This window comes from Streptomyces sp. NPDC020875, from assembly GCF_040641415.1.
In the GTDB taxonomy this organism is placed as follows: Bacteria; Actinomycetota; Actinomycetes; order Streptomycetales; family Streptomycetaceae; genus Streptomyces.
Window position 1 is genome coordinate 56,667 of record NZ_JBFADP010000027.1, and the last position, 47,280, is coordinate 103,946.

The window sequence follows — 47,280 nt, forward strand, 5'->3', positions numbered from 1 at the left end:
CCGCCGCCAGCGCCAGGACCAGCAGCGACGGCGGATGCGAGTTGGTGCGCGGCTCCCCGGGGACGCCGACCATGGACGCCGGATAGCCGAAGAACAGCAGCAGTACGGCGAACAGCGCCACGCCACCGATCAGCAGGACCCGGGCCCGTACCCGGTCGATCCGGCCCTCGCCCCAGATCACGCCCAGCTGATAGGCGAAGAGCCACCCCGGCAGGATGTTGAGCACGCTCAGCCACGACGGCACGGAATCGCTCCACGGCCCGTACCGCAGCAGATCGACCACCGCGACGATCAGCAGCAGCGGGGCCGCCGCCCGGATCCCCAGCGCCCGGGAGGCCCGGACGCAGTACGGGGTCAGGGCCGTGACGACCGTGTAGACACCGACGAACCAGAGCGGCTGGACCACCAGCGTCGACCCGGTACGCAGCGTCGTCCCCGGCACGCCCAGCGCGTACAGCACCGGGATCAGGACCGCCCAGACGGCCGCCACCCCGAGAACGGGCCGCCCCAGCCTGGCCACGCGGCCCCGCAGCCAGGCGGCGGCCGAGCCGGTCCTGCGGTGGTAGGAGCGGACGGAGGCGTACCCGCCGACCAGGAAGAAGATCCCCAGCAGTTGGAGTACCCAGCTCACCGGGGCGAAGAAGCCGAAGGCGCTCAGCGGGCTGGCATTGCGCAGGGCGCCGTCGCCGCCGAGTTCGAGCCCGCCGAGCAGCCAGTGCCCGAGCGGTACGGCGAGCAGCGCGATCGCCCGCAGCCCGTCGATCGCGCGGTCCCGGCCGGCGGGGGTCCGGCGCTCGATCTTCCCGGCGAACGCGGTGTACGAGGCGAACCGGCGGGGCGGGCGGGTCGGCCGGACGTGGTGGGCGGTCGTCATCGGGACTCTCCCCGGGCGATCGCGGCGAAGGCGCGGAGCGAGTCGGTACCGGGCGCGAAGTAGCCGTCGTGGCCCGCCGCCTCCCGCGCCGGGACCCGGCGGGCGCCGAACCCGCCGGAGACGGGGTCCTCGCCGTGGCCCAGCCCGAGGAGTTCGACGTTCGGCACCCGGGCGATCCAGTCGTCCGCGTTCCTGGCGGCCCATACCCGGGCGTCGGTGTCCAGGTCGGCGACGGAGTCCGCGCGCATCCCCGGCGCGCCGAGCACGACGATGTCCGAGGCGTGCGCGTCGGCGGCGGCGAGACCGCAGACGACGGAGCCGTAGCTGTGGCAGAAGAGACTCGGGCGGGGCGCGCCGACGGCGGTCAGGCCCCGGGTGAAGCGGGCCAGCCGAGGGGCCCCGGCCTCGGCGAGACCACCGGTGGCGGCATCGATCCCGACACCGACGGGGGTGGTGTAGCCGGTCCACGCGATCACGGCGGTCCCGCCGTTTCGACCGGCGGCGGGCCCGGTGGTCCGTACGGTCGCGTCCCGCAGGGCCTTCGCCATGCCCGCGACCACCCGGTGGCCCTTGCCCGGCCGGTCGAAGCTTCCCGCGTCGGTGTCCGAACCCGGTACGACCACCGCCACCCGGCGGGCCGTGGCCAGATCCCCGTACACCTCGGCGACCTGCCCCCGGCCGCGCGGGTCGAAGGCCAGGACGCGGCGGCCGTCGCGGGCCAGCCGTTCGTACGGGGTACCGCGCACGGCCCGCGCGTTGGCCTCGTACCGCAGGGCGACCGGTACGCCGTCGAGGTTGCCGACGATCAGCGGATGCCGCGCCACGAGCAGCCGGCGCTCGGCGGGCGTCAGGCCCGCGAAGAAGGCGGCGACCCGCTCGGGCTCGGTTTGCGCCGGGTCAGGCAGCGCCCGCCCCAGCGACCGGTCGGCGCTCCACGCGGCGGCGCCGGGCGGCGGCCCGGTGACGGGCCGCTGCGCGTTCCCCGAAGCCCAGCCCGCGGTACCCGCGACGGCGGAGACGGCGAATACGACCCCCAGCAGAACCCTCTTGAACCGGCGCATCGCCGTTCCCCTCCCTCAGCCACCCACGCCGGTGCGGGGGTGCGACGGAGGGAAGGTAGGAACGGAACGCCTCCCGGTACGTCCCACCGGGGAGCCAACGCGTATGTCATACCGGAGTAGGGGCGGGCCCATCCCGTCCCGCTGGTTCAGGGGCGGGCGGGTGAGGGCTGTCAGGGGAACCGCGCGACAAGCCACGGCCGGTTCGCGGGCCGCGAACGACATCAGCCTGCGGGGCGGAGCCCGGGTAGTGGGCGTTGCCCAGGAGGGCCGAGGCGCTGGGGGTCCCCCATTGCCGAAGGCATAGGGGAGGAACCGCGCGACAAGCCACGGCCGGGCCGCGGGCCGCGAACGCCCGGCTCTACGGCCGCGTTCGCGCGAGGCGCCTCGGCCTGTCACCGGCGGGGGAGCTATGGGGCAATGGGGGGACCCGGTGCCCCCTGAACCGGCCCCGGCTCACTCTCCCGGCCGGACCAGGCCCGATTCGTAGGCGAAGACGACGGCCTGCGCGCGGTCGCGGAGGTCGAGTTTGGCCAGGACCCGGCCGATATGGGTCTTCACCGTCTGTTCCGCGACGATCAGCCTCGCCGCGATCTCCTGGTTGGACAGGCCCCTGGCGATGAGTTCCAGTACCTCCGTCTCACGGGGCGTCAGGCCCTTGAGACGCAGGGACGGGTCCCGGCGCGGCGCCGGGCGCTGGGCGGCGAAGTCGGCGATCAGACGGCGCGTCACCGAGGGCGCCAGCAGCGCCTCGCCCGCCGCGACGATCCGGACCGCCGAGATCAGGTCCGCCGGGGGAGCGTCCTTGAGGAGGAAGCCCGACGCCCCGGCGCGCAGCGCCTCGTACACATAGTCGTCCACGTCGAAGGTGGTGAGCATCAACACCTTGGGGAGGCGGGTCGCCCCCGTCGACGGGTCGAGGATCGCCCGCGCCGCCGCGAGACCGTCCATCTCGGGCATCCGGACGTCCATCAGGACCACGTCCGGGTGGACGGTTTTGGCCACTTCCACCCCGGCCCGCCCGTCCGCCGCCTCGCCCACCACGTCGATATCGGGCTGCGCGGCGAGCAGCGCCGCGAATCCGGCCCGGACCATGGCCTGGTCGTCGACGATGATCAGGCGGATCGTCACGCGGTCCCCTCCCCCGTCCCGGGCCCGGTCAGCGGCAGACGCGCGGCCACCCGGAAACCGCCGTCGGGCAGCGGACCGGTGTCCAGTGTGCCGCCCGTCAACCGTACGCGTTCCCGCATACCGACCAGGCCGTGGCCGGTGCCCGCCGGCTCCAGGGGTCCGGCGGCCGGTTCAGCGGGGGGACCGTTGACGATCAGGACCGTCAGATCGGTGCCGTCGGAGAGTACGGAGACCCGGGTGGCCGCGCCCGGCGCGTGCCGTACGACATTCGCCAGGGCTTCCTGCGCGATCCGGTACGCCGACAGATCGACCGTCTGCGGTACGGCCTCCGGCCCGGTGCTGAGGGACAGTTCCGCGGGCACCCCGGCCCGGACGGTGGCCTCCACCAGCTGCTGGATCCGGTCGATCCCGGGCTGCGGCACCAGTTCGCCGCCGGTGCCGTCGTTCCGCAGCACGGTCAGCAGCCGCCGCATTTCGGCCAGCGACTCCCGGGCGCTCGACGCGATCGTGGTGAACTCCTCCCGGGCCGCGTCCGGGAGGCCGTCGATCCGATAGGGCGCCGAGTCGGCCTGGACGGTGATCACGGACATGTGGTGGGCGACGACGTCATGGAGTTCCCGGGCGATCCTGGCCCGCTCCTCCAGCAGGGTGCGGCGGGCCCGTTCGGTCTCGCTGATGGACTGCTGGGCCGTCAGCCGCCGCTGTACGTCGCTCCGCTCCCGCAGCGCGCCCGCCGCCAGCAGCACCACCCCGGCCAGCACGAACAGCAGCAGCCAGGAGCCGTCGCTCAGATCGGAGCGGACGAGTTCGAAGACGACCCCGGCGATCCCGGTCGCCAGCCAGACCGCGACCAGGGTGTGCCGGGACTCCCGCAGGCCGAGCAGTGCCATCAGGATCAGATAGCCGACGATCACCGTCGGCGGCCAGGGCCAGGACCGGCCCATGGTCTCCTCGCCCGTCAGGGACGCGGCCCCGGCCACATCGGCCGCGAAGACCACCCACCACGCCTGGAGCGGCCGGGTCACCGCCAGCAGCAGGGGTGTGGTCTGGGCGACGGCCAGAGCGCCCGCCACCGCCCCGGTCAGGGCGTAGCCGTCGGTGAGCAGGACCACGGAGGTTGGCAGCAGGACCGCGACGGCGGCGAGCGCGACCGCGTACGGGGCGCGCCGCGCGAGGGCCCTCGGCGCGTCGGCGAACAGCGGGGTCGCCGCGTGGGACGGGGTGCGTACGGCCCGGACGAGCAGGACGAGCTGCTCGCGGACCGTACGCCACAGCGGGGTCTGCGGGGAGGCGGGAGGGTCGGCGGGGCTGGTCACCCCGTCAGCCTAGGCAACCGGGCCGGGCCCGGCGTCGTACTCCGGGGGGTGGTCGGATGTCATACCCGGGTACGACATCGGCCCACGGGCACGTCCCGGAACCCCGCCGGGAACCCCGGGCGCGCGCCGGAACTCCGCCGGGAACCCGGCCCCCCCGCCTCGGCCCCGGGGCGCCGCCGTCACAGCTCCGCCAGCAGCTCCGTCTTCTTCGAGGTGAACTCCTCGTCCGTGACCAGGCCCGCGTCCCGCAGCTCGCCCAGGTGCCGGATCCGTTCGGCGATGTCCGCCGGGTCGCGGCGGGCGGTGGCGGCGGCCAGGGCGAGGGCCGGGGCGGGGCCGGAGCGCTGGACGGACTCCAGGACCGCGGCGGCGAACGGCAGCGACTCGTGGAGCGAGCCGTTGCGGAGCCCGAAGACGACCGCCGCCGGATCCTTGTCGGCGGCGACATCGGCCGGCGCGGCCCGGTCCGGGGTCCGGCGGAGCAGCCGGAGATAGCCGTCGAGGCCCTCGGGGGCGCGCCATTCGACCCCGCTCAGCTCGCCCACCGCGAAACTCTGGTCGCCCGCCTTCCACTTCGTGGACGAGGCGCCGGTACGGGACCAGCGGAAGTCCACATAGCGGCCGTCGAAGGACGCCCGCGCGTCATACGCCTTGAACGCGATGGGGGAGCCGGGCGCCGCCACCACGTACCGTACGGCGGGCTGGTCGGCGTCGGCGGGCAGTACGGCCCGCAGCGCGTCGAGGAAGTGGACGGCGGCGTCCTCCCGGTCGGCGGGGAGCACCATCCGGTACGGATCGTTCCCCTCCCTCAGCTGGCCCGCGGCCGCCGCCATCAGCGGATCGGCGCCGGGCCGTGGCCGTGCTCGCAGGACATGCGTCCCCCGCTTGCCCGGGGTGAGTGTCACCGACGCCAACGCCTCGTGGGGGATGCGGCGTTCTCGGAGCGCCTGAAACAGCTTCGGCGTGCGGTGTCCCCGTTCATAGCGGATGAGCACGGAGTCGGACTCGAACTCCCATGTGGCTTGAATTCCGGCCAGTACATCACCCATACGCATCATCGTAGGGGGCGGGCGCCGTCACGTCGCCCCTTCGGAGCGGTGGGCTTCCGATGATGTTCTACGCGCGTCAGGCCGCTGCTTCACCGGAAAAGTGGCGGCGGGGGCGGCTCCGGGCGGCTGCCTCGCCCCGTACGTCGGTTCAGTGAGCCGGGTTCGGGAGCCTCTGTCCAGTGGTTCCCGGGTTTTTGGCGTGAAACCGTCTCCGTGGCCGATTGCCCCTACCGGACGGCCGGTCGCCGGGGCCGCCGCCGCGTTCCGGTTCCCGGGCCGTACGGGCTCCGTCCACGGGTTCCGCGTACCGGGGCGGACTCCGTACGGATCTCCGCACCAGCGCCCGGATCCCCGGCGCACGCGGGGTTTCACCCCCGGCGCGCGGCGGTCCCGCCCGCGCTTCGGCTCCGCCAGGGGCCCGCCAGCGACGGAACCAGATGGTCCATATAGCGCGACGTCAAATCGCGGATCGCCTCCGCGCTGTGGTCGTCGCCCTCGCTCCACAGCCGCCCCGCGACCCGCATCGCGCCGCCGAAGGCCGCGACCGCCACCCGGACCCGGGGATCCTCGTCGATGTCGACCCCCTCCCGTTCGGCGATGATCCGGCCGATCGTCTCCTCCGTCGCCAGGGACCGGCGGATATGGACCGCCAGCAGGGACGGGGTGGACTCCACCACCAGATACATCCGCATATGCAACTGGAGCGGTACGACGTCCCCGATGGCGACCGCGATCGTGTCCCAGGCGGTCGCCACGGCCTGCCGCATCGCCTCGAACGGCGGCTCCTCCGGCGGCCGGGCCCGCAGGGCGTCGACGAAGTGCAGCTCGGTGATCTCCTGGACGGCGAAGGCGACCTCCAGCTTGCTCGCGTAGTAGCGGAAGAAGGTCCGCTGCGAGACCTCCGCCGCCTCCGCGATCTCGTCGACCGTGGTCTCGTCGAACCCCTTGGTCGTGAACAGTTCCAGCGCCGCCCGCGCCAGGGTGTCCCGGGTCCGCCGTTTCTTGCGCTCGCGCAGTCCGCCGGCCTCCGCCGGCCCGACCGTCACCTCATGCCCTCACTCGATGGTCGTGTCGATCGTCTCCGTGGCCCGACGACCGGATGGGCCCGGCGCCCCCGGCGCGCGCCCCGTGGTGTCCGTATCCGGATATGTCATCCGTACCGCGGCCCGGCCGTACTGCCGTACCGCCGCACGGCCGGGCCCGGCCCCGGTGTGACGGTCTTCGAGTCCCGTCGCGCCGGATGGTCCCGTGGCACGGCCGCGGCCAGCGTACATGTGACCTAGTTGACAGTAACCGACGAATAAAATCGCGGGTCAAGTGTCAGTCGCTGTCACTACGCTCTCCGGTATGACTAGTCAGACCACCATCGAAAAAGCGCCGAGAGAACCCGAGGGCGCCCTCCCGGCGGCGGCCGGAGGGCTCCGCGGCCACCCCTGGCTGACGCTGTTCGCCGTGGCCATCGGCGTGATGATGGTCGCCCTGGACGGCACGATCGTCGCCATCGCCAACCCCGAGATAGCCAAGGACCTCGGCGCCACCTTCGCCGACGTCCAGTGGATCACCAACGGCTACTTCCTCGCCCTGGCCGTGACCCTGATCACCGCGGGCAAGCTCGGTGACCGCTTCGGCCACCGGCAGACCTTCCTCGTCGGAGTCGTCGGCTTCGCCGCCGCGTCCGCCGCGATCGGCTTCTCCGACTCGATCGCCATGGTGATCCTCTTCCGGGTCTTCCAGGGCCTCTTCGGCGCCCTGCTGATGCCCGCCGCGCTCGGACTGCTCCGGGCCACCTTCCCGGCCGAGAAGCTGAACATGGCGATCGGTATCTGGGGCATGGTGATCGGCGCGTCCACCGCGGGCGGGCCCATCGTCGGCGGTCTCCTGGTCGAGAAGGTCAGCTGGCAGTCCGTCTTCTTCATCAACGTGCCCGTCGGCATCCTCGCGGTCGTCCTCGGCGTACTGATCCTCAAGGACCACCGCGCCGAGAACGCGCCGCGCTCCTTCGACGTCCCCGGTATCGCCCTGCTCTCCACCGCGATGTTCTGCCTCGTCTGGGCCCTGATCAAGGCACCCGAGGACGGCTGGGGCTGGGGCGGCGCCAAGACCTGGGGCTTCATCGTCGCGGCGGTCGTGCTCTTCGCGGTCTTCGCGGTCTGGGAGAACCGGGTCGCCGAGCCGCTGATCCCGATGAAGCTGTTCCGCTCCGTACCGCTGGCCGCCGGTACCGTCCTGATGGTCCTGATGGCCATCTCCTTCATGGGCGGACTCTTCTTCGTCACCTTCTACCTGCAGAACGTGCACGGACTCGGGCCCGTCGACGCCGGACTCCACCTGCTGCCGCTCACCGGCATGATGATCGTCGGCTCACCGCTGGCGGGCGCGGTCATCACCAAGACCGGTCCCCGGATCCCGCTGGCGGCCGGAATGATCTTCACCTCCATCGCCATGTTCGGGATGTCGACCCTCGACAAGGGCACCAGCAGCGGCGTGATGTCGATCTGGTTCGCCCTCCTCGGCCTCGGCCTCGCGCCGGTCATGGTCGGCGCGACCGAGGTCATCGTCGGCAACGCGCCGATGGAGCTCTCCGGCGTGGCGGGCGGCCTCCAGCAGGCCGCCATGCAGATCGGCGGCGCGCTCGGTACGGCCGTCCTCGGCGCGGTCATGGCCTCCAAGGTCGACAACGACCTCGCGGGCAACTGGACGGACGCGGGCCTGCCGCCGCTCACCGGCCACAACCTCGACAAGGCCGCGGAAGCGGTCCAGGTCGGAGTCCCGCCGGTGGCACCCGGCACCCCGCCGGAGATCGCCGCGAAGATCGCGGACGTGGCCCACGAGACGTTCCTCTCCGGCATGGGCCTGGCGTCCCTGGTCGCGGCGGGCGTCTCCGCGGTCGCGATCTTCGTCGCCCTCCTCACCAAGCGCGGCACGAACACCCCCGCGGGCGGCGGCACACCCCACATCTGACCCCGGGGGCCCCGGCGCCCCGTCCCGGCCCGCGCCCGGAGGGCCTCGGCGCTCCGGGTGAGGCCCACTACCCGGGTCTCGCCCGGCGGCTTGCTGTTGTCGGCGGTCCGCGCCACCGTCGTGGCTGTTCGCGCGGTTCCGCCCCCTATGCCTTCGGCTATGGGGGGACCCCCAGCGCCTTGGCCCTCCGGGTGAGGCCCACAACCCCGGGTCTCGCCCGGCGGTCTGATGTTGTTCGCGGTCCGCGCCACCGTCGTGGCTTGTCGCGCAGTTCCGCCCCCTATGCCTTCGGCAATGGGGGGACCCCCAGCGCCTTGGCCCTCCGGGTGAGGCCCACAACCCCGGGTCTCGCCCGGCGGCCTGGTGTAGTTCGCGGTCCGCGCCACCGTCGTGGCCGTTCGCGCAGTTCTCCGCGCCCCTAAATGCTCTCCTCAGCCCGCCCCCTGGGAAAGGGGCCCGACTCTCCGCAAGGGCGGTGAGAAAGGCAACCCAGGGGCGCGGGGAACTGCGCGACCAGCCATCCACGGTCCGCAGACCGCGAACAAGAACAGCCCCTCCGGGCGGGGTGCGATCGGCTGACGGCATTGCCCCGCAGGGCGAGCCGCCGCCGGGCTGGAGGCCGGACGGCGACGGCCCCGCGCCCCGGGGAGAACTCCGGGGCGCGGGGCCGTCGGGACAGGGGACCCCCAGCGGGAGGCGACTACGCGTCGCCGCCCTCCGGCCCCGGGTCCGCCGCCGACACGTCCAGGAGCTGGTAGCGGTCGACCGCCTGCTTCAGGACCGAGCGGTCGACCTTGCCGTCGGCCGCCAGCTCGGTGAGGACCGCGAGGACGATCGACGGCGCGTCGATGTGGAACCAGCGGCGGGCCGCGCCCCGGGTGTCGGCGAAGCCGAAGCCGTCCGCGCCGAGGGATGTGTACCGGCCGGGGACCCAGCGGGCGATCTGGTCCGGTACGGACCGCATCCAGTCGGAGACCGCGACGAACGGGCCTTCCGCGCCGCCCAGTTTCCGGGTGACGTACGGGACGCGCTGTTCCTCGTCCGGGTGGAGCAGATTGTGCCGGTCGGCTTCGACGGCTTCGCGCCGGAGTTCGTTCCAGGACGTGGCGGACCAGACGTCGGCCCGTACGTCCCACTCCTCGGCGAGCATCCGCTGCGCCTCGATCGCCCAGGGCACGGCCACCCCGGACGCCAGGATCTGGGCGGGGATCCGGCCCGCGTCGCCCGCCCGGTAGCGGTGGACGCCCTTGAGGATGCCCTCGACGTCGACGTCGTCGGGCTCGGCCGGGTGCCGGATGGGCTCGTTGTAGACGGTGAGGTAGTAGAAGACGTCCTCGCCGTGCGGGTGCTCCGCGTCGCCGCCGTACATCCGGCGCAGCCCGTCCTGGACGATGTGCGCGATCTCGAAGCCGAACGCGGGGTCGTAGGCGACGCATCCCGGGTTGGTGGAGGCCAGCAGCTGGGAGTGGCCGTCGGCGTGCTGGAGGCCCTCTCCGGTGAGGGTGGTCCGCCCGGCGGTCGCGCCGAGGACGAAGCCGCGCGAGAGCTGGTCGGCCATCTGCCAGAACTGGTCGCCGGTCCGCTGGAAGCCGAACATCGAGTAGAAGACGTAGACCGGGATCAGAGGCTCGCCGTGGGTCGCGTAGGACGATCCGGCGGCGATCAGGGACGCCGTACAGCCCGCCTCGGAGATCCCGTCGTGGAGCATCTGCCCGGTCGGTGACTCCTTGTACGCGAGCAGCAGCTCACGGTCGACGGACTCGTACTGCTGCCCCAGCGGGTTGTAGATCTTGGCGCTGGGGAAGAAGGAGTCCATTCCGAAGGTGCGGTACTCGTCGGGCGCGATCAGGACGAAGCGGCGCCCGATCTCCTTGTCCCGCATCAGGTCCTTCAGCAGCCGGACGAAGGCCATGGTGGTGGCGATCGACTGCTGGCCGGAGCCCTTCTTGACGGTGGCGTACGTCTTGTCGTCCGGCAGTGTCAGCGGCTTCGACCGGACGACCCGGCTCGGTACGTAGCCGTCCAGCGCCCGGCGCCGGTCGTGCATGTACTGGATCTCCTCGGAGTCCGGGCCCGGGTGGTAGTACGGCGGCAGCCCGTCCTCCAGCTTCGAGTCCGGGATCGGGATGTGCAGCCGGTCCCGGAACCGCTTGAGGTCGTCGACGGTCAGCTTCTTCATCTGGTGGGTGGCGTTGCGGCCCTCGAAGTTGGGGCCGAGCGTCCAGCCCTTCACCGTCTGGGCGAGTACCACCGTCGGCTGGCCCTTGTGTTCCTTGGCCGCCTTGAACGCCGCGTACACCTTGCGGTGGTCGTGGCCGCCGCGCCCCAGATGGAGGATCTGCTCGTCGGTCATGTTCTCGACCATGGCGCGCAGCCGCTGGTCGCCGCCGAAGAAGTGGTCCCGGATATAGCCGCCGGTCTCGGTGGCGTAGGTCTGGAACTGGCCGTCCGGGGTGGTGTTCAGCTTGTTCACCAGCAGCCCGTCGCGGTCCTGGGCCAGCAGCGGGTCCCAGGAGCGGTCCCAGATGAGCTTGATGACATTCCAGCCGGCCCCGCGGAACTGGGACTCCAACTCCTGGATGATCTTGCCGTTGCCGCGGACCGGACCGTCGAGGCGCTGGAGGTTGCAGTTCACCACGAAGGTGAGATTGTCCAGCCCCTCACGGGCGGCGATGGAGAGCTGGCCGAGGGATTCGGGCTCGTCCATCTCGCCGTCGCCGAGGAAGGCCCAGACCTGGGAGTCCGAGGTGTCCGCGATGCCCCGGGCGTGCAGATAGCGGTTCATCCGGGCCTGGTAGATCGCGCTGATCGGGCCGAGGCCCATCGATACGGTCGGGAACTCCCAGAAGTCCGGCATCAGCCGGGGGTGCGGATAGCTGGAGAGCCCGTTCGGGGCCTTGGACTTCTCCTGACGGAAGGCGTCGAGCTGGGCCTCCGAGAGCCGGTCCAGCAGGAACGCCCGGGCGTAGATTCCGGGCGAGGCATGGCCCTGGAAGAAGATCTGGTCGCCGCCGTCGCCGCGGTCCTTGCCCCGGAAGAAGTGGTTGAAGCCCACGTCGTAGAGGGAGGCGGAGGAGGCGAAGGTGGCGATGTGGCCGCCGACCCCGATCCCGGGGCGCTGCGCGCGGGAGACCATCACCGCGGCGTTCCAGCGGGTGGCGTTGAGGACCCTCCGTTCGATCTCCTCGTTGCCGGGGAAGAACGGTTCGTCCTTGGTGGCGATGGTGTTCACATAGTCCGTGCTGCGCATCTCCGGCACGGCCACCCGGCGCTCCCGGGCCCGCTCGATGAGCCGCAGCATCAGATAGCGGGCCCGTTCCCGGCCCCGCTCGTCCACGGCCGCGTCGAGTGAGTCCAGCCACTCCTTCGTCTCCTCGGGATCGAAGTCGGGGACCTGGCTGGGAAGGCCGCCAATGATGATCGGGTTGCGATCTGCTCCGGAAGCCACGCTGTTCCTTCGCTGCTCGGAGGGTCGGCGGACCGAGTCCCGTGAGGACCCCTGTCCACCCCCGGGGCCCCGGGATTCCGGGCGGTACCGACGGTGCCGTGGGCGGGTCGCGGCCGCCCCGGGCGCGCCGCACCGCCTCCCATCGTGTACCTCGGGACGGGAAACGTCATCTCTACCCCGAGGTAACCGGCTTTTATACAGCTCGATTCGCAAGGTTGTACAAATACGAACCATACGCCCGTGGTGAACGGACGTCCCGTTCGGGTGGCCCGGGCGGAGGTCGTCGGGAACGGGACGGGAATGCGTCGTATGCTGCAAAGGCGGCCGAATGCTCCGGACCACGTCGCGGCCTCTTGGTCGTACGTGTCGGGAGTTGCGTCGAGACGGGCGCAAACGTCACCGTTTCGGCGGTCCGGGCGGCCGGGTACTTGCGCGATCCGCCCCGCCCGTGTGGACTACGGCCAAACGCCGCGCGCCCGCGCGCGGACGCAGCATCTACCGAACATGATCAGGAGGCAAGCCGTGAGCGCGACCGCGGACCACGCGGAGGAGCGGACCAACCCGGCCACGAGGCTGGGGTTCGAGCCCGGACAGGTGGTCCAGGAGATCGGCTTCGAGGACGACGCCGACCAGGATCTCCGCGAGGGTATCGAGTCCGTCATCGGTCAGGAACTGGTGGACGAGGAGTACGACGACGTCGCGGATGTCGTCCTCCTCTGGTTCCGTGACGAGGACGGCGACCTGACGGATGTCCTGGTGGACGCCATCGGCCTGCTGGACGAGGGCGGCCGGATCTGGCTGCTCACACCCAAGACCGGCCGGGACGGCTACGTGGAGCCCAGCGACATCAACGACGCCGCCCAGACGGCAGGGCTGTCGCAGACCAAGAGCATCAGCGTGGCCAAGGACTGGGTCGGTACGAAGCTGATCGCCCCCAAGCGCTGACCGGCGCCCTCGCGCGCCGTATCGCCGCCCCCGCCCGGGCGGCCCAGGATCCCCCGTGGCATCGCCGCGGGGGATCCGGCCGTTTCCGGCCCCGCCGGACCGAGGGCCCGGAGCCGTACCGCCGTACCGCCGTGCCCCGGCCCGGAGCCGTACCGTCCGGCCCGGGTGCCGTACCGCCGCCCTCCGGGGGTCCCCGGCCGGCGCCCGCCGGGTCCGCTTAGGGTGGGGACCGTCACCCGGGCGGCCCCGCGCCGCGGCCCGCCGCCCGGACGGCACCCGAACGACCGAACGGGACCGGCGGAAGGAACCCACACGTCATGGCCATCGAGGTCGGCACCAAGGCCCCCGATTTCACCCTCAAGGACAACCACGGCCGGACCGTCCGGCTCGCCGACTACCGGGGCGAGAAGAACGTGGTCCTCCTCTTCTACCCGTTCGCCTTCACCGGTGTCTGCACCGGTGAGCTGTGCGCGCTCCGGGACGAGCTGCCCCGGTTCGTGAACGAGAACACCCAGCTGCTGGCCGTCTCCAACGACTCCATGCACACCCTGCGGGTCTTCGCCGAGCAGGAGGGCCTGGAGTATCCGCTGCTCTCCGACTTCTGGCCGCACGGCGAGGTCTCCCGTGCCTACGGTGTCTTCGACGAGGAGAAGGGCTGCGCCGTACGCGGCACCTTCGTCATCGACAAGGAGGGGACCGTCCGCTGGAGTGTGGTGAACGCGCTGCCGGACGCCCGCGACCTGAACGAGTACGCCAAGGCGCTGGAGACCCTCTGAGGTTTCGCGGCGGCGGCGTCGTCGGCTCTGGCCGGGCGGGTTCGGACGTCCACCCGGCCGAAAGCCTGTGCCACAAGGGGCCCGGTCACTAGGATCGGCTCGTTGATCCGACACGAAAAGCATGACGGGGGCGCTGCCCCTGGACACCAATGGAGGGACTCGTGGGAGTCAGCCTCAGCAAGGGCGGCAACGTCTCGCTGACCAAGGCCGCGCCCGGACTGACCGCCGTCACGGTCGGCCTCGGCTGGGACGTCCGTACCACCACCGGTACGGACTTCGACCTGGACGCCAGCGCCCTGCTGACGAACGACCAGGGCAAGGTCGCCGTGGACGGCAACTTCGTCTTCTTCAACAACCTCAAGAGCCCCGACGGCTCCGTGGAGCACACCGGTGACAACCTCACCGGTGAGGGCGAGGGCGACGACGAGCAGATCAAGGTCAATCTGGCGGGTGTGCCTGCCGAGGTCGACAAGATCGTCTTCCCGGTCTCGATCTACGACGCCGAGAACCGCCAGCAGTCCTTCGGTCAGGTGCGCAACGCGTTCATCCGCGTGGTCAACCAGGCCGACAACAACGAGCTGGCGCGTTACGACCTGACCGAGGACGCCTCGACGGAGACCGCGATGGTCTTCGGCGAGCTGTACCGCAACGGCGCCGAGTGGAAGTTCCGGGCCATCGGCCAGGGATACGCCTCCGGTCTGCGCGGGATCGCCCAGGACTTCGGCGTCAACGTCTGACACCGCTCCCGGCGGAACGGTTCGACAGGCGGCTGTTCCGAACCGGCGGAGCACTCCGAACAGAGCGACAACCGTCCGGCGCCGCGCCTCTCGTGCGGCGCCGGACGTGCCTCACGCGGCCGGTGGTCGCGCCCCGAGGCGGCCGGGTACGGGGCGGGGGCCCCGTACCGGGCGGGGCCCGAACCCGCCCGGATCCCGCCCGCCGAAGGGCCCGGGGGGCATCCGACGACACAGGTCATTGTGGGGAGGACCAATCATGGGCGTCACACTCGCCAAGGGAGGCAATGTCTCCCTCTCCAAGGCCGCGCCGAATCTCACCCAGGTACTCATCGGCCTCGGCTGGGACGCGCGCTCCACCACCGGAGCCGATTTCGACCTCGACGCCAGCGCGCTGCTGTGCGGGAACGGCCGCGTACTGGGCGACGAGTACTTCGTCTTCTACAACAATCTCAAGAGCCCCGAGGGCTCCGTCGAACACACCGGCGACAATCTCACCGGTGATGGTGACGGTGATGACGAATCACTGATCGTGGATCTCACTCTGGTCCCGGCCGCCGTGGACAAGATCGTCTTTCCGGTCTCGATCCATGACGCGGAAAATCGGGGTCAGGCGTTCGGCCAGGTCAGCAATGCTTTTATCCGAGTGGTCAACCAGGCCGACGGTCAGGAACTCGCCCGCTACGACCTGAGTGAGGACGCCTCCACGGAGACCGCGATGATCTTCGGCGAGTTGTATCGCTACGGCGGAGAGTGGAAGTTCCGCGCGGTCGGTCAGGGGTACGCGTCGGGACTGCGGGGTATCGCCCTAGACTTCGGGGTCAATGTCTCGTAAAGCCGCACACGGGGCGGGGGTTGCGCCCCGCCCCGACCGTGCGGGGCGAACCCTCCCACGGACTACCCGGGGGACTTCGGGGGACCCCACCTAACAGGATTGGGTAGAAGTGGTTCTGAAAACCTTCGGCTGGTCGTTCGCGGTTACCGCGCTCGGCCTGGTCGCCGCGGTGTTCTACGGCGGCTGGGCCGCCCTGGGACTCGTGGCGATCCTGTGCGTCATGGAGATCTCGCTCTCCTTCGACAACGCGGTGGTCAACGCCGGGATCCTGAAGAAGATGAATGCCTTCTGGCAGAAGATCTTCCTCACCATCGGCATCCTCATCGCCGTCTTCGGTATGCGGCTCGTCTTCCCCGTCGTGATCGTCGCCCTCTCGGCCAGCCTCGGCCCGATCGAGGCCGTCGAACTGGCCTTCAACGACAAGGACAAGTACGAGGAACTGGTCACGGACGCCCATGCGTCCATCGCCGCCTTCGGTGGCATGTTCCTGCTGATGATCTTCCTGGACTTCGTCTTCGAGGACCGGGAGATCAAGTGGCTGGGGTGGCTGGAGCGCCCGCTGGCCAAGCTCGGCAAGGTCGACATGCTGTCGGTCTGCGTCGCCCTGGTCGTACTGCTGCTGAGCGCGATCTTCCTGGCGCCCGAGGCCCACACCCACACCGGCGCCCAGGACAAGACCGAGACCGTACTGCTGGCCGGAATCGGCGGTCTGATCACCTATCTCGTCGTCGGCGGACTCTCCGGCTACTTCGAGAACAAGCTGGAGGAGTCGGAGGAGCGGGAGCACGAGGCCGAGGAGGCCGCCCGCAAGAGCGGCAAGCAGGTCACCGTCCTCCAGGTCGGCGGCAAGGCCGCCTTCTTCATGTTCCTCTACCTGGAGGTCCTCGACGCGTCGTTCTCCTTCGACGGGGTCATCGGCGCCTTCGCCATCACCAACGACATCGTCCTGATGGCCATCGGCCTCGGTGTCGGCGCGATGTACGTCCGGTCCCTCACGGTCTACCTGGTCCGCGAGGGCACCCTCGACGACTACGTCTATCTGGAGCACGGCGCGCACTACGCCATCGGCGCGCTCGCCGCCCTGCTGCTGATCACCATCCGGTTCGAGATCAACGAGTTCATCACCGGCTCCGTCGGCGTCCTGCTGATCGCCTGGTCCTTCTGGTCCTCGATCCAACGCAACAGGGCCGTCGCACTGGAGGCCGAAAAGGCCCGGCCACACTCCGGCGCCGGGGTGTGACGACCGGCTGATTGCGGAACTCTCTCTGCGGGGCGGTTCCCGGGGCACGGGCTCCGGAACCGCCCCGCGCGGCGCCCGCGCGCCGCGTGAGACGGGGAGAGCGGGGACGGGGGGATCCGACAGACGGTCCGTGGACCACGGCACGGTCCACCGACACACCACTTGGGGGTGGGCGACACATGGCCTTCTGGGACGGTCTCCTGCGCGGCAGGGCGAACCAGTTCGACATCGGCACCGCCGCGGCGAACACGATCTCACTGACCAAACGACGGCCGACGGTCTCGCTGGCCGAACAGGGCGCGGCCAGCGGCCATCTGCGGGTCAATCTCTCCTGGCGGATGCGGACCTCGGACATCGAGGGCCGCTCCCGGCAGAGCGGCCAGCTGCTGCGCCGGCCGCTCCAGCTCTTCAAGCCCGAGGTGGTCCAGGCCCACACCCAGGGCATGGTCAATGTCGACCTCGACCTCGGCTGCCTCTACGAGCTGGCCGACGGCACCAAGGGCGTGGTGCAGCCGCTCGGCGGTTTCCTCGGCTCCACCCATGAGCCGCCCTATGTGAAGGGCAGCGGCGACGACCGCTTCGGCTCCGGCTCCGGTGAGACGATCTATGTCAATCTGGACCATCACGAGGAGATCAAACGGCTGCTCTTCTTCGTCTACATCTACGACCAGACCCCGGCGTTCGACCGGACGCACGCCCTGGTCACCCTCTACCCCAGCAGCGGTCCCCGGGTCGAGGTCGAACTGGACGAGCGGGCCCCGCAGGCCCGTTCCTGCGCGGTGTTCAGTCTGGACAACACCAAGGGGAATCTGGTCGTCCGCCGTGAGGTGAGGTTCGTCTACGGCTTCCAGGCAGAGCTCGACCGGCTCTACGGATGGGGCCTCCAATGGGGCCGCGGTTACAAGAGCAAGGCGTAGCGGCCCCGGGGCCGTACGGCACCGCCCCGGCGGCCATCGGCCCGGGACCGGCGCACGGTCCCGGGACGGCGGTCCGCTCAGGAGCGGACGAACTGCGGACCCATCGGCGGCATCCGGAACTCCCGGCCGGGCGCGGGCGCGCCGGACGGCTGCGGCAGGGGATAGCCGTCGGGGACGGCCCGGGCCCCGGTCCGGGCCGCGGCGGGTACGGCGGCGGGCGGATGCGCGGGCGGCGGCGGGACCCGTACGCCGCCCCGCGCGGGCGCGGTGGGCACGGCGGCGGGTGCGGCCGGGGGAGCGGCGGCCTGTCCCGGCCCGGTTCCGGTCTCCGGTTCGGCCTCGTCCACCGAGATCCCGAACGCGGTCGCCAGCCCCACCAGGCCGGTCGGATAGCCCTGGGCCACCGCCCGGAACTTCCAGGCGTCCCCGCGCCGGTACAGCTCACCGCAGATGATCGCGTTCTCCTGGCCCGTCTCGGGCCGGACCTCGAAGACCGCCAGCGGTTCGCCGCCCGCGGCCCCGGCGTCGTAAAGCGCGATCCGCAGATCGGTGACCAGCCGGAAGGTGTCGCCGTCCGAGGAGGCGGCGAGCACGATCTGGTCGACGGAGGGGTCGAGCGCCGCGAGATCCGCCTCGACGGTGTCCGTGAGCCGCTCCCCGACCCGCTTCTTCGACAGCCGCCTGACCAGGCCGGACGGATGCCGGGGCTGGTTGTAGAAGACGAAGTCCTCGTCGGAGCGGACCCGGGCGTCCGCGCCGAGCAGCAGCGCGGAGGCGTCCACGTCGGGGACGCCGGGGCCGGGCGTCCAGCGCAGCACCACCCGTACGGCCGCGGCGTCCAGCGCCACGTTGGAGCCCTTCACCATCGCGTGCGTCATGTCCGCCATCCTGCCTCCCCCGGGGCCGGACGGACAACGCGGGAGCACGGCCGGGCGGGCGGCGCCCGGGCGGCGGGGGGTGTGCCCCGGCGCCGTACACCGGAAGGACGTGCCGGGGTAACCCGGTGTTCATCGGGGCGGGGAACCCGCGCCATGCTCTTCTACGTACTATTACCGGCCACGTCAGTCGGGCAGGCCGCCACCAGTCTCGGGGGATCCACATGCGTCATTTCGGGCAGCTGTCTCCTGCCGTCCGGCAGCGTCTGTTCCACCGGGAGCCCATCGAGTTCACCGCGGGCTCGTCGGCCCGGGTGCTCGCCGCCGCCCTCGGAGCCACCCTCTACAGCCCGGCGACCAGGCCCCGGCTCGCCGACGACATCCTCAAGCAGGCCGGTCACGGTGTGGTCTCGATGGTGGTCTGTCTGGAGGACTCGATCGACGACGCCGAGGTCCCGGCCGCCGAGGAGAACCTCGTCCGGCAGTTCGCCGATCTCGACGCCCGGGCGGTGGCCGGGGCCGCGCTGCCGCTCCTCTTCATCCGGGTCCGGGAGCCCGGACAGATCCCCGACCTGGCGAAACGGTTCGGAGAATCGATTCGGCAGCTCTCCGGGTTCGTCCTGCCGAAGTTCACCGAGGAACGCGGTACGCCCTTCCTGGAGGCCCTGACCGCGGCCGAGGCCGGCAGCGGCCACCGCCTCTTCGCCATGCCCGTCCTGGAATCCCCCGAACTGCTCCATCTGGAGACCAGGGCCCGCACCCTCGCCGGGATCGCGGCCACCGTCGACGAGTACCGCGACCGGATCCTCGCCCTCCGGCTCGGGGTGACCGACTTCTGCTCCGCCTACGGGCTGCGCCGCTCGCCGGACATGACCGCGTACGACGTCCATATCGTCGCCTCCGTGATCGCCGATGTGGTCAATGTCCTCGGCCGGGCCGACGGCACCGGCTACACCGTGACCGGACCCGTCTGGGAGTACTTCCGGCTCCAGGAGCGGATGTTCAAGCCCCAGCTCCGCCGGAGCCCGTTCATGGAGGGCCGGGCCGACGAGCTGCGGACCACTTTGATCGAGCACGACCTCGACGGGCTGCTCCGGGAGATCGAACTCGACCGGGCCAACGGGCTCACCGGCAAGACCTGTATCCACCCCTCGCACGTGCTGCCCGTCCACGCGCTCTCGGTCGTCAGCCACGAGGAGTTCAGCGACGCACAGGACATCCTCCGTCCCGAACGGGACGGCGGCGGGGTGCTGCGGTCCGCGTACACCAACAAGATGAACGAGGTGAAGCCGCACCGCGCCTGGGCCGAACGCACCCTGCTGCGGGCGGCGGCCTTCGGTGTGGCCCGGGACGACGTCGGCTTCGTGGAGCTGCTCAGGGCCGGGCACGCGGCCTCATGACCGGAGGTACGGCAGCGGGCGCCGCGGCCCCGGCGGACGGCCCCGGCGTGTCCCGGGCCCGGGACGGGGCCCCGTGAAATCGGCGCGGACTTCAACGCGGACTTCAACGCGGACATCGGCGAAACCGGCGCGAGCGCCGGAAATCACAGTGACGGCAGGGACGGCGGAAACGGCAGTGACGGAGGGAACGGACGCGATGGTGTGGTCGGGACGATGGGTCGCCGAGCGGCTCGGCGTCGGTCTTGAGGGGGACGAGCGGCTGCGGTCCCTGCTCGGCATGGCCCTGCGCCGCAACCCCAAACGGGCCCATCTGCTCGTCTCCAATGTGCTCGGCAAGCACGTCCCCCGGTCCCCGGCCGTCGTCTACGGCGCCGGACACGACCTGGGCGTGCGGGTCAGGGAGCTGATCGGCGACCGGGAGGCGGCCCGGGCCGTCGTCCTCGGCTACGCGGAGACCGCGACCGGACTCGGCCACGCGGTCGCCGACGGGGTGGGCCTCGCGCCCTATCTGCACTCCACCCGCCGCCCGATACCGTCCGTGGCGGCCGCGGGCGGATTCGAGGAGGCCCACTCCCACCACTCGTCCCACCTCCTGCTGCCCGAGGACCCCGAGCTGCTGGCCCGCCCGGGACCGCTGGTCCTGGTGGACGACGAGTTCTCCACCGGCAACACGGTCCTCAACACCATCCGGGCCGTCCACGAGAGCTTCCCCCGCGACCACTACGTCGTCGTCGCCCTGGTCGACATGCGCTCCCCGGCCGACCGCGACCGGCTCACCGCCTTCGCCGCCGAGCTGGGCGCCCGGGTCGACCTGATCGCCCTCGCCTCCGGTACGGTCACCCTCCCCGACGGCGTCCTGGAGAAGGGCCGGGCGCTGGTGGAGAGCTGGTCCGCCCCGGAACCCGCCCCCGCGCCCGCCGCCACCGGGGTCCGGCGGGTGGCCCTGCCCTGGCCCGCCGGGCTCCCCGACGGCGGTCGCCACGGCTTCCTCCCGGCCCACCGGGAGACCCTGGACCACGCCCTGCCCGAGCTGGCCGGGGCCGTCGCCGCCGCCCTGCCCGGCGCCGTACGCGACACCGGACGGATCCTCGTACTCGGCTTCGAGGAGCTGATGTACGCCCCGCTGCGGCTGGCCGCCGGACTGGAGCGGGCCATCGGGGCCGAGGTGCGGTACTCCACCACCACCCGCTCACCGGTACTCGCCGTCGACGACCCCGGCTACGCGATCCGCACCAGGATCACCTTCCCCGCCCACGACGACCCCGCCGACGGCCCCGGCGACCGCTACGCCTACAACGTGGCGGGCGCCGGCTTCGACGCGGTCGTCGCCGTGGTGGACTCCACCGCCGACACCCCGGCGCTGCACGCCCCCGGCGGACTGCTGGCCGCCCTCGCCCAGCACACCCCGCACGTCCTGCTGGCCGTGGTGCCCAGTCACGTACCGGCGCCGCGAACCGCTCCCGAAAGGGCCGCCATGCTGTCCGAGCCGCTGCGCGGCCCCACCTTCTCCTCCTACGACCCCGATGACGTCGGCTGGCTCCTCCAGGACCTCTCCGACGTCGCCCTGGAGGCCCCGACCGAGGAGCGCGAGGAGGCCGTCCAGAGCGGCGGCGCGCACTACGCCGAGTCGCTGCCGATCGAGTACCAGCCCAGCGCCGACTACCAGCGCCTCTTCCAGCGCGCCCTGGACGACTCCGCCGCCCGGATCGCCCGCGCGGTCGGCACCGTCACCGAGACCGTGCTCGCCGAGCGCTCGCCGCGCCCCGTGCTGGTCTCCCTGGCCAGGGCCGGTACCCCCGTCGGCGTACTGATGCGCCGCTGGGCCCGGCGGCGGCACGGCCTCGACCTGCCGCACTACGCGGTCTCCATCGTCCGCGGCCGGGGTATCGACGCCAACGCCCTGCGCTGGCTCCGCGACCACCACGACCCGGCCGATGTCGTCTTCGTCGACGGCTGGACCGGCAAGGGCGCCATCACCCGGGAACTGGCCGCCGCGATCGCCGGATTCGACGGCTTCGACCCCCGGATCGCGGTCCTCGCCGACCCCGGCGGCTGTGTCTCCACCTACGGCACCCGGGAGGACTTCCTGATCCCCTCGGCCTGCCTCAACTCCACCGTCTCCGGGCTGATATCGCGGACCGTGCTCCGGGCCGACCTGGTCGGGCCGGACGACTACCACGGCGCCAAGTTCTACCGCGAACTCCTGGCCGCCGATGTCTCCCGGCACTTCGTCGACACCGTCGCGGCCCGCTTCGACGAGGTCGCCGGGACCGTCGACACCGACGTCAAGGAGCTGCTCGCGGCCGACCGCACCCCCACCTGGGAGGGCTGGGCGGCCGTGGAGCGGATCAGCCGCGAGTACGGCATCGACGACCTCAACCTGGTCAAGCCGGGCGTCGGCGAGACCACCCGGGTCCTGCTGCGCCGCGTCCCGTGGAAGATCCTCACCCGGACCGGGGCCGGTGCCGATCTCGACCACGTCCGGCTGCTGGCCGAGCAGCGGGGGGTACCCGTCGAGGAGGTCGGCGAGCTGCCGTACAGCTGCGTCGGGCTGATCCACCCCCGCTACACCCGGGGCGCCACCGGCGCCGACGGCAAGGCGGTGACCGCGCCGTGACCACCGGTTCCCGCGCCGTCCGGCTGGTCGCCAGCGACCTGGACCGTACGCTGATCTACTCCGCCGCCGCCCTCGGACTCGACGGGCCCGACGCGCTCGCGCCCCGGCTCCTGTGCCTGGAGGTCTACCAGTCGAAGCCGCTCTCGTACGTCACCGAGACCGCGGCCGGACTGCTGGCGAGGCTCGCCGCCGAGACCGTCTTCGTCCCCAGCACCACCCGCACCCGCGAGCAGTACGGCCGGATCCGGCTGCCCGGACCGCCGCCCGCGTACGCGATCTGCGCCAACGGCGGCCATCTGCTGGTCGACGGCGTCTCCGACCCCTCCTGGCGGCGGGCGGTCGCCGCCCGGCTCACCGACGAGTGCGCGCCGCTCGCCGAGGTCCGCGGCCATCTGCTGGCCGTCGCCGACCCGGCGTGGCTGCTGAAGGAACGGACCGCCGAGGACCTCTTCGCCTATCTCGTGGTCGACCGGGACCGGCTGCCGGACGGCTGGGTCGGGGAGCTGGCCGACTGGGCGGGCCCGCGCGGCTGGACGGTCTCCCTCCAGGGCCGGAAGATCTACGCCGTACCCCGGCCGCTCACCAAGAGCGCCGCCGTACGGGAGGTGGCCCGGCGGACCGGGGCCACCGAGATCCTGGCCGCCGGTGACTCCCTGCTGGACGCGGATCTGCTGCTGGCGGCCGACCGGGCCTGGCGGCCGGGCCACGGCGAACTCGCCGACAGCGGCTGGACCGGACCGAAGGTCGAGGCGCTGGCCGAGACCGGGGTGGCGGCGGGGGAGGAGATCCTCCTCAGGTTCCTGGCGCCGTAGCCGGGCGCTACGGACCGCGGGCGGGCCCGTAGGCCGTCGGCGGTCCGGGCCGGTGCGGGCACCGGAGAACCCGACCGGCGGCCGGGAAGGCCGTACGGAGACGTGGAAAGGGGCCGCTCCTTCGGGAGCGGCCCCTTTTCACCGGCGGGACACCGGACGGCTCAGGCCCGGCGGCTGCCCGAACCCGACTTCATCATCCGCACCACGAAGAAGCCGATCACCGCGAGCACCGCGAAGATCAGAACGACCTTGGAGTACGTGGAGACGTACCCCGTCACGGACTCCCAGTTCTCGCCCAGCAGATATCCGGCCATCACGAAGATGGTGTTCCAGATCGCGCTGCCGATCGTGGTCAGGACCAGGAACAGCGGGACGGACATCCGCTCCACCCCGGCCGGGACCGAGATCAACGACCGGAAGATCGGGATCATCCGGCCGAAGAACACCGCCTTCGGGCCGTGCTTGGCGAACCACGCCTCCGTCTTCTCGATGTCCGAGATCTTCAGCAGCGGCAGCTTGGAGGCGATCGCGATCGTCCGGTCACGCCCCAGCGCCGCCCCGACGCCGTACAGCGCCCAGGCACCGACGACCGAACCGACCGTGGTCCAGATCAGGGCGGCTATCAGATTCATCTGACCGGTACTGGCGGCGAAGCCCGCCAGCGGCAGGATGACCTCACTCGGCAGCGGCGGGAAGAGGTTCTCCAGGGCGATGGCGATACCCGCGCCAGGGGCGCCGAGGGTGTCCATGAGGCTGTTGATCCAGCCCGGGGCACTGCTCTCCAGCGGCTCGGCGGCGTTCACGATCATGGGGTCCATGCCTTCAAGGTAATGACCCCGAGCTGAAGGGAGACTGAAGCCTCCCTCACACTGACCTGCGGTTTACCGCAGTGTGCCGATCGCATGCGACGCATAGGTTGATCGGACGGAAGCGGTCACCGGGAAAGACGGGGACGGGAGGGTGGGCGGAGACGTGAAAGATCATACCGGCTCGGGGGGCCCGGGGGAGGTGAGGGCCGGTTCCGGAAGCCCGGACACCCGGGATGTCCAGCACATTCACGATGCGCGTGATTCCGGTCATATCGGTACTTCCGCCAGCTTTCAGGGCGGCCCGCGCGCCCTGCGGCACCTCGCCGTCCGCGGCGTCCGGTCCACGGCCGGTCTGGCGGCCGGAGCCGTCACCACCGGCGCCGTCCTGCTCGCCGCGCTCCCCGCGGTCCCGGTCCTCATCGCCGTACTCGCCGTGCCCCGGGCCCGCCGGGCCGACCGCGTCGTTTCGGGGCTCACCGCCCCGGCCCTCCTGATCACCCGGATCGAGCTGCGCCGGCTCGACCGGCTCTGCGGAATCCGGCCACCGGCGGACTTCCCGCCGGAACGGGCGCTGCGGTACGCCGTGTACCGGCTGCCCCTCGGACTGCTCGGCGGGGTGATCACCGGACTGATGGGGGTCGGACTGTTCTGGTTCTCCGTCGGCGCCCTCGGCTGGCTGGTGACGCCCATCGACTATCCGCTGGAGGTGGTGGCGACCGGGGCGCTCGGCGCGTTTCTGCTGGTCCTCACCGCCCAGGGCGTCTACGGCACCGTACTGCTGGAGGAACGGCTGGCCCGGCACGTCCTCGGGGCGCCGCCGCACGAGGCCCTGAGACGGCGGATCGACCAGCTCGCCACCAGCCGCTCCGACGTCGTCGACGCCGTCGACGAGGAGCGCCGCCGGATCGAACGCGACCTCCACGACGGCGTACAGCAGCGGCTGGTCGCCCTCGGGATGCTGCTGGGCCGGGCCCGCCGGGGCGACGACCCCGAACGCACCGACCGCCTCCTGAGGCAGGCCCTGGAGGAGAACCGGCGGGCCCTCGCCGAACTGCGCGAGGTGGCCTGGCGCGTCCACCCGGCCGTACTGGACGAGGCCGGACTGCTGGTGGCGCTGGAGAGCATCGCCGAACGCACCCCGCTCCCCGTCGACCTCGGCTACGACGACGACGGCGACCCGCCCGGACGCCGGGCCGCCACGGTGGCGTACTACGTCGTCTCCGAGGCCGTCACCAATGTCGTCAAACACGCCGGGGCCACCACGATCACCATCCGGGTCCACCGGGACGGGGACCGGCTGCTGCTCACCGTCGAGGACGACGGCCGGGGCGGCGCCGACCCGGCCGGGGCCCGGCTCACCGGCGGCCGGCCCGCGGGCGGGGGACTGGCGGGCGGCGGACTGACCGGTCTCGCCCGCCGGATCGCCGCCCTCGACGGCCGGTTCGCGGTCCACAGCCCGCCCGGCGGACCCACCACCCTCACCGCGGAGTTGCCGTGCGCATAGTCGTCGCCGAGGATTCGACCCTGCTGCGGGAAGGGCTCGTCAGGCTCCTCGCCGAGGAGGGGCACGAGATCGTCGCCGCCGTCGGCGACGGCGAGGCGCTGATCGCGGCGGTCGCGGCCGGACCGCCGCCGGACGTGGTGGTCGCCGACGTCCGGATGCCCCCGACCCATACCGACGAGGGCCTGCGCGCCGTCCTGGAGATCCGCCGCCGGTGGCCCGGCGTCGGGGTCCTGGTGCTGTCGCAGTACGTGGAGCGCCGGTACGCCAACGAACTGCTGAGCGGCGAGACCCGCGGCGTCGGCTATCTGCTCAAGGACCGGGTCGTCGAGATCGACGAGTTCCTGGACGCGCTGGACCGGGTGGCCCGGGGCTACGCCGCCTTCGATCCTGAGGTCGTCCGGCGGCTGCTCGCCCGCAGCAGCCGGACCGATCCACTGGCCCGGCTGACCGCGCGGGAACGGGACGTCCTCGGCGAGATGGCCCAGGGGCACGCCAACGGCGCGATCGCCGACCGGCTCCATGTCTCGCAGAGCGCGGTCGAGAAACACATCAACGCGATCTTCGACAAGCTGGAGCTGACCCGGACGGCGGGTTACTCACGCCGGGTGATGGCCGTCCTGCGGTTCCTGGGCAGCTGAGACCCGAGCGGGCGGGCTCCCGGTGAGGTCAGCCGCAGCAGCCGCCACCACAGCAACCGCCCCCGCCGCCTCCGGAGGGCGCCGGGGCGGCCCCGGCGGCCGTACCGCCGACGGCCACGGCGGAGAGCAGCTTGACCGTGTCGGCATGCCCCTCGGGGCAGTCGGCGGGCTCGCCGGAGCGGGCCATCGGTCGGTCCACCTCGAAGGTGTCGTCACAGGTACGGCAGCGGAACTCGTAGCGCGGCATGCCCCCAGGCTACGCGCCGCCACCCGATTCGTGGACACCTGTGGACACCGCCGATCCCCGGGCCCGCGCGGCCCGTTCCTCGGCCTCCGCCTCCCGGGGATGCCGGGCCTTCCAGTACGGGTTGTCGTGCGGCAGGGTCGAGCTGACCCGGCCGTACATCCCGAAGAACATCAGCAGCAGCCCGACGACAAAGCTGAACAACACGTTCTGGATCTTGAACGCGAAGGGGTTGAAGTCGGTGTCCAGCAGCGCCAGGTTGATGAACCCGCTGGCGATGAAGAGGACCCCGAGCACCATATTCAGCGTCGAGGCGAAGTTGCCGCCCCGGACCATTCCGAAGAGCAGCAGGGCACCGACGCAGATCGACACCACGCTCAGCGCGCCGTTGGTGTTCAGCCCGACCACGGTGGCGCCCTCGGTATTGAAGAAGCCGATCTTGTCGATCAGCCCCAGAATCCCGAAGACGAGCAGAAAGGCGCCCATCACGCCCGCGCCGATCCGATAGACCCGGCTCAGCCGGTGATCGACGGGCAGATGCTCGTCCAGCACGGTCCGCGGACGGCTCCGCCGCTGGTGGGAGGGGCTTTTGCGGGGCAGTGCGTGTGCGGCCATCGTCGGCCTCCTCGGGTACGGGACGCGTACTCGTACCTCCCAGCATCCGCCCGCGACGCGATCCCTTCAAACGCACGGCCCCGACGGGACCCCCGGGTCCCTCCCCTACGCCCCCGGGCGGGTCTGACGGATCTTGCTGCGCTCGCGTGCCCCGGCCAGTTGCGCTCCTGCTGTGCCCGGCGGCCCGGTGGGGGTCTCCCCGGGCCGCCGGGCCCAGGAGGCGTGCCCCCACTCCCTGATCCGGCCCGGTCCAACAGACACGCCCTACTGCTGGGGCCCTACTGCTGGGCCCGCTCCTCGCGGATCTGGTCCACGACCCGGGCCGCGGTCCGCCGGACCGCCTCCGTCTCGGTCAGGAAACGCCAGTAGTCCGGATGACGCCCCTCCAGGGACTCCACCGCGCGATCGAGCCGGGCCACGGCGTCGTCCAGCGGCCGGGCGTGCCGGGGGTCGGGCCGGTCGCGCCCGGCCATGGCGAGCCGCTGCGCGTCCCGGATCGCGAACCGGGTGCGGTCGATCTCCGGCCGTTGGTCCGCCGCGACGGCGTCCAGCCGGGTCAGCCGGTCCCGGGCGGCGGAGACCGCCTCGTCGGTGGTGTTCAGCAGGGCCCGGACGGTCCCGAGCAGGGCCGTGACATCGGCCCAGCGCTGTTCGTCCCGGGCGGTGGCGGCCTCGGCCAGCCGCCGCTCCGCCAGCCGGACATCGGCGGCGGCCTGCTCCGGCACCGGCTGGAGGTCCTGCCAGCAGGCGGCCGAATAGCGGCGGCGCAACTCGCTCAGTACCGGCTCCACACCCTCGGCCCGGGTCGTCAGGGCCTGGGCCCGGGTCCGCAGGGACACCAGCCGCTTGTCGATATCGGCGGCGAGGGCGGGCAGCCGCTCGGCCTCGGCGCGTACCGCCTCCGCCTCCCGCAGCACCTGATCGGCCCGGTGCAGGGTCTCCGCCACCCCGTGCCGGCCCGCGCCCTGGTTGAGCTTGGTCAGCTCGGGGGCCAGCCGCGCCAGCCGGGCGGCGAGATCGTCGGCACGCATCCCCGAGCCGCGTACGGCGTCCAGCGCGTTACTGGCGGCGAGCAGGGCGGCCCTGGCCCGCTCCACGGCGGGCACCAGCCGGGCGAGCTGGGTCTCGGCCTTGTCGAGCAGCGGCCCGAGGCCCTCCCCGAACCGGTCCAGCTCCCCCTTGACCGCGACCAGCTCGTCCCTGGCCCGGTTCAGCTCGGTCCTGGCCCGGGCCGCGACGGAGCTGTCGAGATCGTCCCGGTCCAGGTCATGGGTGTCGACAGCGGTGATGTAACGTCCGCTGACCTCGTCGATCCGCCGCCCGATGGCGGCGAACCCCTCGACCGCCCGCCGGGTCGACGGCGAATCGTCGACGGCGGTGATCGTCTCGATGGAGATCCGCAGATCGCGCTGGGCGCTGTCCAGCTCGTAGAAGGCGGCGGCAGCGGCGTCCTTCGCCGCCTGCGCCCCGGCCCGGACACTCTCGCCGCGCCCGCCGAACCAGCGCCGCGTCCCCCCGCCCGCGAAGGCCCCCGACACGGCGGCCGAGAGCAGCGGCACGGGCAGTGACACCAGCCGGAGTACGTCCCTGACGCCGACGGCCCACACCGCCGCCGCTGCCCGCAACCGCGCGTGTGTCGCCGTCACATCCCTCTCCCGTGCCGCGTCGCCGTATCCGGACCATTGTCCCATCCGGTACGGACGCGCACACGGGCCGTTCGGTTACCCGGCGACGCGGACCGTCACATTCCCGTTCTCGTTGGTCGCCCGGACCACGCGCGGACTGCCGTCGTCCTCGGGCACCTCCACCTTCCGCGACCCGTTGTCGGACCGCGCGGTGACCGCGTACGGCGCCCGGTCGGCGGCCAGCTCGACCACCACGTCGCCGTTGTCGCTACTGGCCTCCAACTGATCGGCCGCGCCCTTCATCCGTACCTTGAGATCGCCGTTGTCGGTGTCGGCCCAGATCTTCCGGGCCGACACCCCCTCGGCCCGTACATTGCCGTTGTCGGACGAGAGCCGCAGCTCGCCCGTGGTGTCCCGGACGACCACATCACCGTTGTCGGTGGAGAGATCCAGCTTCCCGGTGAACCCGGAGGCGGTCACCTTCCCGTTGTCGCTCTTGACGGTCAGGGCGACCCCCCGGGGCACCTCCACGGTGTGCCGCGCCTCGCAGTTCCCGACCCCGCCGCACCCCGTCCGCAGGGTCAGCCGGCCGTCCTCCATCCGCCACACCGGATCGGGCCCGTCCCCGAACAGCTCCCAACCGTCGACCTGCCGGGACACCTTCACCTCGGTGACATCGGCCGGTACCAGCGTCACATCGGAGTCGTCCACGTCCACGGTGAGTACGTCCCCGGCGAAGGCGAACGCCTTCCGCTCCACCTCGGCGTCCCCGGCGTCCGCGGTCCCACACCCCACGAGCCCGGCCATCGCCGCACCCCCGACCCCGATCGCCACGATCCCCCGGATGGTACGGCCGTTCATAAGAAGTCCCTTCCCCCTGCTCGTCCCGCTGACGTTCCTCCAAGCTAGGCCGACCGCCCCACCCGCTCGATCCGGTGACCCACCCGATCCGTGGTGGGGCTGTCCCCCCTACCCCGCGCCACCCCGGGAACGGGTTTGCGACCGGCCCCGGTGGGCCATGTAGGCTGGTGGCTCATCCACGGGTGCGTAGCTCAGGGGTAGAGCGCTGCTCTTACAAAGCAGATGTCGGCGGTTCGAAACCGTCCGCGCCCACCGGTAAGCGAGTAGGCCGAAGGCCCGGTCCGACGACACGATGTCGTCGGACCGGGCCTTCGCCGTGTGCCGGGCCGCCGGGCCCTCGCGGCCGGCCGGGTCTCGTCGAGCCTGATGGGGTGTCGGTGGCGGGTCGTACCCTTCCGCCATGCGCAAAGGTGCGATCAGCCGAGACGGTGTCCTGCAAGCCCTGACGGAGTATGACGAGCTGGGGCAGGAAGGGTTTTTGGCCAAGTACGGCTACCAGCCTGCAACGGGATATGTGCTCCTTCACGAGCAACGAACCTATGACTCCAAGGCCATCGCAGGTGTGGCCCATAAATTCGACCAGGGCCGTGCGCTGAAGCCGAATGAGCTGAGCGGTGGAAGGTCCCACGCCGCCAGGTGGCTGGCCAGGCTCGGGTTCACCGTCCGTTCGTCCCGGAGTCCGGACTGGACCCGGGACGAGATCATCCTCGCCTGTGACCTCGCCATGGCCAACGGCTGGAAGCGACTGGAGTTCGACGACCCCCGTGTGATCGAGCTGTCCGAGTTGCTCCGGACCATGCCGATCCATCCCGAAGAGCTGCGGAACGAGCTTTTCCGGAATCCCAATGGGGTGGCGCGTAAGACCGTGGATATTACCTGCCGACACCCCGATTACCAGGGGAAGCCCACAAATGGAAATGCGCTTGACGTCGAGGTACTGCACGACTTTCTCCGCCGGCCGAGCGAGATGTCCGCGGTAGCCCGACGGATCCGACAGGGTCTTCATGCCGGAGACTTTCCGCACTTGACGCCCGATGCTGAAGAAGAGGACGACTACAGTGCGCCCGAGGGGAGGTTGCTGCTCAATCGTCACCGCAGCCGTGAGCGGAACAAGGGCCTGCGCAAAAAGAAGATCGACGGGGTGCTGCGCCGGGGCGATCGTCTTGCCTGCGAGGCGTGCGGCTTCGACTTCGAGCAGGTCTACGGTGATCGTGGACGGGGGTACATCGAGTGCCATCACGTCGTTCCGCTGCACGAGGCCGGCGAAGGACGGACCAGGCTTCGTGACCTTGCCCTCATATGCGCCAACTGCCATCGAATGATCCACCGGCGTGCGCCGTGGCCCACCCCTGCTGAACTGCGGGTCTCCATAGAGCTGAAGTTCGCGGCAGACCGGCGTGCAGCGGAGAACGTGGTGCGGCCGCGCAAGCCGATGGATGAACAGAAAAAGGATTCATGAGTGCCGTGCAGACGGGGAGGCCCCGGACCGCATGGCGCGGTCCGGGGCCGTCGCCGTTACCATCTGCAGAAATGATCCGTCGTCTGGCTCATCAGCGGAAGAGGCCGGAGATCTGCTCGCCCAGTGATGTCAACTCGGTTACGGTGGGGAGCGCCGCGACGATACCCAGCCAGAGTGCCTTCAGGACCGCCTTTTTCGGGGCCTCGGCCGCGAGCTCGGCGGAGAGAGCGTTGAAGTTCTCGACCGCTTCCTCGTTCTGTGATTCGGCGACGATCTCCCCGATGCGCTGCAGTGCTTGTGACACCCCCGGCCCGTGATCGGACTTCACGCGGTTCAGTGAGTTGGTCAGGACGCTCTTGTTGATGACCGTCGCACCGTCTCCGATGTTGCTGAAACTGTCCCCCATGATCTTGTTCCCCATTACCTTGTCACCGTCGACGTTGTCACCGAAGTGATGATATTCGGTCATGCTGTCTCCGATCCCCTCCCGGGAGTTCGGTCAGTCCTTGGCCTTCTTGTCGCCCATTACCTTGTCGCCGCGGATAACATCGCCCACATGGGTGTAGTGATTTACCGGCTGCTGGAAGACGATTTTGGGGTCGTTGATGGCCGCCATGATTTGTCCCGCGATATTGGCGATCACTTTCGGATCGTCGTTGACCAGGGCGGTGTGCGGATCCCCTGAAGTTTCGATCACGAGGCAGTAGTAGGGTCTTCTGCGGGTTATCTGAAAGATTCGGTATCCGCCGAAAACTGTGGCGGCAACGGCCGCCAGGCCGACTGCCACCCCGGCTTCGGGCGATGCGGCATCCGCTGCCGCTGAACCCAGCCAGAGTGCGATCGCCAAGGTCAAAGACTTGACGGCCGACCAGATCATGGGGCGGAGTGGGGCGATCCACTCCACTGTGCTCACTCGGGCCACGCTCTGCAGCGGATAGAACGACGACCCGATAGTGAGGATTTGTTTGCTCACCGAAACGATGATGAGCGAGCTCTTCCTCTTCATTTGTCCCCCGATGGCGTTCGGTGCTGCATTCCTGAATTCGTTCCCCTGAGTCCCGGGGCCACGGAAGTGGTTCGAGAGGGTGAAGTGATGATGTCCATTGCGGCTGTCAGGCAGGCCGGGCGGGCTCCGGTGGGCAAGGGAATCGTAGGTGAGGGTCTGCTCAAGTGCGGGCAACCGTCGGCTGGATTCAAAAGGGGCCGACCAAGGGTGTCGGCCGATCCGGCACTTGCAGCGCCGGTCACGGCTCATGGGTGAACGCGCCGATCAGTGCTGACAGGTGTGCCGTGCGGAAATGGCCGTTCCCTCATTCCACCTGCAGAGAAGCGTGGCAGTCACTTCGGGTGACATACGTTGATTGCGTTGCTTTCGGTAGCGGCAATCGTCGTCCAGGGGGATTTGGTCAGATACGCACTGCTGTCGCCGTCCGCCCGCGAGCGCAGCGGGACTGCCTGGGGCGTGGGTCGCCGACCGCCATTGATGTACGAGGCGATCTCATGGACTTGTCGTATTCCCTCTGTCGGGTCGCTACGGCGGAGTTCGTAGCCTGTACGTGCAGGAGGCCCCGGACCGATCATGGTCAGGGGCCTCCGGTGTCATATGCCCGGACTACTTGCCGCACAAGGCGCGGTGGTAGTCCAGGTGGTTCGGGTCCAGGGGGTGGGACGGGTGGTGGCGAAGGGGGAAGACGAGGGTGTCGTCCGAGGTGGTGCGGACCGTGCCGTCGAGGGCGATGTAGATCGCCAGGGTGTCGAACTGGACGTGGTGATTGGGGCAGAGGACGAGCAGGTTGGTGAGGACGTCCGGGCCGTTGTGGGGACGGCCGAGGCCGCGGATGTGGGCCGCCTCGCTGTAGGTGCCGTCGAGGGTCGGCAGCGCCAGGCCGCAGACCTGGCAGGCGTTGCCGTGGAGTGCTTTCACCTCGGCCACGAGCGCCTGGTCGCGGACGACGGTCGAACCGCTCGTCGGGCGGCGGGGCGCAGGGACGGCAGGGGCGTCGGGGGCGTCGGGGCGGGGAAGGCCGCTCGCGGTGGTGTAACCCGCCAGGTCGAGTCCGCGAAGCAGAGTGTCCTGGGAGATGTCGGGCAGGAACCTTTTTCGCAGGGTCGAGATGGCCCGGATCCGGACGCGGGGGTCCGCGAGCAGTCTCTCGACCTGCTCGGTCAAGCCGCCCTCGGGGTTCCAATGGTCGAGATGGGCTGCCGAGTACGAGTCCGCTTGGTCGTCCGGTAGGCCGTGGACCTGCCAGAGACCGCTGCTCCGGAGCCGCCAGAACGAGTGCTCGGGCGAGAACGCGGAGTGTTTCTGGCCGAACTGTGCCATGAGTCCGTGCATATCGCCCCGGTACTCACGCCATGCAGCCCGGCCCGGGAGGCCCCTGGCCACGCGGGCGAAGGCCCACAGCAGCGACAGGGGCTTGTGCCGGGTCGGGACGCCGTGCTGTTGGTGGACCCGCAGGCGGCGCAGTGTCGTCATCAGCTCCTCCACTGTCGGAAGCCCGCCGCTTCCGGTGGCCCGGGCCCGTTCGGCCGAGGCCGCGTGGATCACGGACGGTGAGAGCTGTTGTGGTGTCGGCTCGGGCACTCGGGTCCCCCTCCGGTACGCGTGACTCGTACAGCGATCCTCTCAAGAGGGGATCCCCCTAGGATCGGGCGGATGGGTAAGAAGATCGAACTCACTGACCAGTTGATCGAGTTGGAGACCCTGGCCTGGGCGGAGATCCGGGAAGGGGTGCTGACCCTGGCGACCGCGGAGATCGTGCAGGCCGCAATCACCGCGCACGCCGAGGCCAGTGGGCAGAGCCGACAGGCGGTCGAGCAGGCGCTCAAGGGGCGGGTGCGGGGGACGGAAGCGGGGGAGGGGGCCGAGTGATGCGGCTGCCGAACATGTGATGAATGGACGGGAGTTGAGGGGTTTCGTCACTCACATGGAGTACCCCTAATGGGTGAGTGCCCGTGGCCCGCGCGGAGGCGGTTCGTTGCCAGATGGGAGCAGGGCGTCTCCGCCGGGAGTGTGCGGGGGCCCGTCGCACCGGTGGGGCGACGGGCCGGGCGCCGCGGAAGGGATGGGGGACGGTGGGCTATTTCGTACGGCGGAGCCGTGCCCACGCCCCGGACCAGGTGGCCGCGGGGAGCAGGGTCAGGCGGAGGCCGAGGGTCATCGCGAGGGCGAGCAGGAGCGCCGGAACCGGTGGCTGGTCGCCGACGGTGAGCAGGACCGCCAGGGTGCCCGGGCCGGTGGAGGCGAGGGCCGCCTCGGTGGGGGCCCGGAGGGTGAGGGGGCGGTCGGGGTCCGGGGGCGGCGGCGGGGTGCCGCGGTCCTCGGCGGGGGGTGGGAGGGGGAGAGGACGGCCCGCGGGAGACCGCGGGTCCTCGGGGGGTTGCGCCATGGCGACCTCCGGAGAAAGGGGAGGCGTCGCGCGGGCTCGCCGGATCCTGCCAAGACGAGACGAGCCGCGCGGCGCCGGTCCCGGACCAGTGCGTCGCCATCGCTAACGGGGCGCGCTCCCCGGGGGGTGCGCTCCTCCACTTGGATGAATGAATCCCGTCCGCTGACGTGTTGACGCGTGATGTTGACGATCGCCTGACCGATGGATCACCGGGGGATAGCTTCGGGGTGAAAGAGGGAGGTGGGCCCATGGGGTCGTGGGATGTCGGTGCTCCGGGAGTGCTGGAGCTGCCGTCCGGACGGTTGGTACGGGGCCGGGGGCTGCGCGAGCCCCGGCCCGAGGGGCCCGTGCCCGAGCTGGGTGTGTATCTGCTGGGCGAGCCGCCGCCCGCCGTGGAGTGGGAGAGCGACTGGATCCGCTGGCCGGACTTCCGGCTGCCCGCCGACCGGGAGCGGGCCCTCGTCGTGCTGCGGCGGACCTGGGAGCGGTGCGACGGGGAGCGGGTCGAGTTGGCGTGCCACGGCGGCCGGGGCCGTACCGGGACCGCGCTGGCCTGTCTGGCCGTACTGGACGGGGTGCCTCCGGCCGAGGCCGTCGCCTATGTCCGGGCGCGGTACGACCGGCGGGCCGTCGAGACGCCCTGGCAGAAGCGGTACGTACGACGGTTCGGGCCGGGCTGACGGCGGCGTACGGGCCCGGCGGCGGACGGCCGCCCGGGCCCGTTGTCGGTGGGCGGGGGCACACTGGAGACATGTGCCGCAGTATCAAGACGCTCCGACCGCCCGCCCTGCCCGAAGAGGCCACCGAGGAGGACATGCGTGCCGCCGCGCTCCAGTACGTACGGAAGGTCTCCGGCTTCCGGGCCCCCGCCGCGCACAATCAGGAGGTCTTCGACCGGGCCGTGGACGAGATAGCGGAGGCGACCGCCCGGCTGCTCGACGGGCTGGTGATCAAGGGGAGGGCGTAGGGCCGACTCCTCTGGATCCCGGCGGCCTCGCGGGCCGACCGGTCGTGTGCCGTCAGGCCGGTTCCGTGGCCGGCTGCGGGGCCGGGCGGCGGCGCATGACCAGGGCCGCCAGCGCGCCCGCCGCGAAGAGGGCGCAGACCGAGACCGCCGCGCCCACCCAGCTGGCGCCCAGCCACTGGCCGCCGAAGTAGCCGAGGCCGACGCTGTAACCGGCCCAGATCACTCCGGCGAGGGCCGACCACGGCAGGAACTCGCGGACCCGGCGGCGGGCGGCGCCCGCGCCGAGGGAGACGACCGAACGGCCCGCCGGGGCGAACCGGGCGATCACCACCAGGGCTCCGCCGCCCCGGGCCAGCGTCGAACCCAGTCTGTCCTGGGCCTTGGTGAGTCTGCGGGAGCGGGCGATGGCCCGGTCGAAGCGGTCTCCGCCGCGCCGGGCGAGCCGGTAGGCGAAGAGGTCGCCCAGGACCGAGGCGGTCGCGGCGCAGAGGATGAGGATCAGCAGGGACGGCACCTCGCGGGGCACCTGGCCGGTGACGGTGGTCGAGCCCGCCGCGGCGGCCGTCGCGGCCGTGATCACCAGTACGCCGCTCGGCAGGACCGGCAAGAAGACGTCGAGCAGCACGGAGAGCGCCACGACGGCATAGATCCAAGGGCTGCCGACCAGCGGCCCCAGACTCTCCAGCACTGTTTACTCTCCCCGTTGCCCCATGTGATGACAGTGCTGTGTCGGTCTGGTCGGTCTGTGTTCAGGTGACGATGGCACTGACAGCTGTACAGCGTACGCGCGGTGTCCACCGGAAGTTCGTCCTGGGCGGCGGATGTTGTGATCATCACCTTGGCTGCCGGTGAGTCCGTCGTCTCCGTCCGCGCCCGAGAAGCCCCCAAAACCGTCCGGACGGTTCGACGTTACTCGGCCGTGCCGACCACGGGTAACGCCCGAACCCTCCAAAGAGGGGCCGGGCGCTCCGTTGTGTATCGACACATACCTGATGGGTGATGCATCGGTTGTCGTCGCCGGTGCGACGGATCAGCAGGTCAGCGTCGGCGTCAGTGGCTCGCGGTGGCCTCGGCGCGCGACCGCGGCCGGTCCTCGGCGCCGGTCCGGTCGCGGCCGAACGCCGAGTCCAGCGCCAGCGCGCCGGGGCCGGTGAAGACCAGCAGCAGGAAGGCCCAGCAGAACATCGCCGACGCCTCTCCCATGTTCTCCATCGGGAACAGGCCCTCGGGCTGGTGGACCTTGAAGTACGCGTACGCCATCGAGCCCGAGGAGACGAACGCGGCCGAGCGGGTGCCCACGCCCAGCATCACCAGGCCGCCGCCGACCAGCTGGATCACCGCCGCGTACCAGCCCGGCCAGGTGCCGGCCTCGACCGTCGCGTTGTCGGGCACGCCCAGCAGTCCGAAGAGGCTGGCGGCGCCGTGGCAGGCGAAGAGCAGGCCGACCACGATCCGGAAGGCGCCGATGGCATAGGGCTGATAGCGGGTAAGGGTCCGGGTGACGTCGGTGCTGGTGGCCATGTGGGGGCTCCTGAGTGGTGGGGGGAGCGGAGGGGCGGTCTCGGCCCCGGGTGTTCGTCCCGGACGGGACGCTGTCACAAGTTAGGTACCCCTTATGGATGCTTGCAAGTTCAAGTAACGGGTTGAGGGTGATTTTCATGCGACTTTCATCGAGCGCCCCGAGCCCCCGTACGCCGGTATGCGACCCATCCGCCGGTAGTCGCGCACGCCCGGCGCGCGCATAGGGTTGGCGTGTGCTGCTGACGGTCGATGCCACCTTCGGCGCGGTGCTCGCCGTACTGCTCGCCGCGGCGGCGACCGTGGCCGCCGTCGCCCATCTCGGGCGCTCCCGGGAGATCGTCGTCGCGGGCGTCAGAGCCGCGGCCCAGCTCGCGACGGTCTCCCTGGTCATCGGCTGGGTGGTGCACGCGCTGCCGCTGCTCTTCGGCTTCGTCCTGCTGATGTACGCGGTCGCCGTATGGACCGCCGGGCGGCGGCTGACCCGCAATACGACCTGGTGGTGGGCCGCCCTGCCGATCGCGGCCGGGGTCTTCCCGGTCGTCGCGGCGCTGCTGCTGACCGGTCTCGTGCCGCTGAAGGGGATCGCCCTGGTCCCGGTCGCCGGGATCCTGATCGGCGGCGCCCTCACGGCGACCGTACTGGCCGGGCGGCGGGCCCTCGACGAGCTGCGGCAGCGGCACGGGGAGGTCGAGGCGGGTCTCGCGCTCGGGCTGCCGGAGCGGGACGCCCGGCTGGAGGTGGCCCGTACGGCCGCGGCGGACGCCCTGCTGCCGGGCCTGGACCAGACCCGTACGGTCGGTCTGGTCACCCTGCCCGGGGCGTTCGTCGGAATGCTGCTCGGTGGCGCCTCCCCGCTGCTCGCCGGGGCCGTACAGCTCTTCGTACTGGTCGCGCTGATGGCGGTCCAGGCGGTGGCCGTCGCGGTGGTGCTGGAGCTGGTGGCCCGGGGGCGGCTGCACCGGACCGGATGCGACAGCCCCACCGACCGGCATTGACCGAAGTCGACCGGTACCGACCGGCACGGTGACCGGCTCCGACCGGCTCCGGCCGCACTCCGATGGGCTACCCTGGACGGAGCAGAAGGGGAGTAGCTCTTCGCCGGAACGTCGACATACTGCCGCATCAGGGTCCTACAGCCCCGGTCCGGCCGGCGCCCGGAGGCGGCGGACCGTGTGATCGGTCCGGTCCGCCAGCGAGACCTTCGGCCGCAGTGTCCTATTGACGCTGCCGTGCCGAAGCGACCCCTTTTCCGGGCAGGCGGATTCCCCGAGGATCCCGCTCCCGCGGTCTCTCGGTACGGGCAGCCCGACCGACAGAGGAATCCATTCCGTGATCAGCTTCACCGTCATGGCGATCACCTTCGGCGTCGTCTTCCTGGCCGAACTCCCCGACAAGACAGCCCTGGCCGGGCTGATGCTCGGCACCCGCTACCGCGCCTCCTACGTCTTCGCGGGGGTCGCGGCGGCTTTCGCCGTCCATGTCGCGCTCGCGATCGCCGCGGGCAGTGTGCTCACCCTGCTGCCGCACCGGCTGGTGCAGGGCGTGGTGGGCGCGCTCTTCCTGGGCGGCGCGCTGATTCTGCTCTTCCGCAAGGCGGACGGCGACGAGGAGGGCATCAAGCAGCCCGAGGACCAGTCCTTCTGGAAGGTGTCGGGCGCCGGGTTCATGCTGATCCTGGTCGCCGAGTTCGGTGATCTGACACAGATCATGACCGCGAACCTGGCCGCGCGGTACGACAATCCGATCTCGGTGGGTCTCGGGGCGGTGCTGGCGCTGTGGGCCGTGGCCGGTATCGGAATCCTCGGCGGCCGGACCCTGATGAAGTACGTACCGCTGCGGCTGATCACCAAGATCGCGGCGGCGCTGATGCTGGCCCTGGCCGGGTTCAGCTTCTACGAGGCCATCACGGGCTGACCTGGCCCCAAGCCCCGAAGCCCAGGCAGTCCGGGGTCCGGTCGCCCGACACCCGGCGGTCGGCCGCGACCAGGGCCGGGGCACGCGAAAGGGGGCGTACGGAACACTCTCCGTACGCCCCCTTCGGCTTCGGCGGCGCGCGACGCCCGGGCCGGGCCCGCCGGACGCGTCAGACCAGAGCGAGCCGGATCCGGCCGTCGGCCTCGGCGGTCACCGTCAGCCCGGTCAGATCGGCCACATGCAGATCGGGCCCGAACGGCAGGGCGCGCGGCCCGACCCCGACGACCCGCATCCCGGCGGCGCGACCGGCGGCTATCCCGGCCTCGGAGTCCTCGAAGACGACACAGTCGGCGGGGTCGAAGCCCAGCTCGGCGGCGCCCTTGAGGAAGCCCTCGGGGTCGGGCTTGCTGGCGCTCACGGACTCGGCCGTGACCCGGACGGACGGCAGTGGCAGTCCGGCCGCGGCCATCCGGGCCGTCGAGAGCGGCACGTCGGCCGAGGTCACCAGGGCGTGCGGCAGCTCCGCCAGCGCGGCGAGGAAGGCGGGCGCGCCGGGCACGGGTACGACGCCCTCCATGTCGGCGGTCTCCCGGGCCAGCATCACCGCGTTGTCCGCGTGGTTCTCGGCCATCGGCCGGTGGGGCAGCAGTTCGGCCATCGTGGCGTACCCCTGACGGCCGTGGACGACCTTCATCGCCGCCTCGGGGTCGAGGCCGTGCTCCACGGCCCAGTTCCGCCAGACGCGTTCGACGACGGCGTCCGAGTTGACGAGGGTGCCGTCCATGTCGAGGAGAAGGGCTCGGGCGGTGAGGGCGGTGGCCTGCATGGGCGTACTCCTGGCGCGGCATGGGCAGCGGCCGGACCGACCAGGCGGCGCGGCGGCGCGCTGCGGGGCGTACAAGGATCCCGCGTGCGCCGGGCGGATGCGGCGCCGGGCGGCGAATCCGGGCCGTCGGCGGCCGCTTCCGCGCGGCGTGCGTCGGCGGTCGGTACGGCGGGCTGCCGCACCGGGCGGGAACAAGCGGCTCCGCCCACCGGTCAGGGAGAGGGGCGGAGCCACTTTGTTCAATCATGGTACAAAGCGCTGGCCGAAAGTGCCACCCCCGGCCGGTTCGACGGGCCGCGACGGAGTATTCGCCCCACTATGGGATGGCGGGAACGCGACCGGGCCCGACGCCGGGCGTACGGCTCCCGCCAGGACCCACGAGGCGCGCCCCGGGCCTCGGCGGCGGGTCCCGGACGGCGAGGAGGCCCGGATGGCACAGCAGCAGCCCCGTACGTACGCCGGGGACCCGGCGCCCGGCGAGGGGCAGGACCGGCGCGGCGTCCTGCTGGCCATCGGCGCGCTGCTGCTCGGCATGCTGCTCGCCGCCCTCGACCAGACCATCGTCTCCACGGCGCTGCCCACCATCGTCAGCGAGCTGGGCGGTCTCGAACATCTCTCCTGGGTCGTCACGGCCTATCTGCTGGCGTCCACCGCCGCCACACCCCTCTGGGGCAAGCTCGGCGACCAATACGGGCGGAAGAAGCTCTTCCAGACCGCGATCGTGATCTTCCTGATCGGCTCGGCGCTCTGCGGCATAGCGCAGAACATGCCCCAGCTGATCGGCTTCCGGGCGCTCCAGGGCCTGGGCGGCGGCGGGCTGATGGTGCTCTCGATGGCCATCGTCGGCGATATCGTCTCGCCCCGGGAACGCGGCCGATACCAGGGCCTCTTCGGTGCCGTCTTCGGCGCGAGCAGCATCCTCGGCCCACTGCTGGGCGGCTTCTTCACCGAGCATCTGAGCTGGCGGTGGGTCTTCTACATCAATCTGCCGATCGGGGCCGTCGCCCTGGTGGTGATCGCCGCCGTGCTGCGCATCCCGGCCCGGCCGACCCGCCACACCATCGACTACCTCGGTACGTTCCTGATCGCGGCGGTCGCCACCTGTCTCGTCCTGGTCGCGTCCCTCGGCGGCACCACCTGGGCCTGGGGCTCCGCGCAGATCATCGGACTCGCGGCGCTCGGACTGGTGCTGCTGATCCTCTTCGTACTGGTCGAGCGCCGAGCGGCGGAGCCCGTACTGCCGCCGCGTCTCTTCCGGATCCGGACCTTCACCCTGGTCTCGGTGATCAGCTTTGTGATCGGCTTCGCCATGTTCGGGGCGATGACCTTTCTGCCGACCTTCCTCCAGGTCGTCCGGGGCGTGAGTCCGACGCTCTCCGGCGTGCACATGCTGCCGATGGTGCTCGGGCTGCTGATCGCCTCCACCGCGTCCGGCCAGCTCGTCAGCCGTACCGGCCGCTGGAAGGTGTTCCCCGTCGCCGGGACCGCGATCACCGCCGTCGGACTGCTGCTGCTCCACCGGCTGACCGAGTTCAGCTCCGACGCCGTGATGAGCTTCTCCTTCTTCGTCTTCGGCTTCGGGCTGGGCCTGGTGATGCAGGTCCTCGTCCTGGTCGTGCAGAACGCCGTACGGTACGAGGACCTGGGCGTCGCCACCTCGGGCGCCACCTTCTTCCGCTCCATCGGCGCGTCGTTCGGCGTCGCCGTCTTCGGCACGATCTTCTCCAACGGGCTCCGCGACAAGCTCTCCGCCGCCCTCGCCGGGCGCCCGGTGCCGCCCGGCGCCGGGACGGACCAGCTCGCCGCCGACCCCCAGGCCATCTCCCAGTTGCCGCCCGCCCTGCGCGGCCCGGTGGTGCACGCCTTCGCCTCCGCGATCACCGACGTCTTCCTCTACGCGGTCCCCGTCGTCGTCCTCGCCTTCGTCGTCTCCTGCTTCCTGCGGGAGGACCCGCTGCGCGGCTCGGTGACCGCGCCCGACCCCAGCCAGACCCTCGCCTCCAACCCGGTGGAACGGTCCTCCCACGAGGAGGCCGCCCGCGCCCTGTCGGTACTCGGATCGAGAGAGGGGCGGCGGCATATATACGAGAAGATCACCGAACGCGCCGGATACGACCTGCTGCCCGGGTCGAGCTGGCTGCTGCTGCGGATCCGCCGCCACGGGACCGTCGAGCCGGGGCTGCTCGCCGACACCACCCCCGTACCGCTGCGGGTGATCACGGACGCGGCCCGGCAGGTCGAGGAGCGGGGCCTGGCCGCCCGGGAGGGGGTGCAGCTCGTCCTCACGGAGCCGGGCCTGGAGACGGCGGTACGGCTGGCGAAGGCGCGCGAGGAGTCACTGGCCGAGCTGCTGGGCGACTGGTGGGGGCCGGACCGGCCGACCGACCTCGTCCAGCTCGTCGAGGAGCTGAACGCCGAGCTGTGCGGCTCCGACCAGGAGCGGCCGAACGGGCCGGGGCCGCGGGGCGACCACGCGCCCCCGTCGTCGCCGGGCGGCTGAGAACCGGTGAGCGCTGCTCTTGCAAAGCAGATGTCGGTTCTTGAGAAGCGGGTGCCGGTACGGCTCAGGCGGCGGCCCGGCGCTCCGCCTCGACGCGCCGCTCGGCTTCGCCCCAGGTGATCGGCAGCTCGTCGGCGGCGACCTCCCAGTAGACGAAGGCCGAGTCCTTCATGGTGGACCGCAGCCCGGTCATCACGCTCCGGTGCGGCTCCGCTCGGGCGTAGGCGTACAGGGCGTCCCGGCTCTCCCAGGCGGAGAGGGTGAAGAACTCGCGGCGGAGCGGCCGGGCGTTCAGCGACGCGCCGAGGGCGCCCGGCGCGGTCCGGACCTGCCGCCAGGCCCGGAGCGCCCCGGCCAGGAAGCGGGGCACGTCCTTGAGTGAGCGGACCTCGAACCGGGACGCCATCACGACGGCGCGGGTGCCGGGGTCGGCGGGGTGGGGGGTGATCCAGGGCAGGGCGGGCACGGTGACCTCCGGAACGGCGCGGTCGTCGGTGGATAGTCTTGCTATCTACTCTTGGAGAGTAGCACTCTCCGCTATCCATTGCAGGGTCGCGACGCCCCGACTGCTCCCGGCCGTACCGGGACCCGGACGGCCCCGCCTCGGGACTCGGGCGATACGGTCGGTCGAGACCGACTCTGCGAAGGATGTCCCGTGGCCAGTGTTGTGAAGATCAACGTCCTGACCGTCCCCGCCGAACAGCGCGAGGTGCTGGAGAAGCGGTTCGCGTCCCGGGCCGGAACCGTCGACGGCAGCGACGGCTTCGAATGGTTCGAGCTGCTCCGCCCGGTGGACGGCACCGACCGCTACCTCGTCTACACCCGCTGGCGTTCCGAGGCCGATTTCGAGGCGTGGATGGCCGGCTCGATGCGCGGCGCCCACAAGCCCGCGGAGCCCGCCCGGGGCGCCGAGGGCGGCGAGAAGCCGAAGCCCGCCGCGACGGACTCCACCCTGTGGTCCTTCGAGGTCGTCCAGTCCGCCGGACCCCGGAACACGGCCCAGGGCTGATCCCGGCGCGGCCTCACCCCCGGGGCCCGCGCGGCGGCCTGATGCTGTCGGCGGTCCGCGGCCCGCCCGTGGTTTGTCTCGCAGTTCCCCGAGCCCCTGAAGGCTCGCCCGAGCACCGCCCTGAACAGGTACCCGCCTCCGCGAGTACGGCGGGACGGCAACCCAGGGGCTCGGGGAACTGCCGGACAAGCAGCCCGGGGGCTACTCCACGACCCGGGCCACCAGCAGGCCGTCGTAGCCCTTGGCGCCCACCGTCTGGACCGCCGTCGCCTCCAGGCGGGGTTCCCGGGACACCAGGTCGAACATCTCCCGGGTGCCCCGCAGCGCCGGGTCGTCCACCGACGGGTCGACCAGCGCGCCGCCCCGGACCACGTTGTCCACCACGATCAGCGACCCCGGCCGGGTCAGCTTCAGCGCCCACTCCACGTACCGGGCGTTGTTCACCTTGTCCGCGTCGACGAAGACCAGGTCGAACGGGCCCGCGCCCGGCTCGGCGGCCAGTTTGGGCAGGGTCTCCAGGGCCGGGCCCGTACGGATCTCCGCGACCGAGTCCAGACCGGCCCTCGCCAGGTTCGCGCGGGCCACCTCCGCATGCCGCTCGTCGTACTCCAGTGAGATCAGCCTGCTGCCCTCGGCCAGCGCCCCGGCCAGCCAGATCGTGCTGTAGCCGCCCAGCGTGCCGATCTCCAGCACCCGCCGGGCGCCCAGCGTGCGGGCCAGCAGCCGCAGCAGTTTGCCCTGGTTCGGGGCGACGGCGATCGACGGCAGCCCTGCCGCCTCGCTCTCCGCCAGCGCCCCGGTCAGGGCCTCGTCCCCGGGAATCAGCTTCTCGGCCAGATAGGCGTCGACGGCGTCCCAGCGCGCCCGGGCCGTCTCTTCGTACGCATCGCTCATGCGCTCAACCTAAGCTGTTCTCCGTGCCCCGCGACCCCCTCGGCGTCGCACCGGTCACCGTGGCGTGACCAGCGGTACGGAGGACCGGCCGCCGCACGCGTCCGTACCGGGCGGCTCCGTCGTACCGGATCCGGCCGGACATCCGAGCAAAACCGGGCGACAGTCAGGCAAAGAGGGGGTTGCCCGAGTCTCATTCTCTGGGCAATGCGAGGCTTTTCGGGGCCGTGTCACCTCTTCACCAGGTGACGACGGCCCACCGGACCGGGAAACACAGGCAATACGGGATGCAGGGGAGGCGCGGCGCGAGTGGCGAACGCGGAGCACAGCGTGCGCGGAAGTGATACCGCGAGAGGGACGGTGACCAGGATGGGCGCGGCGAGAGCCGCGCTCTGGCTGCTGGCCGCCGTACTCGCCGTACGGCAGCTCGCGGTCGTCCTGCGCCGCCCCGAGGGCGAGCGGCTGATCGACCTCGACGCCTGGGTCGGCCCCCAGGGCGTACTGCACGTCGCCGGGTCCCTCTACGAGAACGACCGGTTCAACGGCACCCCCTTCGCCGGGCTCGTACTGAAACCGCTGACCCGCACCGCCGAGCAGAGCCTGGGCGTGGTGTGGACCTTCGCCACCCTGCTGCTCGTCGTCGGCATAGGACTCGTCGTCGCCCGCGCCCTGCCCGGCCCGGTGTCGCGCCTTACGTCCCTCCTCGCCGCGCCCCTCGCGATCAGCCTGCTGATGCTGTCCCTGCCCGTACGGAACAGCTTCTATCTCGGCCAGACCAGCATCATCCCGGTCCTCCTCGTCCTGCTCGGCGCCCTCGCCGTCCGCGGTGAACGGGGCGCGGGCGTCCTGATCGGCATCGCCGCCGCCCTCCAGCCCACGGTGCTCCTCTTCACCCCGCTGCTCTGGTTCACCGGCCGCCGCCGGGCCGCGATCACCGCGGGCGCGACCTTCGCCGCGGCCACCGCCGTCGCCTGGGCCGCGATGGCCGGGGACTCCTGGACGTACTGGATCGAGCACGCCGCGGGCGCCGGACTCGGCGGCGCCTCCGACGCGGTCGCCAACCAGTCCCTGCACGGCGCCCTGCTCCGGCTCGGCCTCGAAGGCCCGCTGGAGATCGCGCTCTATCTCGCCCTGGCCGCCGCCGTCGCCTGGTTCGGGCTGCGGCGCGCCGTCCGCTACGCCCGGGACGGCCAGCTGCTGCTCGCCGTCGCCGTCACCGGCTGTGTCGCCGCCGTCGTCTCGCCCACCACCTGGCAGCACCAGCTGCTGTGGGTACTGCTCGCCGTGGTCGGCCGGGTCGGCAAGAAGGCCGCCGACCGGATGCTCTGGCCGGTACTCGTCGTCTTCGCCCTGACCCTGCCGGGCAAGATGCTGCTGCCGAACATGGAGTTCCTGTACCCGCTGCGGGACAACACGGTGCTCATCGCGGCGCTCGCCGCGGCCGTCGCGATGCCGTTCCTGTCCCGTACCGATCCGCATTTCGCCCGGCCGCTGCCGACGGAATACGCCACCCCGCCCGCGTCCCGCTGGCGCTGGGTGCCGCTGCTGCCGTTCTGGCGGCGGGCCCTGAGCCGTCCCAATCTGCTGCTGGAACTGGTGGCGATCCGGGTCGGCTACGCGATCTACTCCAAGATCCGGCTGGCGGCCACCGCCTCCACGGCCACCGCCGAGGAGCACGGCCGGCAGATCGTCGCCATCGAGCAGGCCATCGGGATCGACATCGAGCACGGCATCAACATGGCCGCGGCGAAGGTGGAGTGGCTGACGGACTTCCTGAGCTTCTACTACACCTCGTTCCACTTCCCGGTACCGCTGGCGGTCCTGGCGGTGCTCTACATCCGCCGCCCCACGGACTACCGCTGGGCGCGGGCCTCCCTCGCCTTCGCCACCCTGCTGGCGCTGGTCGGCTTCTGGCTCTACCCGCTGGCGCCGCCGCGGCTGATGCCGGGGATGGGCTTCATCGACACGGTCCACCGGACCGAGGACCTGTCGAACCCCGAGTTCGGCGCGATGACCGCCGTCACCAACCAGTACGCGGCGATGCCGTCGCTGCACTTCGGCTGGTCCCTCTGGTGCGGTGTGGTGATCGTGATGCTGGCGCCGAAGCTCTGGATGAAGGCGCTGGGGCTGCTGCATCCGCTGATCACGCTCTATGTGATCGTCGCCAGTGCCAACCACTGGATCCTGGACGCGCTCGGCGGGGCGATCGTCGTCGCCGCGGGCTTCGGTCTGACCTACGTACTCTCGGGGCGGCGGTCGGCCCTGCCGGAGAAGGCTGGATCTGCGGCGGACGCGGCGGAAGCCGCGCCGGTACCGGGAGGACCGGCCACGGCCCCTGCGGACGGGATCGCCGGGGCGGCCCCCGTGGTCGAGACGAAGGTCTCCGTACCGGCGGCCCGTACCCCGGTGGACGGCTCGCCCGACCCGGCCGGGACCGGCGCCGGGACCGGTGGTCGCGACTCGGACGGCGGCGGTACGGCGGTCACCGGGAAGTCGGCGACCTGAACCGGGCGCGGTGACGGTGCGCGGGGGTACGCGTCGTCGCGTGCGCGCCTGCTGATGGAGTGACGGAGGGGCGGGCCGCTCGGTGGTACGAGCGGCCCGCCCCTCCGCCGTCCGTCCGGATCGACTGGACATCGACTGGACATCGACCGATGGAGGCCGGTCGGGGCGCTCCCGGAGGCGGGCGGCTACGCGCTCCCCGCCTGGGCCGCGCTCCCCGCCTGGGCCGCGTTGGCCTCCCAGACGCCGTCGCCGACGCAGGGGTGGTCGGTGAAGCGCCGGGAACCGCCGCCGCCGAGGCCCACCCGGTCGCCCTCCCGGGCGAAGACCGCGCCCTCGGCGTCGTAGACGGTGGCCGTGCCGTTCTCCGTCCGTACGCTCCAGCCGTCGGCCCAGGCGATCGGGGTCGGGGCGGTACCCGCCGCCCCGGCGACCGCGAGGCAGCGTTCCGGGGTGACCACCAGAGTGCCCTGGAGATGGGCGTAGAGGGCGCCCCGGGAGTCAGCGGCCGAGCGGACCACCATCCGGGGCTCGGCACCCCCGGCGGCTCCCGCCTTCGTCCCGGCCCGGTCCGGTGCGGGCTGCCCGGACGCCGTACGCTCCCCGCCCGACCCGGACTCGGCGGCCGCCGGGCCCGCGCAGCCGGTCGCGGCGGCCAGCAGCAGTACGGCGGCGGCGGTCGCCGCCCCGGCGAGCGGAGCGCGTCGGCTCCGGGTCGGGTCGTGCCCCGGACGATCGTTCCTCATGGCGGCTTCGTCCCCTCCCCGCCCGGCTCCCCGGCCGTCGGCCGTGGCGGGGCTTGGTGTGTGGGCCCGTACGGTACCGGGGCGGCGGGCCCGCGGGACGGCGGGCCCCGTGATAGCCGCCGGGTCCCTGCCGGGGCCGCGCGAACCCGGCCCGGGTTCATCACGTACCGGGCCGCTAGGTGTATTGACCACGAGCGTTGTTGACGGTTCCGGGTCTTGATCATGGCGAAGACCTCCGGTGTGGTGGAGGTGTCTAGGCTCCACACCGC

General features: G+C 71.5%; 44 protein-coding genes and 1 tRNA gene (1 of these 45 cut by a window edge). 22 read left to right on the forward strand and 23 right to left on the reverse strand.

Annotated features, from left to right (window positions below):
- From AB0G74_RS17685 to AB0G74_RS17710, 6 genes are all read right to left on the reverse strand, one after another.
- Nucleotides 1-874: the 5' portion of an acyltransferase gene (locus AB0G74_RS17685; RefSeq protein ID WP_361146886.1), read on the reverse strand. The gene continues 377 nt to the left of window position 1, outside the view; 874 of the gene's 1,251 nt are visible here — the first part of the coding sequence; the start codon lies at nucleotides 872-874; the stop codon falls past the left edge of the window.
- On the reverse strand, nucleotides 871-1,935 hold the full coding sequence (locus AB0G74_RS17690; RefSeq protein WP_361146890.1) for an alpha/beta hydrolase: 1,065 nt from the start codon (nucleotides 1,933-1,935) through the stop codon (nucleotides 871-873). Before AB0G74_RS17690 ends, AB0G74_RS17685 begins: the two co-directional genes overlap by 4 nt.
- Nucleotides 1,936-2,388: 453 nt before the next feature.
- Nucleotides 2,389-3,063 (reverse strand): response regulator transcription factor, encoded by a 675-nt coding sequence (locus AB0G74_RS17695; RefSeq protein ID WP_361146891.1) that lies wholly within the window; start codon nucleotides 3,061-3,063, stop codon nucleotides 2,389-2,391.
- A complete protein-coding gene (locus AB0G74_RS17700) occupies nucleotides 3,060-4,262 on the reverse strand; it encodes a sensor histidine kinase (RefSeq protein ID WP_361147014.1) in 1,203 nt (400 codons plus the stop codon). Before AB0G74_RS17700 ends, AB0G74_RS17695 begins: the two co-directional genes overlap by 4 nt.
- Nucleotides 4,263-4,558: 296 nt before the next feature.
- Nucleotides 4,559-5,428: a DUF4429 domain-containing protein gene (locus AB0G74_RS17705; RefSeq protein ID WP_361146894.1), complete on the reverse strand. Its 870-nt coding sequence runs from the start codon at nucleotides 5,426-5,428 to the stop codon at nucleotides 4,559-4,561.
- 368 nt (nucleotides 5,429-5,796) lie between these two features.
- On the reverse strand, nucleotides 5,797-6,474 hold the full coding sequence (locus tag AB0G74_RS17710; protein WP_361146897.1) for a TetR family transcriptional regulator: 678 nt from the start codon (nucleotides 6,472-6,474) through the stop codon (nucleotides 5,797-5,799).
- Between the two features lie 301 nt (nucleotides 6,475-6,775).
- Between AB0G74_RS17710 and AB0G74_RS17715 the strand changes: the two genes are divergently transcribed.
- Nucleotides 6,776-8,389 (forward strand): MFS transporter, encoded by a 1,614-nt coding sequence (locus AB0G74_RS17715; protein ID WP_361146900.1) that lies wholly within the window; start codon nucleotides 6,776-6,778, stop codon nucleotides 8,387-8,389.
- Between the two features lie 700 nt (nucleotides 8,390-9,089).
- Here AB0G74_RS17715 and aceE read toward each other — a convergent pair.
- Entirely contained in the window at nucleotides 9,090-11,837 is a 2,748-nt protein-coding gene (gene aceE / locus AB0G74_RS17720; protein ID WP_361146903.1) for a pyruvate dehydrogenase (acetyl-transferring), homodimeric type, read from the reverse strand.
- A 522-nt stretch (nucleotides 11,838-12,359) separates the two neighbouring features.
- Here aceE and AB0G74_RS17725 point away from each other — a divergent pair.
- The 6 genes from AB0G74_RS17725 to AB0G74_RS17750 all read left to right on the forward strand — a co-directional run bounded on the left by AB0G74_RS17725 (nucleotide 12,360) and on the right by AB0G74_RS17750 (nucleotide 17,284).
- Nucleotides 12,360-12,782, forward strand: coding sequence for a DUF3052 domain-containing protein (locus AB0G74_RS17725; RefSeq protein WP_361146906.1), 423 nt, complete (start codon nucleotides 12,360-12,362; stop codon nucleotides 12,780-12,782).
- Nucleotides 12,783-13,099: 317 nt separating this feature from the next.
- Nucleotides 13,100-13,558 carry a peroxiredoxin gene (locus AB0G74_RS17730; RefSeq protein WP_361146909.1) on the forward strand — a complete coding sequence of 153 codons (459 nt, stop codon included), beginning with the start codon at nucleotides 13,100-13,102 and terminating at the stop codon, nucleotides 13,556-13,558.
- Nucleotides 13,559-13,719: 161 nt separating this feature from the next.
- Nucleotides 13,720-14,295 carry a TerD family protein gene (locus AB0G74_RS17735; protein ID WP_361146911.1) on the forward strand — a complete coding sequence of 192 codons (576 nt, stop codon included), beginning with the start codon at nucleotides 13,720-13,722 and terminating at the stop codon, nucleotides 14,293-14,295.
- A 256-nt stretch (nucleotides 14,296-14,551) separates the two neighbouring features.
- Nucleotides 14,552-15,127 (forward strand): TerD family protein, encoded by a 576-nt coding sequence (locus AB0G74_RS17740; protein ID WP_361146913.1) that lies wholly within the window; start codon nucleotides 14,552-14,554, stop codon nucleotides 15,125-15,127.
- A gap of 109 nt (nucleotides 15,128-15,236) precedes the next feature.
- A complete protein-coding gene (locus tag AB0G74_RS17745; RefSeq protein ID WP_361146916.1) occupies nucleotides 15,237-16,367 on the forward strand; it encodes a DUF475 domain-containing protein in 1,131 nt (376 codons plus the stop codon).
- Between the two features lie 179 nt (nucleotides 16,368-16,546).
- Nucleotides 16,547-17,284 carry a Tellurium resistance gene (locus tag AB0G74_RS17750; RefSeq protein ID WP_361146919.1) on the forward strand — a complete coding sequence of 246 codons (738 nt, stop codon included), beginning with the start codon at nucleotides 16,547-16,549 and terminating at the stop codon, nucleotides 17,282-17,284.
- 77 nt (nucleotides 17,285-17,361) lie between these two features.
- Here the strand turns inward: AB0G74_RS17750 and AB0G74_RS17755 are convergent, their stop codons facing one another.
- A complete protein-coding gene (locus tag AB0G74_RS17755) occupies nucleotides 17,362-18,162 on the reverse strand; it encodes a TerD family protein (protein ID WP_361146922.1) in 801 nt (266 codons plus the stop codon).
- A 221-nt stretch (nucleotides 18,163-18,383) separates the two neighbouring features.
- Between AB0G74_RS17755 and AB0G74_RS17760 the strand changes: the two genes are divergently transcribed.
- The 3 genes from AB0G74_RS17760 to AB0G74_RS17770 all read left to right on the forward strand — a co-directional run bounded on the left by AB0G74_RS17760 (nucleotide 18,384) and on the right by AB0G74_RS17770 (nucleotide 22,988).
- Complete coding sequence (locus AB0G74_RS17760) at nucleotides 18,384-19,559, forward strand: HpcH/HpaI aldolase/citrate lyase family protein (protein WP_361146925.1); 1,176 nt, start codon at nucleotides 18,384-18,386, stop codon at nucleotides 19,557-19,559.
- 196 nt (nucleotides 19,560-19,755) lie between these two features.
- On the forward strand, nucleotides 19,756-22,176 hold the full coding sequence (locus AB0G74_RS17765) for a phosphoribosyltransferase (protein ID WP_361147017.1): 2,421 nt from the start codon (nucleotides 19,756-19,758) through the stop codon (nucleotides 22,174-22,176).
- Nucleotides 22,173-22,988, forward strand: a complete 816-nt coding sequence (locus AB0G74_RS17770; protein WP_361146928.1) for an HAD family hydrolase — start codon at nucleotides 22,173-22,175, stop codon at nucleotides 22,986-22,988. Before AB0G74_RS17765 ends, AB0G74_RS17770 begins: the two co-directional genes overlap by 4 nt.
- 161 nt (nucleotides 22,989-23,149) lie before the next feature.
- Here the strand turns inward: AB0G74_RS17770 and AB0G74_RS17775 are convergent, their stop codons facing one another.
- A complete protein-coding gene (locus tag AB0G74_RS17775) occupies nucleotides 23,150-23,797 on the reverse strand; it encodes a DedA family protein (RefSeq protein ID WP_361147021.1) in 648 nt (215 codons plus the stop codon).
- Between the two features lie 163 nt (nucleotides 23,798-23,960).
- Here AB0G74_RS17775 and AB0G74_RS17780 point away from each other — a divergent pair, with 163 nt between their 5' ends.
- Both AB0G74_RS17780 and AB0G74_RS17785 read left to right on the forward strand, forming a co-directional pair.
- On the forward strand, nucleotides 23,961-25,301 hold the full coding sequence (locus AB0G74_RS17780) for an ATP-binding protein (RefSeq protein WP_361146931.1): 1,341 nt from the start codon (nucleotides 23,961-23,963) through the stop codon (nucleotides 25,299-25,301).
- Entirely contained in the window at nucleotides 25,292-25,939 is a 648-nt protein-coding gene (locus AB0G74_RS17785; protein ID WP_361146935.1) for a response regulator transcription factor, read from the forward strand. Before AB0G74_RS17780 ends, AB0G74_RS17785 begins: the two co-directional genes overlap by 10 nt.
- Before the next feature lie 28 nt (nucleotides 25,940-25,967).
- Here AB0G74_RS17785 and AB0G74_RS17790 read toward each other — a convergent pair whose 3' ends face one another.
- The 4 genes from AB0G74_RS17790 to AB0G74_RS17805 form a co-directional block, all read right to left on the reverse strand.
- The gene (locus AB0G74_RS17790) at nucleotides 25,968-26,186 is read right to left on the reverse strand and encodes a zinc ribbon domain-containing protein (protein ID WP_361146938.1); all 219 of its coding nucleotides are present in this window, start codon (nucleotides 26,184-26,186) and stop codon (nucleotides 25,968-25,970) included.
- A 9-nt stretch (nucleotides 26,187-26,195) separates the two neighbouring features.
- A complete protein-coding gene (locus AB0G74_RS17795) occupies nucleotides 26,196-26,798 on the reverse strand; it encodes a DUF4383 domain-containing protein (protein WP_361146941.1) in 603 nt (200 codons plus the stop codon).
- A gap of 278 nt (nucleotides 26,799-27,076) precedes the next feature.
- Nucleotides 27,077-28,444, reverse strand: coding sequence for a hypothetical protein (locus tag AB0G74_RS17800; RefSeq protein ID WP_361146944.1), 1,368 nt, complete (start codon nucleotides 28,442-28,444; stop codon nucleotides 27,077-27,079).
- Nucleotides 28,445-28,519: 75 nt separating this feature from the next.
- On the reverse strand, nucleotides 28,520-29,284 hold the full coding sequence (locus tag AB0G74_RS17805; RefSeq protein WP_361146947.1) for a DUF4097 family beta strand repeat-containing protein: 765 nt from the start codon (nucleotides 29,282-29,284) through the stop codon (nucleotides 28,520-28,522).
- A gap of 180 nt (nucleotides 29,285-29,464) precedes the next feature.
- On the opposite strand from AB0G74_RS17805, the gene AB0G74_RS17810 reads away from it, so the two are divergent.
- Nucleotides 29,465-29,536, forward strand: a tRNA-Val gene (locus AB0G74_RS17810).
- Between the two features lie 148 nt (nucleotides 29,537-29,684).
- On the forward strand, nucleotides 29,685-30,743 hold the full coding sequence (locus AB0G74_RS17815; protein WP_361146950.1) for an HNH endonuclease: 1,059 nt from the start codon (nucleotides 29,685-29,687) through the stop codon (nucleotides 30,741-30,743).
- Nucleotides 30,744-30,834: 91 nt separating this feature from the next.
- On the opposite strand, the gene AB0G74_RS17820 is transcribed toward AB0G74_RS17815, so the two are convergent.
- The 3 genes from AB0G74_RS17820 to AB0G74_RS17830 all read right to left on the reverse strand — a co-directional run bounded on the left by AB0G74_RS17820 (nucleotide 30,835) and on the right by AB0G74_RS17830 (nucleotide 33,222).
- Nucleotides 30,835-31,212 carry a hypothetical protein gene (locus tag AB0G74_RS17820; protein ID WP_361146953.1) on the reverse strand — a complete coding sequence of 126 codons (378 nt, stop codon included), beginning with the start codon at nucleotides 31,210-31,212 and terminating at the stop codon, nucleotides 30,835-30,837.
- Nucleotides 31,213-31,242: 30 nt separating this feature from the next.
- On the reverse strand, nucleotides 31,243-31,923 hold the full coding sequence (locus AB0G74_RS17825; protein ID WP_361146956.1) for a DUF6232 family protein: 681 nt from the start codon (nucleotides 31,921-31,923) through the stop codon (nucleotides 31,243-31,245).
- Between the two features lie 432 nt (nucleotides 31,924-32,355).
- A complete protein-coding gene (locus AB0G74_RS17830; protein WP_361146959.1) occupies nucleotides 32,356-33,222 on the reverse strand; it encodes an HNH endonuclease in 867 nt (288 codons plus the stop codon).
- A 180-nt stretch (nucleotides 33,223-33,402) separates the two neighbouring features.
- Here AB0G74_RS17830 and AB0G74_RS17835 point away from each other — a divergent pair, with 180 nt between their 5' ends.
- Complete coding sequence (locus AB0G74_RS17835) at nucleotides 33,403-33,618, forward strand: hypothetical protein (protein ID WP_361146962.1); 216 nt, start codon at nucleotides 33,403-33,405, stop codon at nucleotides 33,616-33,618.
- A gap of 208 nt (nucleotides 33,619-33,826) precedes the next feature.
- Here AB0G74_RS17835 and AB0G74_RS17840 read toward each other — a convergent pair whose 3' ends face one another.
- A complete protein-coding gene (locus AB0G74_RS17840) occupies nucleotides 33,827-34,135 on the reverse strand; it encodes a hypothetical protein (RefSeq protein ID WP_361146965.1) in 309 nt (102 codons plus the stop codon).
- A gap of 248 nt (nucleotides 34,136-34,383) precedes the next feature.
- Between AB0G74_RS17840 and AB0G74_RS17845 the strand changes: the two genes are divergently transcribed.
- Together AB0G74_RS17845 and AB0G74_RS17850 are read left to right on the forward strand one after the other, a co-directional pair.
- On the forward strand, nucleotides 34,384-34,815 hold the full coding sequence (locus tag AB0G74_RS17845; RefSeq protein ID WP_361146967.1) for a protein phosphatase: 432 nt from the start codon (nucleotides 34,384-34,386) through the stop codon (nucleotides 34,813-34,815).
- A 71-nt stretch (nucleotides 34,816-34,886) separates the two neighbouring features.
- Nucleotides 34,887-35,102 carry a DUF2277 domain-containing protein gene (locus tag AB0G74_RS17850; RefSeq protein WP_358827572.1) on the forward strand — a complete coding sequence of 72 codons (216 nt, stop codon included), beginning with the start codon at nucleotides 34,887-34,889 and terminating at the stop codon, nucleotides 35,100-35,102.
- A gap of 52 nt (nucleotides 35,103-35,154) precedes the next feature.
- Here AB0G74_RS17850 and AB0G74_RS17855 read toward each other — a convergent pair whose 3' ends face one another.
- Both AB0G74_RS17855 and AB0G74_RS17860 read right to left on the reverse strand, forming a co-directional pair.
- Nucleotides 35,155-35,790: a VTT domain-containing protein gene (locus tag AB0G74_RS17855; RefSeq protein WP_361146971.1), complete on the reverse strand. Its 636-nt coding sequence runs from the start codon at nucleotides 35,788-35,790 to the stop codon at nucleotides 35,155-35,157.
- Nucleotides 35,791-36,152: 362 nt separating this feature from the next.
- On the reverse strand, nucleotides 36,153-36,623 hold the full coding sequence (locus tag AB0G74_RS17860) for a DoxX family protein (RefSeq protein ID WP_361146974.1): 471 nt from the start codon (nucleotides 36,621-36,623) through the stop codon (nucleotides 36,153-36,155).
- A 233-nt stretch (nucleotides 36,624-36,856) separates the two neighbouring features.
- Between AB0G74_RS17860 and AB0G74_RS17865 the strand changes: the two genes are divergently transcribed.
- Both AB0G74_RS17865 and AB0G74_RS17870 read left to right on the forward strand, forming a co-directional pair.
- On the forward strand, nucleotides 36,857-37,618 hold the full coding sequence (locus AB0G74_RS17865) for an ABC transporter permease (protein ID WP_361146977.1): 762 nt from the start codon (nucleotides 36,857-36,859) through the stop codon (nucleotides 37,616-37,618).
- 334 nt (nucleotides 37,619-37,952) lie between these two features.
- A complete protein-coding gene (locus AB0G74_RS17870; protein WP_358827568.1) occupies nucleotides 37,953-38,537 on the forward strand; it encodes a TMEM165/GDT1 family protein in 585 nt (194 codons plus the stop codon).
- 169 nt (nucleotides 38,538-38,706) lie between these two features.
- Here AB0G74_RS17870 and AB0G74_RS17875 read toward each other — a convergent pair whose 3' ends face one another.
- Nucleotides 38,707-39,363, reverse strand: a complete 657-nt coding sequence (locus AB0G74_RS17875) for an HAD-IA family hydrolase (RefSeq protein WP_361146981.1) — start codon at nucleotides 39,361-39,363, stop codon at nucleotides 38,707-38,709.
- Between the two features lie 430 nt (nucleotides 39,364-39,793).
- Between AB0G74_RS17875 and AB0G74_RS17880 the strand changes: the two genes are divergently transcribed.
- Nucleotides 39,794-41,863 (forward strand): MFS transporter, encoded by a 2,070-nt coding sequence (locus AB0G74_RS17880; RefSeq protein WP_361146984.1) that lies wholly within the window; start codon nucleotides 39,794-39,796, stop codon nucleotides 41,861-41,863.
- A gap of 64 nt (nucleotides 41,864-41,927) precedes the next feature.
- Here the strand turns inward: AB0G74_RS17880 and AB0G74_RS17885 are convergent, their stop codons facing one another.
- Complete coding sequence (locus tag AB0G74_RS17885; protein ID WP_361146986.1) at nucleotides 41,928-42,329, reverse strand: DUF3291 domain-containing protein; 402 nt, start codon at nucleotides 42,327-42,329, stop codon at nucleotides 41,928-41,930.
- A 189-nt stretch (nucleotides 42,330-42,518) separates the two neighbouring features.
- Between AB0G74_RS17885 and AB0G74_RS17890 the strand changes: the two genes are divergently transcribed.
- Complete coding sequence (locus tag AB0G74_RS17890; protein ID WP_361146988.1) at nucleotides 42,519-42,872, forward strand: antibiotic biosynthesis monooxygenase; 354 nt, start codon at nucleotides 42,519-42,521, stop codon at nucleotides 42,870-42,872.
- A gap of 201 nt (nucleotides 42,873-43,073) precedes the next feature.
- On the opposite strand, the gene AB0G74_RS17895 is transcribed toward AB0G74_RS17890, so the two are convergent.
- A complete protein-coding gene (locus AB0G74_RS17895) occupies nucleotides 43,074-43,766 on the reverse strand; it encodes an O-methyltransferase (RefSeq protein ID WP_361146991.1) in 693 nt (230 codons plus the stop codon).
- Between the two features lie 366 nt (nucleotides 43,767-44,132).
- Between AB0G74_RS17895 and AB0G74_RS17900 the strand changes: the two genes are divergently transcribed.
- Complete coding sequence (locus AB0G74_RS17900; RefSeq protein WP_361146994.1) at nucleotides 44,133-46,268, forward strand: bifunctional glycosyltransferase 87/phosphatase PAP2 family protein; 2,136 nt, start codon at nucleotides 44,133-44,135, stop codon at nucleotides 46,266-46,268.
- A 185-nt stretch (nucleotides 46,269-46,453) separates the two neighbouring features.
- Here AB0G74_RS17900 and AB0G74_RS17905 read toward each other — a convergent pair whose 3' ends face one another.
- Nucleotides 46,454-47,011 carry a hypothetical protein gene (locus tag AB0G74_RS17905; RefSeq protein ID WP_361146996.1) on the reverse strand — a complete coding sequence of 186 codons (558 nt, stop codon included), beginning with the start codon at nucleotides 47,009-47,011 and terminating at the stop codon, nucleotides 46,454-46,456.
- Nucleotides 47,012-47,280 lie beyond the last annotated feature (269 nt).

Bases quoted from the DNA above. Each gene is read 5' to 3' on its own strand.
- AB0G74_RS17690 (WP_361146890.1), bottom strand. From the start codon at position 1,935: ATGCGCCGGTTCAAGAGGGTTCTGCTGGGGGTCGTATTCGCCGTCTCC.
- AB0G74_RS17705 (WP_361146894.1), bottom strand. From the start codon at position 5,428: ATGGGTGATGTACTGGCCGGAATTCAAGCCACATGGGAGTTCGAGTCC.
- AB0G74_RS17715 (WP_361146900.1), top strand. From the start codon at position 6,776: ATGACTAGTCAGACCACCATCGAAAAAGCGCCGAGAGAACCCGAGGGC.
- AB0G74_RS17730 (WP_361146909.1), top strand. From the start codon at position 13,100: ATGGCCATCGAGGTCGGCACCAAGGCCCCCGATTTCACCCTCAAGGAC.
- AB0G74_RS17740 (WP_361146913.1), top strand. From the start codon at position 14,552: ATGGGCGTCACACTCGCCAAGGGAGGCAATGTCTCCCTCTCCAAGGCC.
- AB0G74_RS17750 (WP_361146919.1), top strand. From the start codon at position 16,547: ATGGCCTTCTGGGACGGTCTCCTGCGCGGCAGGGCGAACCAGTTCGAC.
- AB0G74_RS17755 (WP_361146922.1), bottom strand. From the start codon at position 18,162: ATGACGCACGCGATGGTGAAGGGCTCCAACGTGGCGCTGGACGCCGCG.
- AB0G74_RS17760 (WP_361146925.1), top strand. From the start codon at position 18,384: ATGCGTCATTTCGGGCAGCTGTCTCCTGCCGTCCGGCAGCGTCTGTTC.
- AB0G74_RS17765 (WP_361147017.1), top strand. From the start codon at position 19,756: ATGGTGTGGTCGGGACGATGGGTCGCCGAGCGGCTCGGCGTCGGTCTT.
- AB0G74_RS17775 (WP_361147021.1), bottom strand. From the start codon at position 23,797: ATGATCGTGAACGCCGCCGAGCCGCTGGAGAGCAGTGCCCCGGGCTGG.
- AB0G74_RS17790 (WP_361146938.1), bottom strand. From the start codon at position 26,186: ATGCCGCGCTACGAGTTCCGCTGCCGTACCTGTGACGACACCTTCGAG.
- AB0G74_RS17795 (WP_361146941.1), bottom strand. From the start codon at position 26,798: ATGGCCGCACACGCACTGCCCCGCAAAAGCCCCTCCCACCAGCGGCGG.
- AB0G74_RS17805 (WP_361146947.1), bottom strand. From the start codon at position 29,284: ATGAACGGCCGTACCATCCGGGGGATCGTGGCGATCGGGGTCGGGGGT.
- AB0G74_RS17815 (WP_361146950.1), top strand. From the start codon at position 29,685: ATGCGCAAAGGTGCGATCAGCCGAGACGGTGTCCTGCAAGCCCTGACG.
- AB0G74_RS17820 (WP_361146953.1), bottom strand. From the start codon at position 31,212: ATGACCGAATATCATCACTTCGGTGACAACGTCGACGGTGACAAGGTA.
- AB0G74_RS17830 (WP_361146959.1), bottom strand. From the start codon at position 33,222: ATGACGACACTGCGCCGCCTGCGGGTCCACCAACAGCACGGCGTCCCG.
- AB0G74_RS17835 (WP_361146962.1), top strand. From the start codon at position 33,403: ATGGGTAAGAAGATCGAACTCACTGACCAGTTGATCGAGTTGGAGACC.
- AB0G74_RS17840 (WP_361146965.1), bottom strand. From the start codon at position 34,135: ATGGCGCAACCCCCCGAGGACCCGCGGTCTCCCGCGGGCCGTCCTCTC.
- AB0G74_RS17845 (WP_361146967.1), top strand. From the start codon at position 34,384: ATGGGGTCGTGGGATGTCGGTGCTCCGGGAGTGCTGGAGCTGCCGTCC.
- AB0G74_RS17850 (WP_358827572.1), top strand. From the start codon at position 34,887: ATGTGCCGCAGTATCAAGACGCTCCGACCGCCCGCCCTGCCCGAAGAG.
- AB0G74_RS17860 (WP_361146974.1), bottom strand. From the start codon at position 36,623: ATGGCCACCAGCACCGACGTCACCCGGACCCTTACCCGCTATCAGCCC.
- AB0G74_RS17875 (WP_361146981.1), bottom strand. From the start codon at position 39,363: ATGCAGGCCACCGCCCTCACCGCCCGAGCCCTTCTCCTCGACATGGAC.
- AB0G74_RS17880 (WP_361146984.1), top strand. From the start codon at position 39,794: ATGGCACAGCAGCAGCCCCGTACGTACGCCGGGGACCCGGCGCCCGGC.
- AB0G74_RS17895 (WP_361146991.1), bottom strand. From the start codon at position 43,766: ATGAGCGATGCGTACGAAGAGACGGCCCGGGCGCGCTGGGACGCCGTC.
- AB0G74_RS17900 (WP_361146994.1), top strand. From the start codon at position 44,133: ATGGGCGCGGCGAGAGCCGCGCTCTGGCTGCTGGCCGCCGTACTCGCC.
- AB0G74_RS17905 (WP_361146996.1), bottom strand. From the start codon at position 47,011: ATGAGGAACGATCGTCCGGGGCACGACCCGACCCGGAGCCGACGCGCT.